This is a genomic window from Streptomyces endophyticus (genome assembly GCF_035798155.1).
GTDB classification, from domain to species: Bacteria; Actinomycetota; Actinomycetes; order Streptomycetales; family Streptomycetaceae; genus Streptomyces; species Streptomyces endophyticus.
This window is the reverse complement of the sequence record NZ_JAOZYC010000098.1, coordinates 1-55,422: the sequence shown is the minus strand read 5'-3', so window position 1 is coordinate 55,422 and position 55,422 is coordinate 1. Positions and strand designations below refer to the sequence as shown.

The following is a 55,422-nucleotide window of genomic DNA, read 5'->3' as shown; positions in this document are numbered from 1 at the left end:
CCAGCGTGTAGCGCAGACCGACCGGACCCCGGTTTCCGGATTCCGGATTCCGTCAGATGTTTCTCCAGTACTCCTCCAGTCCTTCCGCCGTCTCCCCGGCCCACGCCACGTAGCCGTCCGGGCGGATCAGGAACACGCCCCGGCCGTACGCCTCGTACGGCGGGATGTGCGTTGTGCGTACGGGCTCGCGCAGGGACTCGTCCTTCAGTGGCGGGAGTTCGGCCTCCGTGCCCACCGCGAGCAGCGTCCAGTGCGGGCCCCGGAAGGCGTCGAAGAGGCGGATCCCGCCCCGGCGTCCGTCCGGTGCCCGGTCGCCCGCTCGCAGTGCCTCGTCCGGGAGGTTCGGGCGGGTCTCCCGGGTCAGCGTCGACTCCCGGTAGCCGATGCCCAGTTGCCGCAGCTCGCCGCCGCGTCGCGTGGGCGTGCCCGCGGCGCTCGCGCGGTGGATGCGGGTGCTGACGCCGAGGATGTCCGCCGCCACCGGGACGCGTTCCTCCTCGTAGGTGTCCAGGAGGCGGGGCGGGGCGCCCGCCAGGACCGCCGACAGCTTCCAGCCCAGGTTGTACGCGTCCTGCACGCTCGTGTTCAGGCCCTGGCCGCCGGCCGGGGAGTGGATGTGCGCCGCGTCGCCCGCGAGGAAGACCCGGCCCACCCGGAAGCGGTCCGCCAGCGCCGCCCGTGCCCGGAAGTCCGAGGCCCAGAGCACTTCGGCTATGTGCGTCTCCGAGAGTGGTGTGCGGGTCGCGAGGAGTTCCGTGACCGCCTCCGGCGACGGGTCCACCACTGCCGCCTCGTCCGCGTACTGCGCCGCCAGTTGGAAGACCCGGCCGTCCGTCCCGGCGGCCGACGGCAGCGGGCAGAGCGCCACCGTGCCCTCCGGAGCCTTCGGCCACACGTGCCAGTGCGTGTCCGGGAGCGGCGCGTCGTCCGTGATCCGCACGTCCGCGACCAGCATCGGCTTCGGGTCCACCGTCTCCCCGGTCATCCCGACGCCGAGTGCCCTGCGGACCGTCGACCTGCCGCCGTCCGCCGCCACCGCGTAGCGCGCCCGTATCGCGGAGCCGTCCTCGAATGTCGCCGTCACCCCGTCCGCGTCCTGCGCGAGGCCGCTCAGCGCCGCGCCGAAGCGGACCCCGCCGCCCAGCTCCCGCAGCCGCGCGTACAGCACCTCCTGCGTGCGGGTCTGCGGTATCAACCAGCCCTCCGCGCAAGGGACCTGCTCCGTCGGCTCGGAGCGCTCCATCATGTCCCACTCCTGGCCCGGCTCCTCGCCCTCCCAGATCCGCATCCTCGGGTACCGCGTGCCCGCCGCGTGGATCGCCTCCAGCACCCCGAGGTCGTACAGCACCTCCTGCGTGCGCGGCTGTAGGCCCTTGCCGCGCGAGCCGGGGAACAGTCCCTCCGCCCGCTCGACCAGCAGCGCCCGCGTCCCGCGCCGCGCCAGGTCCACCGCGAGCGCCAGGCCCGTCGGGCCCGCGCCCACGATCAGGACGTCCGTCGAGTCCATGCTCGGTCCGGTACTCAACTCCGTACCCATCTCCGCGCTCATCCCCACCGTCTCCTTAACGTCGTTAAGTTCGCTGTTTCGAGCATGGACTTAACGGCGTTAAACTGTCAAGCGTGGCCGAGAAGAAGAAGCAGAACGAGAACGAGAAGCCCGCGAAGCCGAAGCTCGACAAGGCGCACGTCGCCGACACCGCCCTCGACCTGCTGAACGACGTGGGTCTCGAAGGGCTGACGCTGCGCGCCATCGCCAAGCAGCTGAACGTGCAGGCACCCGCCCTGTACTGGCACTTCAAGAACAAGCAGGCGCTGCTCGACGAGATGGCGACCGTGATGTTCCGGCGGATGACGGAGGCGGGCGAGGTGGGCGGGACGGTCGGCTACCAGCCGGCCGGCGCCTGGCAGGACCTGCTGATCGAGGGCAACCGGCACCTGCGCGCCACGCTCCTGCGCTACCGCGACGGCGCGAAGGTCTTCAGCGGGTCACGGTTCACGGGTACGGACCACGGGCCCGAGATGGAGGCGAATCTGCGTCTTCTCGTCGAGGCCGGGTTCACGCCCGAGCAGGCCACCTGGGCGAGCTCCACCACGTACATGTACACGCTCGGCTTCGTCACCGAGGAACAGGGCATGCGGCCCGAGCCGACGCGGGACGAGTCGCTCGTGGACGTCGCCGAGCGGGCCGAGCGGCTCGCCGACTATCCGCTCGCCGCCGCCGCGGGCAGTCGGCTCTTCGCGGCGTACGACGAGCGGTTCGAGGAGGGGCTGCGGCTGATCGTCGCGGGGATCGAGGCGCGTTACGGAGTGGGCTGAGCGGTCCCCGGCCGACGGTTGAGCGACCTGCGCAGCAGCGGCGTCGCCCACTTCTCGACGTAACGGTTCAGCAGCCAGGCGAGGGTCAGCATCGCGGCGATCGTCGCCCCGAACGTGGCCCACGACGGCAGGCCGACGCGTCGGTGCAGGGCCGCGATCGCCACCCAGCCGAGGTGCTCGTGGACCAGGTAGAAGGGGTACGTGAGGGCGCCGGCGACCGTCAGCCAGCGCCACTTCGCCCAGCTCGTCCAGCCGAGCGCGATCGCCGCCACCGCCGCGAAGCCGAGCGTGATCACCACGACGATCCCGAACGACGAGCGGTAGGAGAAGAAGTCCGGGTTCGGCGCGTGCCACGTCCGGTCGACCGCGAAGTGCTGCCCGATCAGCCAGCTCACCGCGACGATGCCCCACGCCGTGACGTCACGGCGGTTGCGGTGGACCAGGTACAGGCCGATGCCGCCGATGAAGAACGGCGCGTACTCCGGCATCAGGACGAGCGTCGCGAGCGACTCGGCCGAGCCGGAGCCCGCGCCCTCCGCGAGCACCGCCGCCAGCGTCCACACCGCGCAGAACAGCACCACCCGGTGCCGGGTCGCGCCCGGCAGTACGACGCAGAGCGCGAACAGGGCGTAGAAGCGCAGCTCCGCCCAGAGTGTCCAGCACACGCCGAGGACCCGGTCCACGCCGAGCGGCTGCTGAAGCATGGTCAGGTTCACGAGCGCGTCGCTGGGCGACACCGCCTCGTAGACCACGACAGGCAGCGCGAAGACGGCCGTCACCAGCACGATCGCCACCCAGTACGAGGGCAGCAGGCGGGCGGCGCGCGAGGCGAAGAAGGAGCGCAGGGGTCTTCCCCAGCCGCTCATGCAGATCACGAAGCCGCTGATCACGAAGAAGATCTGCACGCCGAGGCAGCCGTACGCGAACCAGCCGTGCAGGGACGGGAACTGGCTGCTCGGCGACGTTCCCCAGGCCTGGGAGACCTCGCCGTCCCTGCCTCCGTAGTGGTACGCCGCCACCATCAGCGCCGCGATCAGCCGCAGCCCGTCCAGGGCGTACAGGCGGGACGAGGGGCGGGTGAGGACCGCTTTCTGCTGCTGCTCCGTCTGGGGCGCGGGGATCGGGGACAGTGTCGTGCCGGTGGCCGTCATCCGAGGGCCGCCCGCTTCAGGGAGCGGGCCCGCTTCGCGACCCTGCGCACCGTCGCGTTGCGCGGGATGAAGGCGAACTGGGACGGGATCGCACCGGGCAGTCCGAGCGACGTCAGCCGGCGCCGCTTGAAGTAGCGCCAGGTGCGGTCGTCGAGGCGCGCGGTGAGATAGCGCTCGGCTGGGCGGCGCAGATCCGGATAGATCTTGGCCTGCATGGCGTAGCCGACCGCGCGCAGCAGCTCGTCCAACTCGCCGACGGGCAGCGGCTGTTCCTGCGCCTCCACCGCCGTACGGTCGGTCAGGTCGGGCAGCAGCGCGTCGACGATGGTGACCGGCACCCGATTGCTGTTCTGGTACGGCGTGAGGCGGTCCAGGAGCGTCGACGTGCCGATGCGCGCCACCGGGATGCCGTACAGGGCGCTCGCGGTGAGCAGCGCCGTCGAGAAGCAGCCGACGACGAGGACCGGACGCATCCGCTGGTAGAGGACCTCGGCGAGGACGGGCGTCTCCAGGACGGTCAGCTCGACCCCGAGACGTTCCGCCTCCTTCTCCAGGATGCGCGACCAGCGGGCGGGGGCGGTGGGGTGCGGCTTGAACACCACGTGCCGGTGGCCGAGTTGGGCGGCGCCCCGCATCATCCGCACATGCAGGTCCTCCTCCTCCTCGGCCGTGAGGATGCCGAGGGCGGAGAGGTACTGGCCGAGGAGCAGGGCCGGTTCGCCCGGGAGGCGGGGCAGTTCGCCCGCCGTGTCGCACAGGTCGGCGAGGACCTTGAGGAAGACCTCGGTCGGTACGACCTCGGGCCGGACGCCGAACTCCGTGAGCAGCAGCGGCTTCAGGCCCGGCACCAGGTCCAGGTGGAGCAGGCGGCGCACCCGCGTGCCGATCAGCGGGTCGATCTTGTTGCGGGTCGGGCCGTAGCTCATCAGGCCGTCCGCGTACACGTCGACCGGGGCGCCCGCGAAGATCTGCGCGACGGCCATCGCCGGGCTGACCTGGATGGACTCCACGGCCAGCTCGACGTTGTCGTCGCCGAGTTCCCACAGGAGCCGCAAGTAGCGTTCCCACAACGGGATGTCGTCGGTGCGCGGCGACCAACTGCCGGGGTGGAAGGGCGCGATCGCCTCGTTCCACGACAGGACGCCGTCGAAGCGGCCCCGCAGTTGCTCGAAGCCGGGCATCTCGTCGACGGCGGGGGTGGTCTCGGGCGTCGCCGCGTTGTTGGCGATCAGCAGCAGCGTGCGGTCCGCAGGAGCGAACCGGTCCGCGTCGAGGGCCGCGGCGAGGGTGGCGGCGCCGTACAGGGTCGAGGCCAGCAGGATGCGGGTCGTCATGCCGTGACCTCCGCGCTGACCGGGCGGCGGCGCAGCCGGCGCAGGCGCGTGGCCCGCTGGGTGTCCATCGAGTCGAGCGCGTCGTCGAGCACCCGCTGCGGCATGCGCTTGAGCGCGGCCGCGCTGAGCGACTTCAATGTGCGGGCCACGGGCGGTTCGAACCTTTCGATGGATCCCAAGTGGTGGGAAATGATGGCGCAGTACGTACGCACGGCCTTCGGGAGAAGCTGCTCCGCATCCCGGTCCTGCGCCGTTTCCCGGACGACCTGGTCGAATGCCCGGATGAAATCGAGCTGCCGTACGTCACCGATCTGAGTGAGCGAGGACGAGACGCCGCGGCGATAGAAAACGCCCAAAGTGCTGACCGCCGCAAAGGATTTGGCCTCGCGGTGCAGCCGCCAGATCCACGGCCTGTCCTCCGCCGTGCGGAGCCCGTCGGTGAAGTGCAGCAGACCTTCGTCGGCGAGCCGCCGGTGGTACATGCCGGCCCACGCGTACGCGTAGTCGACGGCGGTCGAGCGGTCGGCGGGCAGGATCGCCGCGCGCGGGTCCATGACGACGTCGCGCAGACCGTGCGGAAAGCGGTGCACCGAGCGGGCCCGCGCCGTGCACTGGACGTGGTCCGTGCGCACGAAGTCGCAGCCGAGGCCCTCCATGGCGGCGAGGAGCCGGGCGTAGTACCCGGGCGCGAGCCAGTCGTCGCCGTCCAGGAAGGCGAGGTATTCGCCGCGGGCCCGGTCGAGCCCTGTGTTGCGGGCGGTCGCGAGTCCTCCGTTCCGTTCGTGTCGCACGACGACCGCGCCGGGCAGCTCGCGCTCGGCGCGCGCGAGAATGTCCGGTGTCTCGTCCTTGGAGCAGTCGTCGACGAGAATGAATTCGAAGTCGTCGCGTGCGTTCGCTCGCAGACTTCTGAGGGTGTCGGGCGCGTATTGCTGCACGTTGTAGAACGGCACGATGACGGAGAGCTTGACCACGACGGTGACGTTAGGGCGCGGCCCGGCATTCGTCTTGACCGGTGGCTTGATGTCAGGTGAACGAAGCGTGGCGGGACCGTGAACCGGCCCTGGCGCAGGCCATTTCCGGGGCCGATTCGCCATTCGTCGGTGTGCTGTTAACCCTTTGTTGCATTCTGGTTGGGCCGCGGCTCGGAATTGCTTCCTAAGTTTTCCATCGTGCCAGTAAGGAACGGAAAGCAGCTCAGGGTCGCCGTGCTCGCGGACTCCGACACCCGGTGGAAATGGGGGTCGCTCACCGCCTCCCGCATCACCGACTCCCGCATCGCCCCCGAAGGACTCGCACTCGACGGCTATCTGCTGCGCGGCCGGGCCACCCCGACCCCGCGCCAGCTCCGCGAGATCGGCGTCCGCGCCGACAGCCTGCGCGAGGTCACGGCCGTCGAATTCCTGCGCAAGATCGAGCCCGAAGCGTACGACGTGGTCGTGCTCGCCCTCGTCGGCGGGGGAGTCCAGGCCGTCCTGCACGGCCTCGCCCACGCCTGGCGGGGAGCGGCGCGGCGCCCCGTCGTCGTCACCGGCTACGTCGGTGTCGTCTACGAGAAGCTCGCCGACGGCCTCCTCCTGCGGCACGGCGCCGACGTGGTGCTCGCCAACTCGGGCTACGACGCGGACCGGTTCCGCGCCGTGTACGAGGGGGTGGGCGCGGACGCCTCCGCGGTGACCGAGTGCGCGCTGCCGTTCCTCGGCGGCGAGCCGTACACCGGCGTACGGGACCCGTACACGGTGACCTTCGCGGCGCAGCCGTCCGTGCCGGACACCGCGGTCGACCGCGACTACCTCCTCGACCGTCTCGTCCGGCACGCCGAGTCGCACCCCGACCGCGAGGTGCTGCTCAAGCTGCGCAGCAAGCCGGGCGAACACACCACGCACATCGAGGAGATCCCCTACCAGAAGCTCGCGCAGCGCCGCGAGCTGCCGGCCAACTTCCGCCTCGTGTACGGGAACATGGGCGAGGTCCTCGACCGTACGGACCTGCTCGTCACGGTCAGCTCGACCGCCGCCCTCGAATCCCTGCACCGGCGCATCCCGACCGCGCTGCTCACGGACCTGGGCGTGCGCGAGGCGCTCGGCAACCACCACTTCACCGGGTCCGGCTGCCTCGTGTCCTGGGACAGGTTGGACGAGGGCGCGCTGCCCGAGCCCGACCCCGCGTGGCTGGCCCGCCAGGGCGTCGCCGCCGACGGCACGTACGACCAGGCCTTCGACGCCGCGCGCGCCAGGGTCGCCGCCCTGCTCGACGCCGACAGGCCCGCCCTCGCCCCGTACTACAGCCGCACCACCGCCCCCGGCTATCTGCCGCGCATCCTCGCCCGCCACCACCTCGCACCCGACGGCGGCCCGCTGCCCGGCGCGCCCGCGGCCGACCGGGCGCCGGGTCCTGTGCGGCAGGTCGTGCGCCGGGCCGCCCGCGGCGCCTACCGGCACGGGGTGCAGCGCGTCGCCCCCGTGATCCGGCGGATGGGGGAGCTGTGACCCCGCCTCTGGCCAGGCCTCTGAGGAACACCAACTCCCCGAAGGAGAAGCGCACATGACCGACCTCGAGACGGTCCCGGCCGCCCCGGAGGCGGGCCTCGTGGCCCCCGTACGGCGCGTCCTCGCCGTGATCCCCGCCCGCGGCGGCTCCAAGGGCGTACCGGCGAAGAACCTGGCCCCGGTCGGCGGCGTGCCCCTGGTGGCCCGCGCCGTGCGCGAGTGCCTCGCCACCCGGCAGGTCACCGACGTCGTGGTCTCCACCGACGACGCCGCGATCGCCGCCGCCGCGCGGGACGCGGGCGCCGAGGTCGTGACCCGGCCCGTCGCCATCGCCGGCGACAAGTCCAGCTCCGAGGCGGCCGTGCTGCACGCCATGGACGCGCACGAGGCGCTGCACGGCGCGGCCGTCGACGTGGTGCTGCTCGTCCAGTGCACCAGCCCCTTCCTCGTACGGGAGGACATCGACGCGGTGGTCGGCGCGATCCTCGACGGCGGCGCCGACAGTGCGCTGACGGTGGCGGCCTTCCACGGGTTCGTATGGCGGGACGCCGGCGACTTCGTGGACGAACCGCAGCCGGCCTCCGTACCGAACAAGGCCGTTGAGGGCGGCGTCGCCGTCCTCGCCGACCGGAAGACCGCGACCGGCGGCGGCTACGGCGTCAACCACGACAAGTCGCAGCGCCAGATGCGCCAGGACCGGCCCCAGGACCTCCTGGAGACCGGCGCCGTCTACGGCATGGAGACCGGCGGGTTCCGCCGCCACGAGCACCGCTTCTTCGGCCGCACGGAACTCGTCCGCACCGACCCCGCGCGGGTCCTGGAGATCGACGACCCGCACGACCTGGCCCGCGCCCGCGCGCTGGCCCCCCTCTTCGACCAGCAGTCCGTCCTCCCGTCCAGGGACGACGTCGACGCGGTCGTCCTCGACTTCGACGGCACCCAGACCGACGACAAGGTGCTGATCGACTCCGAGGGACGGGAATTCGTCACTGTGCACCGCGGTGACGGCCTCGGCATCGCGGCCCTCCGCCGGAGCGGCCTCGAACTGCTGATCCTGTCCACGGAAGTGAACCCGGTCGTCGCCGCACGGGCCAGGAAGCTCAAGATCCCGGTCCTGCACGGCATCGACCGCAAGGACCTCGCACTCAAGCAGTGGTGCGAGGAGCAGGGCATCGCGCCCGAGCGCGTGCTCTACGTCGGCAACGACGTCAACGACCTCCCGTGCTTCGCCCTCGCGGGCTGGCCCGTGGCGGTCGCCAGTGCCCACGACGTCGTACGCGGCGCCGCACGCGCCGTCACCACCGTCCCCGGAGGCGAAGGCGCGATCCGAGAGATCGCCAGCTGGATCCTCGGCCCTTCTCTCGACCCCCTCGAAAAGTAAGGAACGTACGCCATGTCCAACGTCTCTCCTTCCCACGCGTCCGACTCCCGTATCCGCAAGTTCGGTTCGCGCGAGGCCGGCCCCGGCCGCCCCGTCTACATCACCGGCGAGATCGGCATCAACCACAACGGTGACCTGGAGAACGCGTTCCGGCTCATCGACGCCGCCGCCGACGCCGGCTGCGACGCCGTCAAGTTCCAGAAGCGCACCCCCGAGATCTGCACGCCGCGCGACCAGTGGGACATCGAGCGGGACACCCCCTGGGGCCGGATGACGTACATCGACTACCGGCACCGCGTCGAGTTCGGCGAGGACGAGTACCGCGCCATCGACGCGTACTGCAAGAAGCGCGGCATCGACTGGTTCGCCTCCCCGTGGGACACCGAGGCCGTCGCCTTCCTGGAGAAGTTCGACGTCCCCGCCCACAAGGTGGCCTCCGCCTCCCTCACGGACGACGAGCTGCTCCGCGCGCTGCGCGCCACCGGCCGTACGGTCATCCTCTCCACCGGCATGTCGACGCCGAAGCAGATCCGGCACGCGGTCGAGGTCCTCGGCTCGGACAACATCCTCATGTGCCACGCCACTTCGACGTACCCGTCGGTCGCCGAGGAGCTCAACCTCCGCGTCATCAACACCCTCCAGGGCGAGTACCCGAACGTCCCGATCGGCTACTCCGGCCACGAGACCGGCCTCCAGACGACCCTCGCGGCCGTCGCCCTCGGCGCCACCTTCGTCGAGCGCCACATCACCCTCGACCGCGCCATGTGGGGCTCCGACCAGGCCGCCTCCGTGGAGCCGCAGGGCCTCACGCGCCTCGTGCGCGACATCCGCACCATCGAGGAGTCCCTCGGTGACGGCGTCAAGAAGGTCTACGAGTCCGAGCTCGGCCCGATGAAGAAGCTGCGCCGCGTGCCGGGCGTCGTCGCCGAGGCGGAGATCGCCGTCGCCGCCGGTGAGCCGGTGGGCGTCTGACGACATTCGGATCGACTCGTGGGCGGCCTGGCGCGGTTCGGACCGCGCCCGGCCGCCCCGGCGCCCTCGGGAGGGCCCGCATGTCCGGCAGTACGTTGTGCTTCGTCGAGAGCCCGGTACAGCTCCTCAACGTCCTGGAGTGGGCACACCACCAAGAGGTCACCGCGACCGTCGTGGTGCTCTCGCCCACCGACCCGATGACCCGCGGCCAGCTGCGCCGCATGGCCCAACTCGCCCGCGCCGAAGGACACACGGTGCGCTGGGAGGAGGCCCGCGGCGGCGCGGGCGCGCCCTTCCAGACGATCGGCGGGCTCGCCCCTTCGCTGCGCAGGGCCGACCGGATCGTTCTCGGCGACCCGTTCTCCCGCTACGTACAGCTGCTGCTCACGATCACTCGTGCCCGCGAGCTCGTCGTCGTCGACGACGGCACCGCCACCATGGAGTTCGTCGCCCAACTGGTGCGCGGCGAACGGCTCGTGCGCTGGCACCGGCGCGGTGGCAGGACGGGCCCGCGCGACCTCGTCTTCGGGCCCGTCGCCGCCGCCGCGCGCCGCAGGCTCGCCGCGCACGCGCGCCGCGACTCGGTGTCCGTGTTCACGTCGATGCCGGTGGCCGAGGTCCCCGATGGCGTCACGGTGACCTCCAACGACTACGCCTGGACCCGCGCCCGGTTCGGTCCGCCCCGGATCACGCGCGGCGCCGACCTGGTCGGAACCTCCCTGGTGGAGACGGGAGTCGTCGACCTGGAGCAGTACCTCGGCGCGGTCCGCGAACTGGCCCGCGCGCACGGCGCCACCCGCTACTTCGCGCACCGCCGCGAGAGCTCCGACAAGCTGCACCGTCTCGCCACCGAGATAGGCCTGGAGATCGTCCGCCCCGACCTGCCCCTGGAGCTGATCGCCCGGCGCGGCCCCATCGGCCGGACGATCCTCAGCTTCCCCTCGACCGTCGTGCACACCCTGCCGATCGCCCTCGCGGGTACGGGCGTGAAGGTCGCGGTGTGCGAGATCGACCCGACGTGGCTGCGCCACGGCGTCTCGGACCACGCGCAGGGGTTCTTGGCGGGGATCTCGGGATCGGCGCGGGGCGTGGTGCGGACGGGGTGAAACGCGGTGGCCTCCATAGCGACGCAGGCCGTACGCTCGCCCTTGTGACCAGCCCCGAGTCCGACAGACTCCGGCCACCGGCAGCCGTCCGGTGGCCTTCTTCCGCGCATCGTTGAGACCCGTCCTTACTGGTTCTATTGGATCTACTGGACCGGACCGGACCGGGCTTCCGCTGACGCACGCCGCAGTCATCGCCACCGCTCGCACGGCTTGCCGGAACCGCGACCACACCCCCTTCTCCACTCTCCACGGTCACGGAGTCCGTCGTGCCTTTCGCTCTCCACCTGCTCGCCCTCGCCGTCTTCGCGCAGGGAACATCCGAGTTCATGCTCTCGGGGCTCGGCCCCGACATCGCCCACGACCTGGGCGTCTCCATCCCCGCCGCCGGTGCGCTCACGTCCGCCTTCGCGATCGGCATGGTCGTCGGAGCGCCGCTCACGGCCGTACTCGCCGTGCGGTGGCCACGCCGCCCGGCCCTCTTCGGCTTCCTCCTCGCCTTCGCCCTCGTGCACGTCGTCGGCGCGTTGACGACGAGCTTCCCCGTACTGCTCGGCACGCGCGTCGTCGCGGCGCTCGCCAACGCCGGGTTCCTCGCGGTCGCCCTCGCCACGGCGGTGGGCATGGTCGCCCCCGACGCCAAGGGCCGCGCCACGTCGATCCTGCTCGGCGGCACCACCCTGGCCTGCGTCGCGGGCGTGCCCGGCGGGGCGATGCTCGGTCAACTCCTGGGCTGGCGGGCCGCGTTCTGGGCCGTCGCGCTGATCTGCGTACCCGCGATGATCGCCGTGCTGCGGTCGGTGCCCGCGTCGGGACCCGGTGCACGCGGTGACGTCCGAACGGAGCTGCGGGCCCTGCGCACTCCGCGCCTACGCACTCCGCGCCCGCGCACTCCGCGCCTGCTCACGGTGCTGCTGCTCGGCGCGCTGGTCAACGCCGCCACGTTCTGCACGTTCACGTACCTGGCGCCCGTCGCCACGGAGGTCACCGGGATCGGCGAGGCCTGGATCCCGGCGCTGCTCGCCCTCTTCGGCCTCGGCTCGTTCGCCGGGGTCGGCGCGGCGGGCCGCCTCTCGGACACGCATCCGAAGCGGGTCCTGGTGCTCGGCGGGGCGGCGCTCCTGCTCGGCTGGCTCCTCTTCGCGCTCCTCGCGGGAAACCCCCTGGCGACCCTCGCCCTCGCCTTCACCCAGGGCGCCCTCTCCTTCGCGGTCGGCTCCACCCTGATCGCCCAGGCCCTCTACGCGGCATCCGCCGCCCCCACCCTCGCGGGCGGCCTCGCGACCGCCGCCCTCAACACGGGCGCGGCGCTCGGCCCCTGGGCCGGCGGGCTCGCGATCGGGGGCGGGCTCGGGTACCGGGGGGTGCCGGTGGTGAGCGCGTTGCTGGTGGCGCTGGCGTTCGTTGTGGCGGGAGCGGCGTCAGCGACAAGCCGTGTCAGTGATCAACGCTGCCCGCCGGTGCCACCCATTGGACCGGCTGGCCGGTGATGGAGGCGATCATGTCGAAGTCGCTGTCGTAGTGGAGAACGGTCAGCCGGTGCAGTTCTGCCGTGGCGGCGATCAGGAGATCGGGGAGGGAAAGGGCGCGGTGGAAACCGGCGTTGAGGGCGTGTCGTTGGGTTTCCAGGGCGCGGGCGAAGGTGCTGTCGTCGCAGGTGAGGTAGTCGAATGCGTGGAGCCACGTGCTGATGCGAATGGCTTCGGCCGTGGTGCGTGCGGAATGCACCATCTCGTATTCGGTGGGCTGGCACACGGCTAGCAGGTAGCGATCGTGCAGCGGCGTCAGCACTTCCTTGACCTTGGGCTTCGCCCAACGGGCCAGGGCGGATTTGTCGATGAGGTAGCGGTCCTGCATCAAGCGGCCCGGCCGTCGGCCCGTTTGAGGGAGCCATCGGCGTTGCGCGGCCCGGTGCTGTCGATGATCTCGCTGAAGTCGAGCTCGCCGGACTCTATGGCGTCGAAGCCTTCCTGGCGCAGGTGGCGCTTGACGGCATCTTCCATGGCCAGGCGCACGGCCTTCGCCTTCGTCTTGGTGCCGAAGATGCGCATGGCCTCGGTGACCATGGCCTCATCGAGGTCAATGACGGTCCTGGACATGGGGACCCCCTTCTCGTGGGAAGCGTGCCACGCAAAACGATACCATTAAATTGGGGTTGGTGATATCGTTTCGTGGGTGCCCGCCCCGCGTTCCACCTGGTCACCCTTTGTGATGACGGGATTCGATTGCTGCGACTACCGTGGATGACCAGGCAGATGATCCCGTCCATGGGAGGAACCATGACCGCAGAGCCGATCGCCGGGCACGAGTCCGAGCGAGGCTGTCGCTGGCCGGTGCCGCCGCAGGACGGGTACACCGTGGACGATCTGTTCACCTTGCCCGACCTCCCGCCGCATACCGAGCTGATCGACGGGAGCCTCGTCTTCGTGAGTCCGCAGCGAGATTTTCACAGCACCATGATTGACCTTCTGATGACCGGGCTGCGTCGCACGGTTCCGGAGCACCTCAAGGTCCGACGCGAGATGACCGTCGTTCTCGACCGTCGCAACGGACCGGAGCCCGACATCAGCGTCGTCCGCGCCGATTCGGTCACCGGTCTGGAGCAGACCCGCTTCGCCGCCGCCGACGTCCTCCTGGCCGTCGAGGTCGTCTCCCCGGACTCCGAGGCGCGCGACCACGACACCAAGCCGCACAAGTACGCGGCCGCGGGCATCCCGCACTTCTGGCTGGTCGAGTCGGCGGGCTCCGATCGGCATCCCGTGGTGCGGGTCTACGAACTCGACCCGGTGTCCAAGACGTACGCCGTGACGGGGATCCATCACGACCAACTGAAGATCGGTGTCCCGTACGACATCGACATCGACGTGAGCCTCGAAGCGCTACGGAAGTTGTGACGACCGGGAGCGGCCTACCGGGCATAGACGCAGGTCGAAAAGGAATGTCATACCCTCCCTGCGCGATCCATATGCGCATCGCGGCCATCTTTCTTACCCCAATCCGACTGAACTTTTGTTGATCGTGGGTTAGTTGGCCCCTGCATCGCCCTACCCTTCAGAGGGTGAACCAGTTGAAGTCCCGTGAGTCAGAGGCCGACAAGCCCGGGGAATCCGTGCCGGGCACCGCACTTCCGGGTGCGTTGCCCGAGGCGCTCCGCGCCGAACTCGTCGCCTTCAGGCGCGACATGCACATGCACCCCGAGCTGGGCAATCAGGAGTTCCGCACCACCGCGGCGCTCAAGACCCGCCTGGAGAAGGCCGGGCTCGCGCCGCGCCTGCTCGGCATGGGGACCGGCCTCATCTGTGACATCGGCACCGAGGACGGCGAGTGGCGCGGCGGGCGCGGCATGCTCGCGCTGCGTGCGGACATCGACGCGCTGCCCATCCCGGACACCAAGACGGACTGCGCGTACCGGTCGACGGTGCCGGACCGGGCGCACGCCTGCGGTCACGACGTGCACACCACGGTCGTGCTCGGCGCAGGTCTCGTCCTCGCGGAGCTGCACCGCAAGGGGCAACTGCCGCACCCCGTACGGCTGCTGTTCCAGCCGGCGGAGGAGGTGCTGCCCGGCGGCGCGCCCGACGCGATCGAGTGCGGGGTCCTGGACGGCGTACGGAGCATCATCGGCGTGCACTGCGACCCGAAGGTCGACGCGGGGAAGATCGGGATCCGGCCGGGGCCCATCACGTCGGCGTGCGATCGCCTGGAGGTCACCCTCGACGGCCCCGGGGGGCACACCGCCCGCCCGCACCTGACCACGGACCTGGTGACCGCCGCCGCCAAGGTCGCCACGGAGGTCCCGGCGCTCGTCGCCCGCCGCGTCGACGCGCGCTCGGGTCTTGCCGTCACGTGGGGCCGCCTGGAGACGGGCCACGCGTGCAACGTGATCCCGCAGCACGCCGAGCTGTCCGGCACGGTGCGCTGCCTGGACCTGGACGCGTGGCGCCAGGCGCCCGACCTCGTCCACGGTGCCATCCAGGAGATCGCGGACCTGTACCGCGCGAAGCCGGTGGTGAACTACATCCGCGGCGTCCCCCCGGTCGTCAACGACCCGGTGGTCACCGAGCTGTTGAGGGACGCGATGACGGCCCGCCGCGGGCCCGACTCCGTGGAGGACACCCAGCAGAGCCTCGGCGGCGAGGACTTCTCCTGGTATCTGGAGCACGTCCCGGGCGCGATGGCCCGCCTGGGTGTGAAGCCGCCCGGCGACCGGAGCTCCCGCGACCTCCACCAGGGCGACTTCGACGTGGACGAGTCCGCGATCGCGGTGGGCGTGGAGCTCTTCACGGCGGCGGCGCTGCTGGGCAATTCAAGCCCCTGCGGCGATTGAGCAGGCGGGGGACGGTTAACCGCAACGTAACGGCCCCCCGGCACGAAACGGTAACGCCGGAGGCAAGGGCATTCCTCGGACTTTCTACGCGCGTTATGGTGCGCCGAACTGGGCGCCATACAAGGCGTGTTGGACGAATGGGGACACCTGATGCGTCGAATACCGCGGCTCACGAAGATAGCCGTAGGCATCACCGGCCTGGCGCTCGCCGCCACCGCCTGTGGCGGCACCAGCAGCGAGAAGGGCGGAAGCGGCGACGCCAGCGGCAAGAAGCTCGGCCTCGCCATCGCGTACGACGTCGGCGGCAAGGGTGACCAGTCGTTCAACGACTCCGCCTACGAGGGCATGCTCAAGGCGAAGAAGGAGTTCGGCTACAAGACCGCCGACCAGGAGCCGAAGGACGGCGAGTCCGACGACGACAAGGTGCAGCGGCTCGCGAACCTCGCGAAGGCCGGCTACAACCCGGTCGTCGGCATCGGCTACGCCTACGGCCCGGCGATGAAGGAAGCCTCGAAGAAGTACCCGAAGACGACCTTCGGCATCGTCGACTCGGTCGTCGAGGGCAAGAACGTCGCCTCCCTGGTCTTCGCCGAGAACGAGTCCTCCTACCTGGCCGGCGTCGCCGCGGCCAAGGCCACCAAGTCCGACCACGTCGGCTTCGTCGGCGGCGTCGACAACGAACTGATCAACAAGTTCGAGGCCGGGTTCGAGCAGGGCGTCAACGACACCAAGAAGGGCGTGGACATCGAGGTCCAGTACCTCGACGAGGACCCGGCCAAGGGGTTCGCCTCGCCTGACCTCGGCAAGGCCGCCGCCGAGAAGCAGCTGGAGGACGGCGCCGACGTGATCTACCACGCGGCGGGCCTGTCGGGGCAGGGCGTCATCAAGGCGGCCGCCGAGCAGAAGAAGTGGGTCATCGGCGTCGACTCCGACCAGTACCAGCAGAAGACCCTCGCCAAGTACAAGGACTACATCCTGACTTCGGCGCTCAAGGAGGTCGGCGGGTCCGTCTACTCGCTGGCCAAGTCCGTCGAGGACGGCAAGCCGCTGACCGGTGTGCAGACCTTCGACCTCAAGGTCGACGGCGTAGGAGCCTCGGAGTCCAACCCGAAGTTCAAGGAGATCGCAGGTCTCTCCGACGCGGTCGCCAAGGCCAAGAAGGGCATCGTCGACGGCTCCATCAAGGTGCAGACGAAGCCCGAGAAGAAGTGATCCGGACGATCTGAGCGCGATCCGAGCTCGATCCGAGCCCGATCCGAGCGGTGCCGCCGGTGCGTCTCACCGGCGGCACCGCAAACCCGGTCGTATACGGCCTCGTACCCCCGTCGATAACAGTCTGGACAACCAGGGTTCTCTGTCAGGTCTACGCGCGTTACTCTGCGGCGAACTCAGCGTCGGCCCCCTGCCGTTCCGGCGCTTGTACGAAGGAGCACTTCTCATGCGCCGGGTTTCCCGTATAGCGGTCGCAGGCACCGCCACCGCTTCGCTCGCCCTCGCCCTCTCCGCCTGCGGAGGCACCTCGTCGGACGCCCAGTCGTCCTCCGACGGCGGCAAGGACAAGGGCCTCGCCATCGCCTACGACGTCGGCGGCAAGGGCGACCAGTCGTTCAACGACGCCGCCTACGACGGCCTTCGCCAGGCCAAGAAGGAGTTCGGCTACCAGGTCGCCGACCAGGAGCCGAAGGACGGCGAGTCCGACGACGACAAGACCCAGCGCCTCGTCCAGCTGGCGAAGATGGGTTACAACCCGGTCGTCGGCATCGGCTACGCGTACGCCCCCGCCGTCAAGGAGGCCGCCGCGAAGTACCCGAAGACCACCTTCGGCATCGTCGACGACGCCACCGCCAAGGGCGACAACATCGCTGACCTGGTCTTCCAGGAGAACGAGGTCTCCTACCTCGCCGGTGTCACCGCGGCGCTGAAGACCAAGTCCGACACGGTCGGCTTCGTCGGCGGCGTGGACAACGCGCTGATCAACAAGTTCCAGGCGGGCTTCGAGCAGGGCGTCAAGGACACCAAGAAGGGCGTCAAGGTCGAGGTCCAGTACCTCGACGAGGACCCCGCCAAGGGCTTCGCCTCGCCGGACCTCGGCAAGGCCGCCGCCGAGAAGCAGCTGGAGGACGGCGCCGACGTCGTCTACCACGCGGCCGGTCTTTCGGGGCAGGGCGTCATCGAGGCGGCCGCCGCCGAGAAGGCGTACGCGATCGGCGTCGACTCCGACCAGTACGCGCAGGCGCCGCTGAAGAAGTACAAGAAGTACATCATCACCTCCGCCACCAAGGACGTCGCCAAGGCGATCCTCAACCTGGCGCAGTCGGTCGAGGACGGCAAGCCGGAGACCGGCGTCGTCACCGGCGACCTGAAGTCCGGCGAGGTCTCCCTCGCCGCGTCCAACCCGGAGTTCAAGAGCGACTCCAAGCTCCAGGCGGCCCTGAAGAAGGCCGAGCAGGGCATCGTCGGCGGCTCCGTGAAGGTGCCGGTCAAGCCCCAGAAGTAACACGCGGGAAGCCAGGGCCTGGCATGGGCGCGGGGAGGTCGCTGCATCCTTCGGGAGTCCCACGGGAGTCCTGCGGGAGGAGCCTTCTTCCTCGCGCCCTGTTCATGCGATCCTGCTCGAACTCACTTCTCGCACACCGCTGTTGGGGCGCTACGCGTGTAGGCGACCCCCTTCCCCAGGAGAGTGCGCCATCGCCACGTCAAGCTCCCCGCCGGCCGACACGGTCGCCCCCGTCGCCGTGGAACTCAAGGGCATCACCAAGCGGTTCCCCGGCGTGGTCGCCAACCACGACATCCGCCTCACCGTCCACAAGGGCACCGTGCACGCCCTCGTAGGGGAGAACGGGGCGGGAAAGTCCACCCTGATGAAGATCCTCTACGGCATGCAGAAGCCGGACGAGGGCACCATCACCATCGCCGGGGAGCAGGTCTCCTACTCCTCGCCCGCCGACGCCATCGTCCGCGGCATCGGCATGGTCCACCAGCACTTCATGCTCGCGGACAACCTGACCGTCCTGGAGAACGTCGTCCTCGGCAGCGAGAAGCTGTACGGGATCGGCGGCAGGGCCCGCCGCAAGATCCTTGAGATATCCGAGCGTTACGGGCTCGGAGTGCGCCCCGACGTCCTCGTGGAGGACCTCGGCGTCGCCGACCGGCAGCGCGTGGAGATCCTCAAGGTCCTCTACCGCGGCGCCACCACCCTGATCCTCGACGAGCCGACCGCCGTGCTCGTCCCGCAGGAGGTCGACGCGCTCTTCGACAACCTGCGCGGGCTCAAGGCCGAGGGCCTCTCCGTCATCTTCATCTCGCACAAGCTCGGCGAAGTCCTCTCCGTGGCCGACGAGATCACCGTCATCCGGCGCGGCACGACGGTCGGCACGGCCGTCCCCGCCGAGACCACGTCGAAGCAGCTCGCCGAGCTGATGGTCGGCAGCGAACTGCCCACCCCGGAGACGGCGGAGTCCACCGTCACCGACCGCCCCGTCGTCGAGGTCGAGGAGCTGCGCCTCGCGGCCCCCCACGGCGGCAAACCGCTCCTCGACGGCATCACCTTCACCATCCACGCCGGCGAGGTCCTCGGTCTCGCGGGCGTCGAGGGCAACGGGCAGACGGAGCTGATCGAGGCGCTGATCGGCCTTGAGCACGCGGACAGCGGCACCATCAAGCTGCTCGGCGAGGAGATCACCTCCTGGGCCACCCGCAGGCGCCGCGAGTCGGGCATCGGCTACATCCCCGAGGACCGGCACCGCCACGGCCTCGTCCTGAGCGCCCCGCTGTGGGAGAACCGGATGCTCGGCCATGTCACCGAGCGGCCCAACAGCAAGGGCTTCTGGCTCGACCCGAAGGGCGCGCAGGCCGACACCGAGCGGATCGTCAAGGAGTACGACGTCCGCACCCCCGGCATCGACGTCACCGCGGACTCCCTGTCGGGCGGCAACCAGCAGAAGCTGATCGTGGGCCGGGAGATGAGCCACACGCCCAAGTTCCTGATCGCCGCCCACCCCACCCGCGGTGTGGACGTCGGCGCGCAGGCGCAGATCTGGGACCAGATCCGCGCGGCCCGCCACGAGGGGCTCGCCGTGCTGCTCATCTCGGCCGACCTCGACGAGCTGATCGGCCTCTCCGACACCCTCCGGGTCATCTACGACGGCCGCTTGGTGGCCGACGCGGACCCGGCCGCCATCACCCCGGAAGAGCTGGGATCCGCCATGACCGGTGCGGCCTCGGGCCACCTGGAGCACACGGAAGACGGTGCCTGACCATGAACACCAGTAAGCGCAGGGCCGGCATCGACACGGAGCGGGTCCTTCTCGCGGTGGCGGGACCGGTCATCGCCCTCGTCGTGGCGTTCGCCCTGACCGCGATCGTGCTCGTGGCCTCCGGCGAGAACCCGATCGAGCCGTTCTCGATCATGTTCGAGCAGGCGACGTTCTCCGACGTCCAGGTGCTCATCATCAATGACGCCGCGGGCCTCTACGTCGGCGCGCTCGCCGTGGCCATCGGCTTCCGGATGAACCTCTTCAACATCGGGGTCGAGGGCCAGTACCGGCTCGCCGCCTGCGTCGCCGCCATCGTCGGCGCGCACATCGCGTTCCCGGCCTTCCTCCAGATCCCGCTGCTCATCCTGTCGGCGGCCCTGACCGGCGCGATCTGGTCCGGCATCGCGGGCATCCTCAAGGTGACCCGCGGCGTCAGCGAGGTCGTCTCCACGATCATGCTGAACTCGATCGCGGCCTCGGTCATCGCGTATCTGACCCTGGAGGACGCCTTCGGCGTCGCCGTCGGCAACAACCGCACCACCGGCGAGATGGACAGGGCCGGCTGGTTCCCCGGCATCAACATGGGCGACGCGGTCGGCACCATCTACGGCTTCGTCTTCGTCGCGATCGCCCTCGGCATCGTCTACTGGGTGATGCTGAACCGCACCCGGTTCGGCTTCGATCTGCGCGCCTCCGGTGCCTCCGACACCGCGGCCGCCGCCTCCGGCGTCTCGGCGAAGAAGATGGTCCTCACGGCCATGCTCCTGTCGGGCGCCGTCGCAGGACTCGCCGGACTGCCGACGCTGCTCGGCTCGACGCACACCTTCTCCGACTCGTTCCCGGCCGCGCTCGGCTTCAACGCGATCACCGTGGCGCTGCTCGGCCGCAACAGCCCGGTCGGCATGGCGCTGGCCTCACTGCTCCTGTCCTGGCTGTTCAACGCGGCCGACCCGCTGGACCTCCAGGGCTACAGCTCCGAGATCGCCACGATCATGCAGGGCCTCATCGTGATCGCGGTCGTCGTCTCCTACGAGGCCGTCCGCGTCTGGGGCACGCGCCGCCAGCAGCAGCGCGTCGGCGCCGAACTCGCCGCGGGCCATGTCCTCACCGCCTCCGACAACAACGAGAAGAAGCAGGAGGTGGCCGCCCGATGAGTACGGCTCCCGTTCTCGACAAGCCCGCCGCGCCCGCGACGCGGCGCAAGCTCAGCCTCCCGGTCCTCCTCCTGATCATCGCGGGCCTGCTCTGCCTGGTCTCCGCGGTCCGCCTGATCACCGACGCCAACGGCCTCACCTCCGTCAGCCAGATGTCGACCGCGCTCCAACTCGCCGTACCCATCGGCATGGCGGGCCTCGGCGGTCTGTGGGCCGAGCGCGCGGGCGTCGTCAACATCGGCCTCGAAGGCATGCTGATCCTCGGCACCTGGTTCGGCGCCTGGGCCGGCTACCAGTGGGGCCCCTGGGTCGGTGTGCTCGCCGCCCTGATCGGCGGGGCGCTCGGCGGCCTGGTGCACGCCCTCGCCACGGTCACCTTCAACGTCAACCACATCGTCTCCGGTGTGGCCATCAACATCCTCGCCCTCGGCGCCACCCGCTACCTCTCCGTCCTGATGTACGACGGGATGGAGGGCGCCACCTCCCGGCAGTCGCCCGCGGTGCCGTCGCTGGGCGAGTTCACGGTCCCCGGACTCGCGGACGCCCTCGCCGACCTCAACAAGCAGGGCTGGTTCCTGATCTCCGACGTCGCGGGCCTGCTCGGCGGCGTCATGACGGGCGTGTCCTGGCTGACGCTGATCGCGGTGCTCCTGGTCCCCGCCTCCTGGTGGATCCTGTGGCGCACGTCGTTCGGCCTGCGGCTGCGGTCCTGCGGCGAGAACCCGGTCGCGGCCGAGTCCCTCGGCGTCAACGTCATCAAGTACAAGTACGTCGCCGTGATCGTCTCCGGCGCCCTCGCGGGCCTCGGCGGGGCGTTCCTCTCGATGGTCTCCTCCAACTACTACCTGGAGGGCCAGACCGGCGGCCGCGGCTACATCGGCCTCGCCGCGATGATCTTCGGCAACTGGATGCCGGGCGGACTCGCCCTGGGCGCGGGTCTGTTCGGCTACAGCGACACGCTCAAGGTGCGCGGCGGCACGGAGAACACCCACGCGCTGCTCCTGCTGATCGCGATCCTCGCGCTGCTCGCGGTGGCCTGGCTGATCTGGAAGAAGAAGTACGTCGGCGGAGTCGTCACCCTGGCCGTCTCGATCCTCCTCTTCTTCTGGTACTCCTCCACCGATTCGGTACCGAGCCAGGTCGCCACGGCCATGCCGTACGTCCTGACCATGCTCGTCCTGGCACTCTCGGCACAACGCCTGCGGATGCCGAAGGCGAACGGCAAGCCGTACCGGAAGGGGCAGGGCACGTGACGGTCGACTGGGAGCACCTGAGAGCGGCGGCGCGCGAGGCGATGTCCCGTGCGTACGCCCCGTACTCCGGCTTCCCGGTCGGCGCGGCCGCCCTCGTCGACGACGGCCGCACCGTCACCGGCTGCAACGTCGAGAACGCGTCGTACGGCCTCGGCCTGTGCGCGGAGTGCGGCCTCGTCTCGCAACTGGTCGCCACGGGCGGCGGCCGCCTCACCCACTTCACGTGCGTGGACGGCAAGGGCGAACTGCTCATGCCGTGCGGCCGCTGCCGACAGCTCCTGTACGAGTTCGGGGGCGCGGAACTGCTGATGGAGACGGGGGCGGGGGTGCGGACGCTGGGGCAGATGCTGCCGGAGGCGTTCGGTCCCGAGCACCTGGGCTGACCGTAGGGCTCGCACGGATGTCACACCCGCGGGCCCGCCGGTGTCTTTATGCCGAAGGGGCGGGGCCGAAAGGCCCGGAGCCCGACCGGACAGTCCAGGAGGACAGGCATCATGGCGCTTCGCATCGCAAAGGCGGAACTCCCCGACGAGCTCAAGAACGGCATGGTCGACCAGCTCGGCGCGGTCATGGAGCCCGCCGAAGTGCTCTGGCACAACCCGAAGGTCGCCCAGGACGGCCTCGGACTCGGCCGCCAGGTCGCCCAGTGGGACGCGGCCGACGCGAGCCTCAAGTCGTTCGCGCACATGGCGGTCGCGGCGCAGGTCGGTTGCAGCTGGTGCCTCGACGTCGGCTACTTCCAGGCACAGAACGAGAAGTTGGACCTGACGAAGGCGAGCCAGGTACCGCGCTGGCGCGCGTCCGACGCCTTCACCCCGCTGGAGCGGGACGTCATGGAGTACGCGGAGGCCATGACGAACACCCCGCCGACCGTCACCGACGAGCTGTACGCGGGCCTGCTCGACCGGCTCGGCGCCGCGGCGATGGTCGAACTCACCACGTACATCGCCTTCGTCAACTTCTCGACGCGCGGCAACACGGCCCACGGCATCAGCTCGCAGGGCTTCTCGGAGGCCTGCGAGATCCCCCTGGAGGCCCGCGCGTAATGGCAGAGTCGTCGTCGGATGCCTTCATCACCCACCGCAGCCTGCTCTTCACGGTCGCCTACGAGATGCTCGGCTCGGCGGCCGACGCGGAGGACGTGTTGCAGGAGTCCTGGCTGCGGTGGGCCGACGCGGACCGGACCGAGGTGCGCGACCCGCGCGCGTACCTCGTCCGGATCGTCACGCGCCAGTCCCTCAACCGGCTGCGCACCCTGTCACGCCGCCGCGAGGATTACGTCGGCCAATGGCTCCCGGAACCGCTCCTGACCAGCCCGGATGTCGCGGACGACATCGAACTGGCGGAGAGCGTCTCGATCGCCCTCCTCACGGTCCTGGAAACCCTCGGCCCGACGGAACGCGCGGTCTTCGTCCTCCGCGAGGTCTTCGACGTCCCGTACGGGGAGATCGCCGAGGCCGTCGGCAGGTCGGCGGCCACCGTGCGGCAGATCGCGCGGCGGGCCCGCGACCACGTGGCGGCGCGACAGCCGCGCATGAAGGTGGCGCGCTCGGAGCAACAGGCGGTGGTGGAACGCTTCTTGGCGGCCATGAGCACGGGGAACCTGCAAGGACTGATGGAGGTCATGGCCCCCGATGTCGTCATGATCGCCGACGGCGGCGGGCGGGTGGCCGCGGCGCTGCTCCCGCTGCACGGAGTCGACGTCGTGGCGACGCTGCTCGCGTCGGCGAAGACCAAGGTGGCCGAACTGGCCACGACCCCGGTGTGGTTCAACGCCGCCCCGGCGGCCCGCATCGACTTCGACGGCGAACCGGCGGCGGTGAGCGTGCTGGTGGACGACGGCCGCATCACCCACATCTACGTAACCCGCAACCCGGAGAAACTGACCCGGATCGACGAGGAGGCGGACCTGGACATTTCAAGCCTCGGCACTTCAAGCCCCTGCGGCGATTGAGCAGCGGGGTCCGGGGCAGAGCCCCGCGACCGGGACCCGGTGCGGCGTGTCAGGACTCCCGCGCCTGCCTCCGCACCATCTCCGCAATCCACGCAGGCGCATACGGCGACGTACACCCCGGCGACGTCGGATAGTCCTTGAGCACACCGAGCCGCTCCCCCATGCCCACCGCACGGACCCGATACCCGGGATGCGCGATCCCGATCTGCGCGAGACACGTGTTCATGGCCCACTGGAGCCGCTCCGGCGCACCCCGCATCTCCGCCTCGATCACGTCAAGCAGCCCACCGAGGTCGAGGCCGTCCGGCCTCTTCGTCACGCGGTCCGCCGTAAGCGCCCACCCGGCGCCCGCGACCACCGGATCCTTGTCGGTGAGCCAGGCCACGCGCAGCGCCTCCGCGTGCGGGCTCTTCTTCACCACGTAGTTGATGAGCCAGTCCTGCACCTTCGGGGCGCGCGCCTCACGCAGCATGGCGTCCAACTCGCCCTCCCCGAACGCCTTCGGCCGGCAGACGAGGAGGGCGAGGAGCCGCGCCGCCGTGTCATCGGTGGCCCACAGCTCGACCGCGAGTTCCTGCCGGGTCTTGAGGCGCTTGGCGATGGCGCGCAGTTTGCTCAGGTTCACGCCGTGGTCGTCGCCGTGCCGCTCGTTGACGGCGCGGGCCTTCGGGTCCTCCAGCCCGGCCAACTCGTCGAGCAGCTCGCGCACTGTCGTCGTGCTCGGCGCGCCCGTCGCTGTCGTCGTCGGCCTGGTCTCGGACACCGGGGTCTCCTGTCCGTCGCGGGGGTGGGCCTTCACGGTACGGGGAGAGGTACGGGACGGGCACTTCACGCGAGGCGTCTATGCGCGTAGAGTCGCGCCCTGCCGTGGAGCGTGGCGGGGTGCGTCACGCTGTGCCGAACCATTGGAGGATTTGCCATGGACGTCATCTCCGTCATCCGTACGAAGCGAGACCGCGGGCGGCTCACGGACGCGCAGATCGACTGGGTCGTCGACGCGTACACGCGGGGCGACGTCGCCGACGAGCAGATGTCGGCCCTCGCCATGGCGATCTTCCTGAACGGGATGGACCGCGCGGAGATCGCCCGCTGGACCGCCGCGATGATCAACTCCGGTGAGCGGATGGACTTCTCGGTCCTTGCGCGCCCGGCCGCCGACAAGCACTCCACGGGCGGCGTCGGGGACAAGATCACGCTGCCGCTCGCGCCCCTCGTCGCGGCCTGCGGCGCGGCCGTGCCGCAGCTGTCGGGGCGCGGCCTCGGTCACACCGGCGGCACGCTCGACAAGCTGGAGGCGATCCCCGGCTGGCGCGCGAACATCACCAACGACGAGATGATGCGCACCCTGGAGGACGTCGGCGCGGTCGTCTGCGCGCCCGGCAGCGGCCTCGCCCCCGCCGACAAGAAGCTCTACGCACTCCGCGACGTCACGGCCACCGTCGAGTGCATCCCGCTCATCGCGTCCTCGATCATGTCGAAGAAGATCGCGGAGGGCACGGGCTCGCTGGTCCTCGACGTGAAGGTCGGCTCCGGCGCCTTTATGAAGGAGATCGGCCCGGCCCGCGAACTCGCCCGCACGATGGTCGGGTTGGGCGCCGACCACGGGCTGCCGACCGTCGCCCTCGTCACCGACATGAACACCCCGCTCGGCCTGACCGCGGGCAACGCGCTCGAAGTCCGGGAATCCGTCGAGGTGTTGGCGGGCGGCGGCCCCGACGACGTCGTCGAGCTCACCCTCGCCCTCGCCCGCGAGATGCTCGACGCGGCGGGCCTGAAGGACGCCGATCCGGCGAAGGCGCTCGCCGACGGCTCGGCGATGGACGCGTGGCGGCGGATGATCGCGGCGCAGGGCGGCGACCCGGACGTGGCGCTGCCGACGGCCCGCGAGACACACGTGGTGACGGCGGGGGAGTCCGGCGTACTGACCCGCCTCGACGCGATGGGCGTGGGCCTCGCCGCCTGGCGCCTCGGCGCGGGCCGCTCCCGCAAGGAGGACCCGGTGCAGGCGGCGGCGGGCGTCGAACTGCACGCCAAGCCCGGCGACGCGGTCTTCGCCGGCCAGGTCCTCATGACCCTGCACACGGACACCCCCGAGCGGTTCTCGTACGCGCTCGAAGCGCTGGAAGGGGCGTACGACATCGCTCCGGCGGGCACCGGGTTCACGGCGCGGCCGATCGTGCTGGAGCGGATCGGCTGACAGGCCCCAGGGGTGGCCGGCCCGACACCGGACCGGTCACCCCAGCAGCGCCGCCACCACCACGAGCGCCGGTACCGACGCCATCGTCGACAACAGGATCGACTCCCGCGCCAACCGCTCACCCACTCGGTACCGGCTCGAGTACGTGAAGATGTTCTGGGCCGCCGGAAGCGCCGACGTCACCACGACGTCGAGGAGTCGCGCCCCGTGCAACCCGAACACGAAGGACGCCAGCGCCCACGCCACCATCGGCTGGCCCACCGCCTTCAGCGCCGTCGACAGCAGCACCGGCACCCGGTCCGCGCCCCGGCCGCCCGGCCAGGAACTCCCGCACAGCGAGATGCCGAACGCGATGAGGATCCCCGGCACGGACATGTTCGCGATGAGTTCCAGCGGATCGAAGATCGGGGAGGGGACCGTGATCCCCGTGGCCGACACCAGCACGCCCGAGAGCGAACCGATCGCGACCGGGTTCCGGAACGGCGTGAGCAGCCGCTGGGCCCACGTCAGCCGCTCCGCACCGGACGACGCCTCCGACAGGTCGAGCACCGTCAGCGCGATCGGCGTCACGACGAGCTGCTGGAAGAGGAGGACCGGGGCGACGAGCGAGGCGTCACCGAGGACGTACACCGCGATCGGGATCCCCAGGTTCCCGGAGTTCACCAACGACGAGCACAGCGCGCCGATCGTGGTCCGGCCCGTCCCCCAACCGCGGACGACGCCCACCGTGATGAAGATCCCGGCCACCGCAGCCGTGGAGAGCGCCGTGACCAGCAGGCTCGGCGACAGGATCACGGCCAGGTCCGCCTTGGCCAGCATGGTGAACAGCAGCGCCGGGGACGCCACATGGAACGCCAGCTTGTTCAGGACCTCCCGGCCGTTCGCGCCCAGATAGCCGCGCCGCCCGATGACGTAGCCGACCACGATGACGATCGCGATGACCGCGAAACCGTTGAGTACCCCCTGCACGCGTCAAGACTCCGTCGTGAACGGATCGCCGGTCAACGTTGATCCACTATCCGAATCAACGTGATCCAGCCCACGTGTCCGGATACGGGCGGGACCGATGAATTCCGCACCGCCGCACGGTCATTCGTACGTGGCTGCTTCCTCGCTCTCTCCCGAGTCCCCGCCCGTCGTGGTGCTCGCCGGGCCGATCCGCTCCGGCGACGCGCCCCGGCTGTGCGAGCGCCTCCACGCCGCTCTGCCGGGCGCGCCGACCGTGATCTGCGACGTCTCCCGCGTGACCACCGCCGACCTCGCGACCCTCGACGCGCTCGCCCGCATGCAGCTCGCCGCCCGCCGCGCCGGGTCACGGATGGTGCTCCGCGACCCGCCCGCGGGACTCGGCGTGCTCCTCGAACTCGCCGGGATGGCCGACGTGCTGGGAGCGCCCGACCGCGAAGGGTCAGGCGTCGAGATGGTCCGGGACGCCGAACAACGGGAACCAGCGCTGCGTGTCCAGGAAGCAGTGGTACCCCGCGATCCGCCCCGCTGAGAACTCGATGACCTGGATCGCCCAGGGCGCGAAGCCCCCCTTGTCCGGATCCGGCTTGTAGTGGGCGAACGCCGGCGTCCCGTTCGACACCACCGGCAGCAGTCGCGAACCCGCGCAGGACGCGCCGATCGTGGTCATGAAGCCCGTGATGTCCTCGGGGCCGCGCAGCCACAGGTCGAACGGCGGCATCGTCATGATGGCGTCCTCGGCGAGCAGCGCGGTGAGCGCCTTCATGTCGTAGCCCTCGAACGCCGCGACGTAGCGCTCCAGGAGCTTCTGCTGCTCCGCGTCGAGCGGATCGGACGTCGCGGAGTCCGCCGGCGGGGCCTCCGCCAGCGTCGCCCGCGCCCGCTGCAGCGCGCTGTTCACCGACGCCACCGACGTGTCGAGCAGGTCCGCGACCTCCTGCGCCTTCCACGCCAGGACCTCGCGCAGGATCAGCACCGCCCGCTGCTTCGGCGGCAGTTGCTGAAGCGCCGCGACGAACGCGAGCCGCACCGACTCCCGCGCCACGGCCGCCTCCGCCGGATCGTGCACCGTCGGCAGCACGCGGGCGTCCGGAATGGGTTCGAGCCACACATTGTCGGGGCGGGGGTTGAGCGCGACCTGGGCCAGCGGGGCCGCCGCCGTCAGGTCCATCGGGCGGGCCCGCTTGTTCCCCGCGCTCAGCGAGTCCAGGCACACGTTCGTCGCGATGCGGTACAGCCAGGAGCGCAGGCTGGAGCGGCCCTCGAACGTGGCGAAGCTGCGCCAGGCCCGCACCATCGTGTCCTGCACGGCGTCCTCGGCCTCGAACGCCGAGCCCAGCATCCGGTAGCAGTACCCGGTCAGCTCGACCCGGTGTTTCTCCAGGTCGTCGAGCCCTGCCTGTGTCGCGGTGTCACTCATGTCCCCTGCCCCCAACCACGGTTGACGCCCCCATCGCCGCTGCGAGTTCCAGCACGACGAAAGCTACCGCAGCCCACTGACAACGGCCCCCCGACCGGGAAAAAGCCCAGGTCGAGAAGCCGTCGTCGGAACGCCAGAGGCGGTTGTTCAGATCGCCGCGGGTCTCCGGGCCGCGTACGTGCCCCACACCGTGATCGCCACGACGCCGAGCACCGCGAGGAAGCCGAGGCCCACCGTTCCCGACCAGCCCGCCGCGTGGAAGGCGACGGCGCCGACGGCCGAGCCGACGCTGGACCCGACGTAGTACATGGTCTGGTAGAGCGCGGAGGCCTGCGCCCGCCCGTGCGTGGCGGTGTGGCTGACGGACGACGACGCCGTCGCGTGGCCCGCGAAGAAGCCCGCCGTGATCAGCACGAGCCCGAGCAGCACGGACACGATGTTCGGCACGAGGGCGAGCAGCAGCCCCGCCATCGTCGTACCGGCGCCCAGATACAGCGTGCCGCGCCGCCCGAGCCGGGTGACGAGGCGCCCCGCCGCGGCCGAGGAGGCGGTCCCCACCAGATAGACGATGAAGATCGAGCCGACGACACCCTGCGGGAGGGAGAAGGGCGCCGCGGACAGCCGGTAGCCGATCACCGTGTAGACCCCGCCGAACACCATCATGAACAGCGCGCCGATCAGGTACAGGCGGCGCAGCAGCGGGTTCGCGAGGTGGCTGCCGACCGTGGCGGCGAGGGCGCGCGGGCGCAGTGAGCCCGGCGTGAAGTGTCGCGGCGCAGGCAGCAGCATCCGGAACGCGACGGCGCACGCCACCGCGATCACACCGATCACCCCGACGGCCACCCGCCAGCCCCAGGCCTGCGCGATCCAGCCGCCGATGATCCGGCCGCTCATGCCGCCGATGGAGTTGCCCGCGACGAACAGTCCGATGGCCGCGACCAGCGCCTTCGGCCGTACCTCCTCCGCGAGGTACGCCATCGCGGACGCGGGGAGCCCCGCGAGGGCGGCGCCCTGGAGCGCGCGCAGCGTGATCAGCGAGCCGAGGTCCGGAGCGAAGGGGACCAGGAGCCCCACCGCGACCGCCACCGTCAGCGAGGCGGTCATCACCGTGCGCCGCCCGAACCGCTCGGACAGCGCGCTCAGCGGCAGCACGCACACCGCGAGCGCGAAGGTCGACGCGGACACCGTCCAGGCCGCCGCGCTCGCGCTCGCGCCGTAGCCGTCGGAGATGAGGGGGAGCAGGGCCTGCGTCGAGTAGAGGAGCGCGAAGGTGGCGACTCCGGCGAGGAACAGGGCGAAGCTCATGCGGCGGTAGCCGGGGCCGCCGGGCGTCAACCGGGTGTCGGCGGTGGGCTGGGTGTCGGCGACCGCGTCGGTGGAGGCGGCCGCCGGGCTACTGGCAGGTGACATGCCAAGAACGTAGGCTCACCTGCTTTCATGCGTCCAATGCATGAAGCCGCCATAATCGTTCCCATGGAGCATGAACAGAGGTCGGAGGGGCGCTTGTCACCGCTTAGTGACACGGAAGACATCGTCACACTCCTCGCGCCGCGCCTCGCCCACTTCGCCGGGGTCGCCCGCACCGAGCACGTCACGCGCGCGGCGCAGGAGATGAACGTGCCGCAGTCCACGCTCTCCCGCGCCATGGTCCGCCTCGAACGCGATCTGGGCGTCGACCTGTTCGCCCGGCACGGCCGCACGGTGTCGCTGACCCCCGCAGGCCGTACGTTCCTCTCCTCGGTGGAGCGCGCGCTCGGCGAGGTCGAGAAGGCGGTCGAGTCGGTGCGCGCCGACGCCGACCCCGAGTCCGGCAAGGTCGCCTTCGGCTTCCTGCACACGATGGGTACGGAGACGGTGCCCGGCCTGATCCGCGCCTTCCGCGCCGAACACCCCCGCATCCGCTTCAGCCTCGTGCAGAACTACGGGGAGGCGATGCTGGAGCGGCTGCGCGCGGGCGAGCTCGACCTGTGTCTCACCTCGCCCGTCCCGGACGCGCCGGGCCTGGTCGCACGCCGCCTCGACGAGCAGCGCCTGCGCCTCGTCGTCCCGGACCACCACCGCCTCGCCACCCGCAAGCGCATCCGCCTGGAGGAGGCGGCCGAGGAAACCTTCGTCACCCTCGAACCCGGCTACGGCCTGCGCCGCATCTGCGACGACCTGTGCGCCGAGGCCGGGTTCACGCCGCGGATCGCGTTCGAGGGCGAGGAGGCGGAGACGCTGCGCGGCTTCGTCGCGGCGGGGCTCGGGGTCGCGCTCCTGCCGCCGCCGACCGTGCCGCGCCCGGGAGTCGTGGAGCTCGCGGTGACCGGGCAGCGGGCCGTGCGGGAGATCGGCGTCGCGTGGCTTGACGGCCACCCGGACACACCTCCCGTAGCGGCCTTCAAGAAGTTCCTGCTGTCACGCAGGGGAAGACTCCTACCGGAACACACCTATTCAAGCCCTGGTGCAGCCCAATCAAGCCCCTGCGGCGCTTAAGCAGCGGGATCCGGTGCAGCCAAATCAAGCCCCTGCGGCGATTGAGCAGCGGGGTCCGGGGCAGAGCCCCGCGACCGCAACGCCGGTCCGGGCGCACAACGGTTGGCGGCGCCCAGCCTCAGAGCGTGCGCCCAAACCCGGCCGCCAACGGCATCCGCAACCCCAACGGCGGCGGCGCCGCAAGCGCGTCCCGCAGCGGGCGCGAGAACGGCCGCCCGAACAGCGTGCCCAGCACGAAGTCCACGGCCAGGGAGGCGACTTCGAAGCGGTGCTGCGCCAGCCCGTGCCCGTCCGAGTGCACCTCGAAGCGGCACACGTCACGGTTCGCCTTCTTCGCGCGGCCCGCGAGCCGGAAGGACAACTCCGGGTCCGTACGCCGGTCATCGGTGCCGTGCACGATGAGGACCCGGCGGCCCGCGAGCTGCTTGACCGGTTCGAGCGGCGCCGCCACATCGTCCTCCGGCAGCCAAGGGGCGAGCGCCAGCACGGAGTTGACGGCCTCGTGGCCGCCCGCGTGCAGCGCCGCGCGGCCGCCCATGTCGAGGCCGGCGAGGCAGATCGGTACGTCCCCGTAGCGGCGCACGACCTCGTCGGCGGCCCACCGGGCATCGCGCGCGAGGTCGGCCTGCGTCTCGTTCCAGCCGCGGCACCGGTACTGCACGACATGCGTGACCAGGCCCGCGTCCCGCCCCGCGCGCGTGAGGCGGCGCGCGAGCGGGCGCAGCGCGGCCCGGTCCACCGGGGAGGGTCTGCGGGTCGAGGTCTCCTCGCCCGCGGGGAGCAGCAGCACCACACCGCCCACCGCTCCCGGCACCGGCCCGGCCGCCTTGGCAAGCCGCGCCTCGCGGCCCTGTGTCGCTCGCTGCTGCATGACAGCACAGTGTCAGAAGCCCGGCGCGCACCGCCGGTCGACGGGTCACCGTTGCGTATCGACGGATCATGGCCCGGTCGTTCCTGGTGACCGATCGCAACGAACCGACAACGAACCGCAGCGATCTACGCGCGTAGGAGTTAGAGTGCGGAAATGACGAGCCCGATCACCGTGAACCCCAACAGCCCCCGGGTGCCGACCGCCGAGCAGATCCGTCGCGCGCCCAAGGTGCTCCTACACGACCACCTCGACGGCGGGCTGAGGCCCGGCACGATCGTCGACCTGGCGCGCGAGCAGGGGTACGAGAATCTGCCGGAGGCAGACGCCGACAAGCTCGGCGTCTGGTTCCGTGAAGCGGCCGACTCCGGTTCCCTGGAGCGGTACTTGGAGACGTTCAGCCACACCTGCGCCGTCATGCAGACGCGCGAGGCGCTGTTCCGCGTCGCCGCCGAGTGCGCCGAGGACCTCGCCGAGGACGGCGTCGTCTACGCCGAGATCCGCTACGCCCCCGAGCAGCACCTGGAACAGGGGCTGACCCTCGAAGAGGTCGTCGAGGCGGTCAACGAGGGCTTCAGGGAGGGCGAGCGGCGCGCGAAGGAGAGCGGTCACCGCATCCGCGTCGGCGCCCTGCTCACCGCGATGCGGCACGCGGCCCGCGCCCTGGAGATCGCCGAACTCGCCAACCGCTACCGGGATCTCGGTGTCGTCGGCTTCGACATCGCGGGAGCGGAGGCCGGCTTCCCGCCCACCCGCCACCTCGACGCCTTCGAGTACCTCAAGCGGGAGAACAACCACTTCACGATCCACGCGGGCGAGGCCTTCGGGCTTCCGTCCATCTGGCAGGCCCTCCAGTGGTGCGGCGCGGACCGGCTCGGGCACGGCGTGCGCATCATCGACGACATCAAGGTGGAGGCCGACGGCAGCGTACAGCTGGGCCGCCTCGCCTCGTACGTGCGCGACAAGCGGATCCCGCTGGAGCTGTGCCCCTCGTCGAACCTGCAGACCGGTGCCGCGAGTTCCTATGGGGAGCACCCCATCGGCCTGCTTCGGAAGCTGCATTTTCGTGCGACGGTCAACACCGACAACCGCCTCATGTCCGGTACGTCGATGAGCCGCGAATTCGAGCACCTGGTCGACGCCTTCGGCTACACGCTCGACGACATGCAGTGGTTTTCTGTCAATGCGATGAAGTCAGCATTCATTCCTTTCGATGAACGACTGGCGATGATCAATGACGTCATCAAGCCCGGATACGCCGAGTTGAAATCCGAATGGCTGTTCCGTCAGACCGCCTCCACCAGCGGTTCTGTCGTCGAGTAGGGCCTTTGGGAGGGACGTTGACGCGGTCGGGAACGATTGTTCCCGGCCGTTCTTCCCGGCGGTTCGCTGTTTGCGGGCGCAGCGAAGGAATGTTTACGGTCATGGACCGCTCATTCCCCCGTCATCGTCAAGAGGACGCATTTCACAATGAAGCACTCTGCTGCCAAGACCCTCGGTGTCGCCGCTCTCGGCGCCGCTTTCGCCGCCGCCGGTGCCGGTGCCGCGAGCGCCGCCCCGGCCGCCCCCGACGCGACCGACACCGTCGGATCCGTGACCTCCGCCCTCCCGCTGCAGGACGTGGCGTCCTCGCTGCCCGCCGGTGCCGAGTCCCTGGCCGCCGGCCAGGGCGCTGTGGCCAACGGCCTGAGCACGGCCACGCCCGTCGTCGGTCAGGCCGCGAAGGGCGCCCTGCCGGTCGACGGCGACCCGGTCTCCGGGCTGCTCGGCGGTCTGCCGATCGGCGGCTGACCCGAACCGGACGCACACGCCGAAGGGGCGCACCCGCGATCTCGCGGGCGCGCCCCTTCGGCGTGGGTGCGAACGGACGTCACCAGGCCTGGCGGACCTTGTTCTCACTCGGGAACAGGATCCACAGCGCGATGTAGAGCAGGAACTGCGGGCCCGGCAGCAGACAGGAGACCAGGAAGATCACGCGCATCGTGGTCGCGGAGGTGCCGAAGCGCCGTGCCAGCGCTGCGCACACTCCGCCGATCATCCGTCCGTTGGTGGGGCGGGCAAGGGCGGTCATGGTGGGCTCCTTCGCGAACCGTATGTCTTCGGTGTGTGGTGCTTACGTCTTCGAAGGTACGGCGAAGGACCGGGCAAAACGTCAGCTCACGGTGCGATGCCGACCCTGGGAATCGTCGGGGTCGGACCCTGAGCCGCCTCCTGCGGGGGGAGGGGATCGAGCTCGGCCCTGCGGCGGAGCCGGGAGCGCAGGGCGGGCACCACGAGGAGATGGGCGAGCACGACACCCACCGTGTTCAGGAGCAGCGAGTCGATGTCCACGACCTGGCCCGGCACTCCGGTCTGCAGCAGTTCGATGCCGAGCGAGATCAGTGCGGCCAAGGCCGCCGTGCGCACAAGCGAACCCCACAACGACACATACAGACGGCCGCCCGCGACGGGCAGGAGCACGCCGAGCGGGGCGAGCAGCGCCAGGCCCTCACCGAGACGCAGCGCCGCCTCGCGCCAGCCGAGCGCGAGGTCGGAGCGGATGCCGGCCAAGGGGTGCAGGTTCGCCGCGCTGACCCAGGGCACGTCCAGGGGGCGCAGCGTGAACCAGGCAACGAATAGGAGATGCGCGGCGAGAAGGGCGATCCCTGCCGCACGGAAATGGAAGGCGGCCCTGTGGCCGCCCGAGCGATGACGCTGCACGCACCCCTAGACGCCGGGCGCGGGAGGATCGGTTCCGCCGAGGTCGGGCGTTCGTCAGTCCAGGGTCTTCGTGGGTGCCGGGATCAGGCCCGGGCGCGCCTTCAGGGCTTCCGTACAGGTGTATTCGCGGGCCGGGGCGGCGTCCGGGCCGCCGAGGATCACGTGCTCGTCGTCCTCCGCCGTGACCTCGCTGTTCGCGAACGTGCAGATGACCTGGGCCAGGGCATAGGGGGACATGTCGGCCGGCGGGGCGTTCAGGCGCAGCGCGTCCGCGGGGTCGCCCTCGCGCGGGCCCGAGACCTCCAGGCCGGAACGGACGTCCGTCGTGTAGCCCGCTGTCTTCTCCTCGCCGGAGGGAGCCGCCTCCAGCTGCCCCAGCAGCTCCCGGGCCACCACGACCCGGTCGGACGACTGGCCGCGCTCCAGCGTGATGGTCCGGTCGACCGTGACCAGCTGCGACGTACAGACCAGATAGACCTGCACCGGGAACTCGCCACCCGCCTGCGCCCCCATGTCGTCCGAGCCGGACAGGGCGCAGCCCACGCGCGTGGGCGCGGCACCGAAGTCGGTCGGCACCTCGGTGGGCCGGATCCCGCATCCGGTGAGCAGGACCGCGGCGAGGCCGATGAGGACCCATGGGCGTACCCGTCGCGTCACTTCGCGGCACCGCCTTCTCGCGCTTCCCCGGGGTCCTCCTCCGCGGCGGACGCGAGCGGCCCCGCGTCCTGCGGCAGGTAGAACGTGAACACGGCTCCCCCGTCGGGGGAGTTGGCGGCGCCGATCCGGCCCCCGTGGATACGGGCGTTCTCCATGGCGATGGACAGGCCGAGGCCGCTGCCCTCCGAGCGGGGCCGCGAGGCGCTCGCCTTGTAGAAGCGGTCGAAGACGTGCGGCAGGACGTCCTCGGGGATGCCCGGACCGTGGTCGCGTACGGAGATGACGACCTCCGAGCCTTCGCCGGGGCGTTCGTGAGGTTCCACCCGCACCGAGACGCGCACGGGGGACCCGCCGTGCTTGAGCGCGTTGCCGATCAGGTTCGCGAGGATCACGTCGAGGCGGCGCGGGTCGAGGCGGGCCGTGATGCCGCGCTCGGCGTCGAGTTCGACGGCGTCCAGCCAGGCGCGGGCGTCGATGCAGGCGGTGATCTGGTCGGCGAGGTCGACGTCGTCGAGGACGAGCTTGGCGCTGCCCGCGTCGAAGCGGGTGACCTCCATGAGGTTCTCGACGAGGTCGTTCAGGCGCCGGGTCTCGCTGACCACGAGACGTACGGCCGGTTCGATCATGGGGTCGACCGAGCCGGTCTCGGCGTCGAGCTCCTCCTCAAGGACCTCCGTCACCGCGGTGATCGCGGTCAGCGGCGTGCGCAGCTCGTGCGACATGTCGGCGACGAAGCGGCGCGAGGACTCGTCGCGGGAGCTCATGTCCGCGACCTTCTTCTCCAGATTCTCCGCCGTCTTGTTGAACGTACGGGAGAGCTCGGCGAGTTCGTCCGTTCCGGAGACGCGCAGACGTGTGTCGAGCTTGCCCTCGCCGAGGCGGCGCGCGGCGACCCCAAGCCGGTGCACGGGCTTGAGCACCGTCGTCGCGGCGGCCTGCGCGAGCAGCGCGGAGCCGATGAGGGCGAGCGCGGTGGCGATGCCGAGCGACCAGGCGAGCGAGCTGAGGTCCTTGGCCTCCGGCTCCAGGGACTTGAGCATGTAGCCGGTCGGCCCGTCGTCCACGGTGGCGCCGCCGACCAGGTACGGGGTGTCGTCCTGCGTGATCCGCTGCCAGTACAGGTGGTACGCGTGCTTGTTGCCGCCGTCGATCGGCTGCTTCTTGGTCACCGCGTCCTGCAGCGACTTCGGCACGTCGGCGACGGTGAAGGCGTCCAGATCGGAATTGCCCACGACCCGGCGGCCGTTCTCGTCCTTCGCCATGAGCATCACGCTGAAGTGCTGGCTGCTGCCCGCCATCAGGTTCGCCGCGTGCTGCAACTCGCCCTGTGTGGGCACCTCCGGCAGCGCCGCCGCCCGGTTCTGCATCTCCTGCTTGAAGTCGCTGAGCGCGGAGTCCTGCGTGCGCGTGAGCACGGCCTCACGGTTGAGCCAGTACGCGATCCCCGACGCGGACACCGCGGCGGTCAGGGCCACGAGCGCGAACACGACGACCAGGCGCAGCCGCAGGCTGGTGAAGCGCAGGCCGGCGAGGAGTGTCTTCTTGGCCGCGGCCGTGCCCCGGAGCTTGTCGTGCGGTTTCGTCACTGAGGCGTGTCCAGCCGGTAGCCCACCCCGCGCACCGTACGGATCAGGGTCGGCGACGACGGCACGTCCTCGATCTTCGCGCGCAGCCGCTGCACGCACGCGTCGACGAGCCGCGAGTCACCGAGGTAGTCGTGCTCCCACACCAGGCGCAGCAACTGCTGCCGGGACAGCGCCTGTCCGGGCCGCCGGCTCAGTTCGAGCAGCAAGCGCAGCTCGGTGGGCGTCAGTTGCAGGTCCTCGCCGTTCTTCGTCACCGTCATCGCGGCACGGTCGATCACCAACGAGCCGAACGTCGCGGCGTCGTTGGCCTCCCGCTCACCGCGCCGCAGCACCGCGCGGATCCGCGCGTCGAGCACGCGCCCCTGCACCGGCTTCACGACATAGTCGTCGGCCCCGGATTCGAGGCCCACCACGACGTCGATGTCGTCGCTGCGCGCGGTCAGCAGGATGATCGGCAGTTGGTCGGTGCGCCGGATGCGCCGGCACACCTCGAAACCGTCGATGCCGGGCAGCATCACATCGAGGACGATCAGATCGGGCCGCTGCTCGCGCAGCGACTTCAGACCGTCCTCTCCGGTGGCAGCGGTGGCGACCCGGTGGCCCTGGCGTGTAAGTGACAGCTCCAGGGCCGTGCGGATGGCGTCGTCGTCCTCGATCAGCAACAGGGAAGGCACAAGCGCCATTCTGGCCCATCAGAGGCCTTCAGTTCGACCGAGTGTGCCCTTCAGGTGCGGGGAAGAGGCCCGGCGAAGGTCCGGTGGAGGTTCGGCAGGGGTCCGGCGAGGCCGCTTGTTCCATGCCCGCTCCCCGATAAAGGAGCCGCTGTGACAGGCCTGTGACAGTCGACGGACACCGTCATGAAGTCGGCCCGGCAAGATTTTGGTCATCGCGAAGAAGGACCGCGACGACGACGCAGAAGTATTCGGTACTCCACGACGGGGGGCGCGAGATGAACACGCTGCACAGCACCACCTCAAGCGCGGTTGTCACGCGTCTGCACGACATGGGCCGAGTGGCTTCCGAGCGTCACGAGAAGTCCGGTGCGGTGAGCGGGCGGGGGTGCGCTCGCGGCACCGGGCGTCAGCACACCGGGTTCATGACGGTGGTTGACACGCGGGAAACGGTGACCGAGGGGGGTCACGGGGGAGCCGCGTACAGGGAGCACTCGGGGGAGCAGCGCCGGACGTCCTTGTCGGAGGCCGAGTTCACGGCTTACGTCCAGGAGCGCCGCGCCTCCCTGTACGCGACCGCCTACCACCTGACCGGTGACCGGTTCGAGGCCGAGGACCTGCTGCAGAGCGCGCTGTTCTCGACGTACCGGGCCTGGGACCGGATCAGCGACAAGGCCGCGGTCGGGGGCTACCTCCGCCGCACCATGACGAACCTGCACATCAGCGCGTGGCGCCGCCGCAAGCTGAACGAGTACCCGACCGAGGAGCTGCCGGAGACGGCCAACGACACGGACGCGATGCGCGGCACCGAGCTGCGCGCGGTCCTGTGGCAGGCGCTGGCCCGGCTGCCCGAACTCCAGCGCACCATGCTGGTCCTTCGTTACTACGAGGGCCGTACGGACCCGGAGATCGCGGAGATCCTCGACATCAGCGTGGGAACGGTGAAGTCCAGCATCTGGCGCTCGCTGCGGCGACTGCGCGAGGACGAGGTGCTCAGCTTCGGCCGTGACCAGGAGGAGTCCTTCGGCGAGCTCGTCGCCTGAAGGCTGGGGGGAACGGGACCCTGTTCGGGGGAGCGGGGTTCGGTACGGGGGACGTACGGGGGAGCAGTAGGGGGGAGTGAGCGGGACCGGAAGGCCGGGGGGTCTTTCCGGTCCCGTTTCATATGCGTCCGGCTTGGCTTGTGCGGGTGTTACGTACGGGTGTTACGTACGGGTGTTACAGGGAGCGCGCCTTCACACAGCGCCCCGCCGCGGCCGCGGCGACGCGGCCCAGCGCCTCCTCCTTGCCGCACGCGTGCGCGCCGAGCGCCATCTGGCGGGCCACGATGGACCGCTCCGTCCGCATCAGACGCCAGCCGCGGCGCAGCAGGAACGGCACCGACTTGCGGCCCTCCTTGAGATCACGCAGCAGCCGGCGGCGGAACGTCGTCGACGGGCGGCCGCGCAGGCACAGCGCGTCGGCGAGCACCCCCAACTCCCGGCAGCGCTCCACGATGTCCGCCGCGAAGATGCCCTCGGCGATGAACAGCGGCGTGCGCTCGATGTCCAGCGTCTCCTCGCCCACGCGTGAGCTGGAGGGGATGTCGTAGACGGGAACACTCGTCCGCCCCTGCGCGCACAGCGCCACGATCGCGGCGACCGCGACCTCGGCGTCCCAGGGCAGCGGCGAGTCCCAGTCGATGTCCGAGGTGCCCGGCACCAGCGGCAGCGTGGGGTCCCCCGCCTCTTTGTAGAAGTCGTCGAGGCACAGGACAGGCAGCCCGGAGCGGGCCGCGAAGGACGACTTGCCGGAGCCCGAGGGGCCGGAGAGCAGGACGACCCGCGTCGGTATCGGAGGATGCGAACTCACGAGTCACCAGTGTGAGGCATGGAGACCGCGGTGCCTCCCCGCGTGGTGTCGGTGTGGCACGCACCACGCCAACTACCCTGTGTACCCACATGATTACGCAGGCGAAAGGTTTCGGGCGGAACACCATGGCACGACACGTAGACCACAAGCCCTCCTCCGTGCGGCGCACCCTGATGCGCGTCGGACTCACCGTGACCGCGGCCGGCGCGGTCGTCGCGGGGGGTGGCGCCGCCGCGAGCGCGGCACCGATCCCCCTACCGCAGTCGTCGACCGGCGACTCCAACATCGACGGGGCGGCCGAGGGCGTCTCGACGGCGCTCAACTCGGCCACGTCGAACGGCCTCGGCACGCTGAAGAAGCTGCCCCTGGACCCGCTGGCCGGGACGGGGGTCGATCCGCTGGCCAACTCGATCGGTACGCAGGTCGCGGACTTCGCGCCGGTCAGCACGTCCGCGGTTACCGGTCCTGTGGCTTCGGGGGCGTCGCTGGAGGAGTTGCCCGTGGTGGGGCCCGTGACGGGTGTGCTGCCGGGCTGAGTCCCAGGTCTCGGGGCTCCGCCCCGGACCCCGCTGCTCAAACTCCCCCAGCTACCGCTGGGAGGTGCCCCCTGTCGGGGCTTGATTTGCCCACCCGCCGCAGGGCTTGCCGCTGCGGCGGGTGGGGGTGACTAGTACGCGGAGCCCGACGCGCCCAGCGAACCCGTCGGGTGCCAGACCGTCTTGGTCTCCAGGAAGTGCGTCAGGCGGTCCGTGCCCGGGTCCGCCGTGAAATCCTCCACAGGCTGTGGACGGCGTACGCGCTTCAGGTTGTCGGCGGCCGCGATCTCCAGCTGCTTCGCCAACTCGGCGTCGGCGCCCGTCAGGTCGATGCCGTTCACGTCCTGGTGCGCGGCGAGCGACGGCGCGATCTCCGCCGCCTTGCCGGACAGCACGTTCACGACGCCACCGGGCAGGTCCGAGGTCGCGAGCACCTCGCCGAGGGAGAGCGCCGGGAGCGGAGACCTCTCGCTGGTGATCACGACGACCGTGTTGCCGCTCGCGATGACCGGGGCGATCACCGAGATCAGGCCGAGGAAGGACGAGTCCTGCGGCGCGACGACCGCGACGACGCCGGTCGGTTCGGGTGTGGACAGGTTGAGATACGGCCCCGCGACGGGGTTCGCCCCGCCGACCACCTGGCCGATCTTGTCGGTCCAGCCCGCGTACCAGACCCAGCGGTCGATGGCGGCGTCCACGACGGCCGCGGCCTTCGACTTACCGATGCCCTCCGCCTCGGAGACCTCGCGCACGAACTGCTCGCGGCGGCCCTCCAGCATCTCGGCGACGCGGTACAGGACCTGCCCGCGGTTGTACGCCGTCGCGCCCTGCCAGCCGCCGAACGCCTTGCGGGCGGCGACCACGGCGTCACGGGCGTCCTTGCGGGAGGACAGCGGCGCGTTGGCCAGCCACTCGCCGCTCTTGCCCGCCGCGGAAGCGGCTGATGTCACTGCGGTCACTTCGTACACCCGGCCGCTCTCGGAACGCGGGAACTTCCCGCCGACGTACAGCTTGTAGGTCTTGAGAACACTCAGACGGTTGGGCTCAGACATCGAGGTACGCCTCCAGGCCGTGGCGACCGCCCTCGCGGCCGAAGCCCGACTCCTTGTAGCCGCCGAAGGGCGAGGTCGGGTCGAACTTGTTGAACGTGTTGGCCCAGACGACCCCGGCGCGGAGCTTGTTCGCGACCGCGAGGATGCGCGAGCCCTTCTCCGTCCAGATACCGGCCGAGAGCCCGTACTGCGAGTTGTTGGCCTTGGCGACGGCCTCGTCCGGCGTGCGGAAGGTGAGCACGGACAGGACCGGGCCGAAGATCTCGTCGCGGGCGACGGTGTGCGCCTGCGTGACGTTCGTGAAGAGCGTCGGCGCGAACCAGTAGCCGGAGGAGGGGAGTTCGCACGGGGCCGACCAGCGCTCGGCGCCCTCGGCCTCGCCCTGCTCGGTGAGCGCGGTGATCCGGGCCAGCTGCTCGGCCGAGTTGATGGCGCCGATGTCGGTGTTCTTGTCGAGCGGGTCGCCGAGGCGGAGGGTGCCGAGGCGGCGCTTCAGCGAGTCGAGCAGCTCGTCCTGGATCGACTCCTGGACGAGGAGGCGGCTGCCCGCGCAGCAGACCTGGCCCTGGTTGAAGAAGATGCCCGTGACGATGCCCTCGACGGCCTGGTCGATGGGGGCGTCGTCGAAGACGATGTTCGCGCCCTTGCCGCCGAGTTCGAGCGTCAGCTTCTTGTCCGTACCGGCGACGGTGCGGGCGATCTCCTTGCCGACGGCCGTGGAGCCGGTGAAGGCGACCTTGTTCACATCGGGGTGGGCGACGAGCGCAGCGCCCGAATCGCCGTACCCGGGAAGGATGTTGACGACGCCCTTCGGCAGGCCCGCCTGGCGGCAGATGTCCGCGAAGAAGAGGGCGGACAGCGGGGTCGTCTCGGCGGGCTTGAGCACGACGGTGTTGCCCGTCGCAAGCGCCGGGGCGATCTTCCACGCCAGCATCAGGAGCGGGAAGTTCCAGGGGATGACCTGGCCCGCGACGCCGAGCGGCCGCGGCGCGGCGCCGAATCCGGCGTGGTCGAGTTTGTCCGCCCAGCCCGCGTAGTAGAAGAAGTGCGCGGCGACCAGGGGGAGGTCCGCGTCGCGGGTCTCCCTGATCGGCTTGCCGTTGTCGAGCGTCTCCAGGACGGCGAGCTCGCGGCTGCGCTCCTGGATGATGCGCGCGATGCGGAAGAGGTACTTGCCGCGCTCGGCGCCCGGCAGCGCGGACCACTTCTCGAAGGCCTTGCGGGCCGCCTGCACGGCGCGGTCCACGTCCGCCTCGCCGGCCTGCGCGACCTCGGAGAGGACCTCTTCGGTCGACGGCGAGACGGTCTTGAAGACCTTGCCGTCGGCGGCCTCGGTGAACTCGCCGTCGATGAACAGCCCGTAGGAGGGGGCGATGTCGACGACGGACCGCGACTCGGGGGCCGGTGCGTACTCGAACACAGATGTCTGCTTTTCCGTAGTCATGGGGCCTCAGTCCACCGTCACGTAGTCGGGACCGGAGTAGCGTCCTGTGGCCAGCTTCTGACGCTGCATCAGCAGGTCGTTCAGAAGGCTGGAGGCGCCGAAGCGGAACCAGTGGTTGTCGAGCCAGTCCTCGCCCGCGGTCTCGTTCACGATGACCAGGAACTTGACGGCGTCCTTGGAGGTGCGAATGCCGCCAGCGGGCTTCACACCGATCTGTACCCCGGTGGTGGCGCGGAAGTCGCGTACGGCTTCGAGCATGAGGAGGGTGTTGGCCGGCGTCGCGTTCACCCCCACCTTGCCCGTGGAGGTCTTGATGAAGTCGGCCCCGGCCAGCATGCCGATCCAGCTCGCGCGCCGGATGTTGTCGTACGTCGAGAGCTCACCGGTCTCGAAGATGACCTTGAGCCGGGCGGCGCCGGAGGCCTCCTTCACCGCGCGGATCTCGTCGTGGACCTTCATGTAGTCGCCCGCGAGGAAGGCGCCGCGATCGATGACCATGTCGATCTCGTCGGCCCCCGCGGCCACGGCCTCCCGTACGTCCCCGAGCTTGACTTCCAGGGCGGCGCGGCCGGCCGGGAAGGCCGTCGCGACGGAGGCGACCTTGACGTCCGTGCCGGCGACGGCGGCCTTCGCGGTGGCCACCATGTCGGGGTAGACGCAGAGCGCCGCCGTGCGCGGTGCGGTGCGGTCGGTGGGGTCCGGGTTGATCGCCTTGGCGCCGAGGGCCCGGACCTTGCCCGGGGTGTCGGCGCCTTCCAGGGTCGTCAGGTCGATCATCGAGATGGCCAGGTCGATGGCGTACGCCTTCGCCGTGGTCTTGATGGAACGGGTCCCGAGCGAAGCGGCGCGCGCCTCCAGGCCGACCGCGTCGACGCCGGGCAACCCGTGCAGGAAGCGGCGCAGCGTGCTGTCGGACGCGGTGACGTCGCTGAGAGCGGGTGCGGGTGCAGAACTGGGCATGGTCACGAGGGGAGCATATCTACGCGCGTAGCGGCTTGTACAGGTCGGGGTTTACGGTTCCGGGCGCCGTGGTTGCGGACTCGGGGCGCTGCCCCGGACCCCGCTGCTCAATCGCCGCAGGGGCTTGATTTGGCTCGGACGGGCTTAATCGGGCTTGACTCGGTCGGGCACAATCGAGCCATGACGAGCAGCCAGACCACGCCCCCGCAGGTACACGACCGGAGCTACCGGTCCGCCGCCGGTATCGCCGGTGGTGTCGTGCTGATCCTGATCGGTGCCTGGCTGGGCGCCGACGCCGTGGTCAACGGGGTCGGGCGGACGCCGTGGACGGTGCTTGCCGTGCTGCTGTTGGTGGTGCCGCTCGTCGTCGCGTTCACCATCCGGCCGGCCGTCTTCGGGAACGAGGAGCGGCTGCGCGTGCGCAACCCGTTCCGCGACATCACGTTGCCGTGGTCCGCGGTCTCGGGCTTCAAGTCCGGGTACTCGAACGAGGTCTTCGACCAGGCGGGCACCAAGTACCAGCTCTGGTCCATCCCGGTGTCGCTGCGCGGCCGGCGCAAGGCGCAGCGCCAGCAGCTGCGCGCCGCCAAGGGCGGCCGCACGGCCACGGGAGCCGCTGGCCTGCCGGTGACCGAGCCGCGTTCGCCCGGCGACCAGGCCATGGACGAACTGCGCGACCTGCACGAGACACACGCGAAGGCCGAGACACCGCAGTCCGCCACCAAGATCCGCTGGGCCTACGAAATCCTCGCCCCTGCCCTCGCGGGCGCGGTCCTCCTGGTTGCCCTCTTGGCGCTCGGCTAGGCGATTTAAGCCCCTGCGGCGATTGAGCAGCGGGGTCCGGGGCAGAGCCCCGAGCCCGCAACGCCGGTTCGGCACAATCAAGCCCCGCCGGCGATTGAGGCGCGGGGTCCGGGGCAGCGCCCCGAGACCGCAACCACGGACTACGCCGAACTAGATCCCGGCCGCAACGGAGAGATCCCGCTTGATGGCGGCAAGCCGCTCCGCCGCGGTGACCCGAGCCGCGGGCAACGCATCCCGGCCCCCGACCGCCACCACGACCTCCAGGTAACACTTCAACTTCGGCTCCGTCCCCGACGGCCGCACGACGACCCTCGCCCCGTCCAGGGTGTAGCGAAGCCCATCCGTGGGCGGCAACCCACCCTCCCCCTCGGAGAGATCGTCCGCCCGGGCCACCGCAAGCCCCGCCAGCCGAACCGGCGGAGCCTCCCGCAGACGCCGCATCGCGTCCGCGATGACCGACAGGTCCTCGACCCGCACGCTCAACTGGTCCGTGGCGTGCAGCCCGTGCGCGAGCGCCAGGTCGTCGAGCACGTCGAGGAGCGTACGGCCCTGCTCCTTCAGCTCGCTCGCCAGCTCGGTCACGAGCAGCGCGGCCGTGATGCCGTCCTTGTCGCGCACGCCCTCGGGGTCGACGCAGTAGCCGAGCGCCTCCTCGTAGCCGTAGCGCAGGCCCTCGACCCGGGCGATCCACTTGAAGCCGGTCAGCGTCTCCTCGTACGGGAGTCCCGCCGCCTCTGCGATCCGGCCGAGCAGCGAGGACGACACGATCGACTCCGCGAGGACGCCGCTCACGCCCCGCTTCACCAGGTGTGCCGCAAGCAGCGCGCCGACCTCGTCGCCGCGCAGCATCCGCCACTCGCCCCCGTCGGGCACGGCCACCGCGCAGCGGTCCGCGTCCGGGTCGTTGGCGATGATCAGGTCAGGGGTCTCGCCCTGCGCGCGGGCCGTCGCGAAGGACAGGTCCATCGCCCCCGGCTCCTCCGGGTTCGGGAACGCGACGGTGGGGAAGTCCGGGTCGGGCTCGGCCTGTTCCGGCACGAGCACCGGCTCGGGGAAGCCCGCGCGGGCGAAGGCGGCGAGGAGTGTGTCCTTGCCGACGCCGTGCATCGCCGTGTAGACGGTGCGCGCGCCGCGGGGCGAGCCCGGCGCGAGGACCGCGTCCGTACGGGCCAGGTACGCCTCCAGGACGTCCTCGCCCAGCGTCTCCCAACCCGACTCCGCACGCGGCACGTCGTTCAGCGATGCCACCGCGTCGATCTCGGCGGCGATCTCCGCGTCGGCCGGCGGCACGATCTGCGAGCCGTCGCCGAGGTACACCTTGTAGCCGTTGTCGCGCGGCGGGTTGTGCGAGGCCGTGACCTCGACGCCCGCGACCGCGCCCAGGTGCCGTATGGCGAAGGCGAGCACGGGGGTGGGCAGCGGGCGGGGGAGGACCGCGGCGCGCAGCCCGGCCCCCACCATCACCGCCGCCGTGTCGCGCGCGAAGTCCGCCGACTTGTGCCGCGCGTCGTAGCCGATGACGACCGGACCGTCCGTCTCGCCCTTCGCCTTCAGGTACGCCGCCAGGCCCGCGGCCGCGCGGATGACCACCGCGCGGTTCATCCGCATCGGGCCCGCGCCCAGCTCGCCGCGGAGCCCGGCTGTGCCGAACTGGAGCATCCCCGAGAAGCGCTCGCCGATGGCTTCCAGGTCCCCGGCCTCGATGAGCTTGGCCAGCTCCTCGCGGGTCTCCGGGTCCGGGTCCTCCGCCAGCCAGGCCTTCGCCCGGTCGAGCAGTTCGCTGCCAGATACGGTCACGGTTCGCATTCCTTCGGGGAGTTCTCGGGCCGCAACGGGGTTGACGTCTCGGGGCTCTGCCCCGGACCCCGCTGCTCAATCGCCGCAGGGGCTTGATTGTCCGGATCGGCGGGGTCCAGGGGACGGGGATCAGATCCTCGCGAGGACCTTGGTCAGCAGGTCGCCCATGGCGGAGGCCGAGTCGCGGCCCGCCTGGAGGACCTCTTCGTGGTTGAGCGGCTCGCCGGAGAGGCCCGCCGCCAGGTTCGTCACCAGGGAGATGCCGAGCACCTCGGCGCCCGCCTCACGGGCCGCGATGGCCTCCAGGGTGGTGGACATGCCGACCAGGTCGGCGCCGAGGACGCCGGCCATCCGGACCTCGGCGGGGGTCTCGTAGTGCGGGCCCGTGAACTGGGCGTACACGCCCTCTTCCAGGCTCGGGTCGATCTCCTTGCACAGCGCGCGCAGCCGCGGCGAGTACAGGTCGGTGAGGTCGACGAAGTTGGCGCCGACGATCGGCGAGGCCGCGGTCAGGTTGATGTGGTCGGAGATGAGCACCGGCTGGCCGGGGCGCATGCCCTGGCGCAGACCGCCACAGCCGTTGGTGAGCACGATGGTCTTGCAGCCCGCGGCGGCGGCCGTGCGCACACCGTGCGCGACGGCGGCGACGCCGCGGCCCTCGTAGAAGTGCGTACGGCCCAGGTAGACGAGGGCGCGCTTCTCGCCGACCTGGTACGAGCGGACCGTGCCGCCGTGCCCCGCCACCGCGGCGCCGGTGAAGCCGGGCAGCTCGGTGAAGGGGAACTCGGCGGCGGGCTCGCCCAGCGCCTCGGAGGCGGGCGCCCAGCCGGAGCCCATCACGAGGGCGACGTCGTGGGTCTCGGCGCCCGTCAGCTCGCGCAGGCGCGAGGCGGCGGCGTCGGCGGCGGCGTAGGGATCGCCCTTGAGGTTGTCCGGAGTAAGAGAAGCGTTCACGCCGACGAGCGTAGCCTGTCGTTGCCTACGCGCGTAGATGTCGGAGGTCACGTCCTTGTGATCGTTGCTTTGTCGTTTCCGACAATCAGGGACGCGAGAAGGCCTCAGCAGGGCCGCTTGCGCAGCTCCATCGCGTAGTCGTGCGGCGCGCCCGCGGAGTCGGCCGCGTCGGCGATCTCGCCCAGGTACCGCGCGGAGGGAAGGCCGCCCTCGTAACCGTTCAGTACGTAGAGCCACACGGGCTCCTCGCCCTCCAGGGTGTCCACACGGACCCGCATCCGCCGGTAGATGTCGAGCCCGACACCCTCCCAGCGGTCCATCGACTCCTCGTCCATCGGAGCGATGTCGTACAGCGCGACGAAGACCTGTGAACGCGGCGCCTCGACGATGGTGGCGAGTGCGCCCTCCCAGCCCATGTGCTCGCCCCCGAACGTGAGCCGCCAGCCGTTCAGCCAGCCTGTCGCGCGCAGCGGCGAGTGCGGAGCGCGGCGCGTCATGAGCCGCGCGTCGAGATTGCCGGCGTACGCGGCGTAGAGCGACATGGGACCGAGAGTACGTCAGACGGACCACGTGTCTCGTGAGTAACCGAAGCGCCCCTCCTAAGTGGGGATGAGCGCGGCTCCCAGGAGGGATACGCGCAGCCCGCGCCCCGGACGGGGCCCCCGGCTCGGTGCGGTCTCGAAGCGTGCGGGACAATGGGGCATGTGACTCGGATCGTGATCATCGGTGGCGGACCTGGCGGATACGAGGCGGCGTTGGTGGCCGCGTCCCTCGGCGCGGAGGTGACCGTCGTCGACTGCGACGGCCTCGGCGGGGCGTCGGTGCTGACCGACTGCGTGCCGTCGAAGACTCTGATCGCCACGGCCGAGGTGATGACCACCTTCGACTCCTCTTATGAAGAGCTCGGCATCATCGTCGAGGACGACACCCCCGACCCGGACAGCCCGGCCCGCGTCGTCGGCGTGGACCTCGGCAAGGTCAACCGCCGTGTGAAGCGCCTCGCGCTCGCCCAGTCCCACGACATCACCGCCTCCGTCACCCGCGCGGGAGCGCGCGTGCTGCGCGGCAAGGGCCGCCTGGACGGCCAGCAGGCGCTCGACGGCTCCCGCAAGGTGATCGTCTCCGCGGTCGACGGCACCGAGGAGACCCTCGTCGCCGACGCCGTGCTCCTGTGCACCGGCGGCCACCCGCGCGAGCTGGCCGACGCGCAGCCCGACGGCGAGCGGATCCTCAACTGGACGCAGGTGTACGACCTGGACGAGCTCCCCGAGGAGCTCATCGTGGTCGGTTCCGGTGTCACCGGTGCCGAGTTCGCGGGTGCCTACAAGGCGCTCGGCTCCAAGGTCACCCTCGTGTCCTCCCGCGACCGGGTGCTGCCCGGTGAGGACCCGGACGCCGCGGCCGTCCTGGAGGACGTGTTCCGGCGCCGCGGCATGAACGTCATGGCCCGCTCCCGCGCCGCCTCCGCCAAGCGCGTCGGCGACCGCGTCGAGGTCACCCTCTCCGACGGCCGGGTCATCTCCGGCACGCACTGCCTGATGGCGGTCGGCGCCGTCCCCAACAGTGAGGGCCTCGGCCTGGAGGAAGCGGGCGTCAAGGTCAAGGAGTCGGGGCACATCTGGACCGACAAGGTCAGCCGCACCACCGCCCCCGGCGTGTACGCGGCCGGTGACGTGACCGGGGTCTTCGCCCTCGCGTCCGTCGCCGCGATGCAGGGCCGCATCGCGATGTATCACTTCCTGGGTGACGCGGTCACGCCGCTGAACCTCAAGACGGTCTCGTCCAACGTCTTCACCGACCCGGAGATCGCGACCGTCGGCTACACGCAGGCCGACGTCGACTCGGGCAAGATCGACGCCCGCGCCGTCAAGCTGCCGCTGCTGCGCAACCCCCGCGCGAAGATGCAGGGCATCAGGGACGGCTTCGTCAAGATCTTCTGTCGTCCGGGTACGGGCATCGTGGTCGGCGGAGTGGTCGTCGCGCCGCGCGCTTCGGAACTGATCCACCCCATCTCGATCGCGGTCGACAACAATCTGACGGTCGAGCAGATCGCGAACACGTTCACCGTGTACCCCTCGCTGTCGGGATCGATCGCCGAAGTGGCGCGGCAGTTGCACACGCGGAAGATCGCCGAAGAGGGCTGACGCCGGGCAACGGGCCGCAGGTCACGGTGAGTTGCGGCCCATGCGGGGGGCATAGGCGCGATGTATAGGCACCCCGCCGTGCGTATACCACTTCCACGGTTGTTGTGCGAACAGAATCTGTAAATCGGCGCAAACTGCTGAAAGCAGACGACCGTTGGGGTTACTGTCAGTTTCGTGTTCGCTGCAGAACGTCGTCAATTGATCCTCGAAATGGTGCGAGCCAACGGAGCGGTTTCGCTCCGTGAGCTCGCCCGCGTCGTCCAGACCTCAGAAGTGACCGTACGGCGGGACGTGCGCGCACTGGAGGCAGAAGGACTCCTCGACCGCCGGCACGGCGGTGCGGTATTGCCGGGCGGATTCACGCGGGAGTCCGGTTTTCCGCAGAAGTCACATCTCGCAACCGCAGAGAAGACGGCCATCGCCGATCTCGCCGCGAGTCTCGTCGAAGAGGGCGAAGCCATCGTGGTGGGCGCGGGGACGACCACGCAGGAGCTGGCCCGCCGGCTCGCGCGTGTGCCGGGCCTGACCGTCGTCACCAACTCCCTTCTGGTGGCACAGGCACTCGCCCACGCCAACAGGGTCGAGGTCGTCATGACCGGTGGCACGCTGCGGGGTTCCAACTATGCGCTGGTGGGCAGCGGGGCGGAGCAGTCCCTGCAGGGCCTGAGAGTCTCGCGCGCCTTCCTTTCCGGCAGTGGTCTGACCGCCGAGCGCGGGCTCTCCACGTCCAACATGCTGTCGGCGTCCGTGGACCGGGCGCTCGTGCAGGCCGCGTCCGAGGTCGTCGTGCTCGCGGATCACTCCAAGCTCGGTACGGACACCATGTTCCAGACCGTGCCGACCGATGTGATCACGCGTCTCGTGACCGACGAGCCGCCCGCGCACGACGACCGGGCGGCGACGGAGCTTCAGGCGCTGGCCGATCAGGGCGTGCAGGTCGCTGTCGCGGGGGCCGGGACGGAGGACGCGTCCGGGGGCGGTGAATCCGTCCCGGCGCGGCAGTCGCGCCGGGATGTGCCCTTGCCGGGCCAGCGTCGCGGTCAGCTTCCGGGCGGCAGTCACCCACTGCGCTCCGCCGCGCATGAGGCTCCGCCGGAGCGGACGGCCCGGGTGGCCGATTTGCGCCGCCGCTGAGCGTTTCGCCCGACCGGCGTTACGGCCTCGGGGCTCCGCCCCGGACCCCGCGCCTCAATCGCCGGCGGGGCTCCATAAATCAAGCCCCTGCGGCGATTGAGCAGCGGGGTCTGGGGCAGCGCCCCAGGAGCGCAACGCCGGTGCCGGTCACGTGGTGATCCCGCGGAGAGTCAACCGCAACAGGCGATCCGCCAACCCCGGGTCCGACGGAGTCTCCTCCGCCGCGAGGGCAATCGCATTCGTGAGCTGCAGGAGGTCCGTCATGGAGACGTCCTGGCGCACCGCCCCCGCCCCCTGCGCCCGCGAGAGCAACGCCTGGCCCGCCTCCCGCATCGGATCACTGCACCGGGCCAGCGCCGAACTCGCGTCCTGCGAGGCCGACATGAGGGCACGGGAAAGCCCCCGGTACTCGCTCGCGTGCGTGATGATCTCGCGCAGCCAGGTCACGAGCGCCGTACAGGGCTGCGGAGCGTCGAGCAGCGCCCGGGAGCGGGCGAGCAGCTCGTTCACCGCCTCCTCGAAGACCGCGCTCATCAGCGCGTGCCGATTGGGGAAGTGCCGGTACAGCGTGCCGATGCCGACCCCGGCCGCGCGGGCCACGTCCTCCAGGGACGCGCCCGTGCCATGTTCGGCGAACGCGATGCGGGCCTGCGCGAGCAGCCGCTCGTAATTGCGGCGCGCGTCCGCGCGCATACGGCGCGAACGGTCGTGCTCGGCTGTCGTCATCGGGTCTCCCTGGCCGTGCGCGGGTCTGGTGCGCAGGACTTCAAGGATGCCCGATAGCGGTACAGCGGCGGTGCGGAGGGATCGCTACCGCAGTAGCGTCGACGCGGAGGCTGCGGTTGCCCCTCAGTGGCCGGTCCCTGCGGAGGGAGGAAGCCATGTTGCACACCAGTACCGCTGCGCGGGCGCTGGGTCTGACGGACCGCGAGTACGAGACCCTGGAGCACATCGACGCCGGTCGTACCCCGGCCGAGGCGGCCCGTGCGATGGGGATCTCGCTGACGACCGTACGCGGCTATGTGGCGGCCCTGCACCGCAAGTTGAACGCCGGGCACACGGCGGCGCTGTTGCGCAGGGCACGCGAGGCGGGGCTGCTGGGGGAGTGAGGCCGGCGGGCACCCTCAGAATTGACGGCTGGCACGGCCGGGAGGCGCCCGCTTCACTGGTGGAATCCAGTGGCATCCACGGGCATCAGGGGGAACGCCATGACCGCCACACCGTCACCTTCACCTGCGCACATACCCGCCGCCTCAGCAGGGGCCGCCGTCGAACGGGTCCGGCCGCTGCGGGCCGTCATGGCCGCCGTCCTGGTCCTCGGGCCGCTGCTCTTCATCGTCGCCTCGCTCCTGTCGCCGTACGACATGACCGAGGACAAGGTGGCGAACATCGTCGCCGACATCGCCGCGCACGAGGGCCAGGAGAAGGCCGCCGCCTGGGTGTGGCTGGCGCTTGGCATCGCGATGACCGCCGCGGCCGTGCTGGTCTCCGTGTACGTCATGGCGCGCTCCCCGAAACTGGGGCTCGCCGGGCTGCTGTTGTTCGGCGGCGGCGCCGTGGCCGTCAACCTGACGCCGTCGTACGACTTCGTGACCCTGGCGGGCCTGGACAAGGGGGTCCCTCAGGCGGAGATCGTCAAGGTCCTCAAGGGCGGTGACAGCCTGGCGATGCCGGCGGTCGCCGGGATCTGGTTCATCGCGGGCATCGTCATCGGCGTCGTCGTCCTCGGCATCGGCCTGCTGCGCAGCCACGCCGTGCCGGCCTGGGCGGCCTGGGTGCTGATGGTGTCGATGCCGGTGAACGTCGTGGGCTGGATGACGGGTGTCGCGGCGCTCGCGTACGCGGGGTTCGCGCTGCTGACCGTGGCCTTCGCCGTGGTGGCCCAGGACATCGCCCGGCACGGCACCGGCTGGGTGCGCGCCGCTACGTGAGCGGAACGGCCGAGGGCCCGTCGACCGGTGCGGTCGACGGGCCCTCGGCGTACGCCGGTTGTGGCGTCAGTCCTTGATCTCGCAGATCGCGGCGCCCGAGGTGAGGGAGGCGCCGATCTCGGCGGACAGGCCCTTGACGGTGCCCGACTTGTGGGCGTTCAGGGGCTGTTCCATCTTCATGGCCTCCAGGACGACGACGAGGTCGCCCTCCTTGACCTCCTGGCCCTCCTCGACCGCGACCTTGACGATCGTGCCCTGCATCGGGGAGGCGAGGGTGTCGCCTGAGACCGCGGAGCCGGACTTCTTGGCGGCGCGCCGCTTGGGCTTGGCGCCGGCGTTGAGCCCGGTACGGGCCAGGGACATGCCCATGCCCGCGGGGAGGGAGACCTCAAGACGCTTGCCGCCGACCTCGACGACGATGTTCTCGCGGCCCGCCTCGTCCTCTTCCTCACCGGCCGCCGGGGCGGCGAACGGCTCGATGTCGTTGACGAACTCGGTCTCGATCCAGCGCGTGAAGACCGTGAACGGCTCGGTGGAGCCGGTCAGTTCGGGAGCGAACGCCGGGTCGGTGACCACCTTGCGGTGGAAGGGGATGGCGGTGGCCATGCCCTCGACCTCGAACTCCGCGAGCGCGCGCGAGGCCCGCTGCAGGGCCTCCTTGCGGGTGCGCCCGGTGACGATCAGCTTGGCGAGCAGGGAGTCCCAGGCCGGGCCGATGACCGAGCCGGACTCGACGCCCGCGTCCAGGCGGACACCCGGTCCTGCGGGGCCGTCGAACCGGGTGACGGTGCCGGGCGCGGGCAGGAAGCCGCGGCCCGGGTCCTCGCCGTTGATGCGGAACTCGAAGGAGTGGCCGCGCAGTTCGGGGTCGCCGTAGCCGAGCTCCTCGCCGTCGGCGATGCGGAACATCTCGCGTACGAGGTCGATGCCGGCGACTTCCTCGGTGACCGGGTGCTCGACCTGGAGGCGGGTGTTGACCTCCAGGAAGGAGATCGTGCCGTCCGCGCCGACGAGGAACTCGACGGTGCCCGCGCCGACGTAGCCGGCCTCCTTGAGGATCGCCTTCGAGGACGAGTACAGCTGCTCCAGTTGCGCGTCCGAGAGGAACGGCGCCGGGGCCTCCTCGACGAGCTTCTGGTGGCGGCGCTGCAGCGAGCAGTCACGGGTCGAGACGACGACGACGTTGCCGTGGCTGTCGGCCAGGCACTGGGTCTCCACGTGCCGCGGCTTGTCGAGGTAGCGCTCCACGAAGCACTCGCCGCGGCCGAAGGCGGCGACGGCCTCGCGCACCGCGGACTCGTAGAGCTCGGGCACCTCCTCCAGGGTGCGGGCGACCTTGAGGCCGCGGCCGCCGCCGCCGAAGGCGGCCTTGATCGCGATCGGCAGGCCGTGCTCCTCGGCGAACGCCACGACCTCGTCGGAGCCCTCGACCGGCTCGGGCGTGCCCGCGACCAGCGGGGCGCCCGCGCGCTGCGCGATGTGCCGGGCGGCGACCTTGTCGCCGAGGTCGCGGATCGCGTGCGGGGGCGGGCCGATCCAGATCAGGCCGGCATCCAGGACGGCCTGGGCGAACTCGGCGTTCTCCGACAGGAATCCGTAGCCGGGGTGGATGGCGTCCGCGCCGGAGTCCTTCGCCGCTTGCAGCACCTTGGCGATGTCCAGGTAGCTGGTGGCCGGGGTGTCCCCGCCAAGGGCGAAGGCCTCGTCGGCCGCACGGACGTGCAGAGCGTCCCGGTCCGGCTCGGCGTAGACGGCAACGCTCGCGATCCCCGTGTCCCGGCACGCCCGGGCCACGCGGACAGCGATTTCGCCACGGTTGGCGATGAGCACCTTGCGCACGATGGCTCCCTCCTTGCTGTGTCTTCCCGGGGGCATCCCCCGGACCCCCGGCCGTGGTCGCCCGAGCCGGGGCGGTCGGCGGGTCACCGTGAAGCTTGACTCACTGAAACAAGCTGAGTTTAGGGACTGCCGACACGGACCCACGAGCCATCCCCGGGCGTGAGCTTGCCCACACGGAGTGTCACCCGGGGGGTACCTGGTCCGTGAAATCCCTTGTCGCGCCTGGAAACGCGCGATCCCTCACCGCAACCCTAGCCCGCCTCTGTGGCCAAGGTCTCTGTGAGACCGTGCTGCGGCCCGTCGGCATTCTTTGTGGAGTCCCTACGAATGGCCCAACGATTCTTTGCCTTCTGCAGAACCCTTGTACCGGGGTTTACCCGTTAGTAGCGTTCGGGATGTCTTGGCCGTACTAGCGGTAACAGTCAGTGGAAGAGGGTGGGGCCGGTGGCACGCAGGCCGGTGGCGTGGGTGGCCGCGATCGTGTTGTTCGCGGAGGCGTTGGGGATTGTCCTTCTGAACTGGTTCCTCGGCCTGGTGGTCGACAACCAGGACATGTCCCTGGCCGGTCTCGACCCGCGGGCGATGTCGGTGGGCGCGTGGATCGCGGGCGGCCTGTTCGGGCTCTATCTGGTGCTGTGCGCGATCGTGCTCGTGCGCACCGCGATAGCCGACCGGGGCCCGGCCGGGTTCGGGCGGATCCTGCTGATCAGCGTGGCCGTCGTGCACGGCCTGCTCGGCGCGTTCTCGATCAGCCTGGTGGGCTGGTTCAGCTTCGTCCTCATGATGGTCGTGCTCGCCCTGCTCGTGCTCACGCTGGTGGCGTACGACCGGCACGAGCAGGGGGAGCGGAGGCCGCAGGGGGACGTCCCCGCGCAGAACGGTCCCGCTACTCCGCCGGCGCCCACAACTCCGTGATGCCGATGCCCAGTTCGGCGAGGAGGCGGCGGAGCAGGGGCAGCGAGAGGCCGATCACGTTGCCGTGGTCGCCGTCGATGCCGTCGATGAACGGGGCCGAGCGGCCGTCCAGGGTGAACGCGCCCGCCACGTAGAGGGGTTCGCCCGTCGCGACGTACGCGGCGATCTCCGCGTCGCTCGGCTCGCCGAACCGGACGACGGTGGAGGCGGTCCCGGAGGCGTACCGGCCGCTCGTCGTGTCGTAGACGCAGTGGCCGGTCTGCAGCGTGCCCGCGCGGCCGCGCATCGACTTCCAGCGGGCCGTGGCCTCCTCGGCGTCGGCCGGCTTGCCGAGCGCCTCGCCGTCGAGGTCGAGCACGGAGTCGCAGCCGATCACGACGGCGCCGCCCGCCTCGGGCCGCGCCGCGACCACGGAGGCCTTGGCCTCGGCGAGGGCGAGGGCGAGTTCGGCGGGTGTCGGGGCCGTCACGGCGTCCTCGTCGACCCCGCTGACGATCACCTCGGGGGCGAACCCGGCCTGCCGCAGCAGGCCGAGGCGGGCGGGGGACTGGGAGGCGAGGATCAGTCGGCGTGGAGCAGTCATGCGGCTCAGGTTATCCAGGGTGACGCCGTGCGGTCCCCGGCCGCCCGCCCTACCCGGTCCCCAGCATCAGGAACATGACGACCATGGCCAGGGCCACCACGAAGCCCGCGCGCCGCAGCATCGCCTGCGTTTCGCGGAGCTCCTCGGGGGGCTCGTCATCGGGGTCGGACCACAGCACATACAGCATGGTGCTGCTCGCGCGTGCGGGGCGCCTGAGTACGCGTACTCAGGCGCCCCGCACGCGCGAG

At 70.6% G+C, this 55,422-nt stretch carries 57 protein-coding genes (1 of these 57 only partly in view); 30 read left to right on the top strand and 27 right to left on the bottom strand.

Annotated elements, in window-relative coordinates; genetic code table 11:
- Positions 1-11, top strand: the 3' portion of a protein-coding gene (leuE, locus tag OKJ99_RS14055) for a leucine efflux protein LeuE (protein ID WP_326016417.1). 646 nt of this gene lie to the left of the window's left edge; the window shows 11 of its 657 coding nt (coding positions 647-657); the start codon falls outside the window, past its left edge; the stop codon is at positions 9-11.
- A 41-nt stretch (positions 12-52) separates the two neighbouring features.
- Here leuE and OKJ99_RS14050 read toward each other — a convergent pair whose 3' ends face one another.
- Positions 53-1,549 (bottom strand): FAD-dependent monooxygenase, encoded by a 1,497-nt coding sequence (locus OKJ99_RS14050; RefSeq protein WP_326016416.1) that lies wholly within the window; start codon positions 1,547-1,549, stop codon positions 53-55.
- A 71-nt stretch (positions 1,550-1,620) separates the two neighbouring features.
- Here OKJ99_RS14050 and OKJ99_RS14045 point away from each other — a divergent pair, with 71 nt between their 5' ends.
- Positions 1,621-2,316: a TetR/AcrR family transcriptional regulator C-terminal domain-containing protein gene (locus OKJ99_RS14045; RefSeq protein WP_326016415.1), complete on the top strand. Its 696-nt coding sequence runs from the start codon at positions 1,621-1,623 to the stop codon at positions 2,314-2,316.
- On the opposite strand, the gene OKJ99_RS14040 is transcribed toward OKJ99_RS14045, so the two are convergent.
- From OKJ99_RS14040 to OKJ99_RS14030, 3 genes are read right to left on the bottom strand one after another with little or no spacing between them, the layout of a single operon-like run.
- Complete coding sequence (locus tag OKJ99_RS14040) at positions 2,301-3,467, bottom strand: acyltransferase family protein (RefSeq protein ID WP_326016414.1); 1,167 nt, start codon at positions 3,465-3,467, stop codon at positions 2,301-2,303. The two genes, OKJ99_RS14045 and OKJ99_RS14040, sit on opposite strands and share 16 nt — an antisense overlap.
- The gene (locus tag OKJ99_RS14035) at positions 3,464-4,801 is read right to left on the bottom strand and encodes a polysialyltransferase family glycosyltransferase (RefSeq protein ID WP_326016412.1); all 1,338 of its coding nucleotides are present in this window, start codon (positions 4,799-4,801) and stop codon (positions 3,464-3,466) included. Before OKJ99_RS14035 ends, OKJ99_RS14040 begins: the two co-directional genes overlap by 4 nt.
- On the bottom strand, positions 4,798-5,775 hold the full coding sequence (locus tag OKJ99_RS14030) for a glycosyltransferase family 2 protein (RefSeq protein WP_326016410.1): 978 nt from the start codon (positions 5,773-5,775) through the stop codon (positions 4,798-4,800). Before OKJ99_RS14030 ends, OKJ99_RS14035 begins: the two co-directional genes overlap by 4 nt.
- A gap of 198 nt (positions 5,776-5,973) precedes the next feature.
- Here OKJ99_RS14030 and OKJ99_RS14025 point away from each other — a divergent pair, with 198 nt between their 5' ends.
- The 5 genes from OKJ99_RS14025 to OKJ99_RS14005 all read left to right on the top strand — a co-directional run bounded on the left by OKJ99_RS14025 (position 5,974) and on the right by OKJ99_RS14005 (position 12,236).
- Entirely contained in the window at positions 5,974-7,290 is a 1,317-nt protein-coding gene (locus OKJ99_RS14025) for a DUF6716 putative glycosyltransferase (protein ID WP_326016408.1), read from the top strand.
- A gap of 55 nt (positions 7,291-7,345) precedes the next feature.
- Positions 7,346-8,671, top strand: coding sequence for an N-acylneuraminate cytidylyltransferase (locus OKJ99_RS14020; protein ID WP_326016407.1), 1,326 nt, complete (start codon positions 7,346-7,348; stop codon positions 8,669-8,671).
- A gap of 12 nt (positions 8,672-8,683) precedes the next feature.
- Positions 8,684-9,643, top strand: a complete 960-nt coding sequence (locus OKJ99_RS14015) for an N-acetylneuraminate synthase family protein (protein WP_326016406.1) — start codon at positions 8,684-8,686, stop codon at positions 9,641-9,643.
- Positions 9,644-9,723: 80 nt separating this feature from the next.
- Positions 9,724-10,749, top strand: a complete 1,026-nt coding sequence (locus tag OKJ99_RS14010) for a hypothetical protein (RefSeq protein WP_326016405.1) — start codon at positions 9,724-9,726, stop codon at positions 10,747-10,749.
- A gap of 266 nt (positions 10,750-11,015) precedes the next feature.
- Positions 11,016-12,236, top strand: a complete 1,221-nt coding sequence (locus tag OKJ99_RS14005; RefSeq protein ID WP_326016404.1) for a Cmx/CmrA family chloramphenicol efflux MFS transporter — start codon at positions 11,016-11,018, stop codon at positions 12,234-12,236.
- On the opposite strand, the gene OKJ99_RS14000 is transcribed toward OKJ99_RS14005, so the two are convergent.
- Together OKJ99_RS14000 and OKJ99_RS13995 are read right to left on the bottom strand one after the other, a co-directional pair.
- Positions 12,184-12,603, bottom strand: a complete 420-nt coding sequence (locus OKJ99_RS14000) for a PIN domain nuclease (RefSeq protein ID WP_326016403.1) — start codon at positions 12,601-12,603, stop codon at positions 12,184-12,186. The two genes, OKJ99_RS14005 and OKJ99_RS14000, sit on opposite strands and share 53 nt — an antisense overlap.
- Positions 12,603-12,845, bottom strand: a complete 243-nt coding sequence (locus OKJ99_RS13995; RefSeq protein WP_326016402.1) for a type II toxin-antitoxin system VapB family antitoxin — start codon at positions 12,843-12,845, stop codon at positions 12,603-12,605. Before OKJ99_RS13995 ends, OKJ99_RS14000 begins: the two co-directional genes overlap by 1 nt.
- A 180-nt stretch (positions 12,846-13,025) precedes the next feature.
- On the opposite strand from OKJ99_RS13995, the gene OKJ99_RS13990 reads away from it, so the two are divergent.
- From OKJ99_RS13990 to OKJ99_RS13945, 10 genes are all read left to right on the top strand, one after another.
- Positions 13,026-13,640 carry a Uma2 family endonuclease gene (locus tag OKJ99_RS13990; RefSeq protein ID WP_326016401.1) on the top strand — a complete coding sequence of 205 codons (615 nt, stop codon included), beginning with the start codon at positions 13,026-13,028 and terminating at the stop codon, positions 13,638-13,640.
- Positions 13,641-13,804: 164 nt separating this feature from the next.
- Positions 13,805-15,073: an amidohydrolase gene (locus OKJ99_RS13985; RefSeq protein ID WP_326016400.1), complete on the top strand. Its 1,269-nt coding sequence runs from the start codon at positions 13,805-13,807 to the stop codon at positions 15,071-15,073.
- A 150-nt stretch (positions 15,074-15,223) separates the two neighbouring features.
- Positions 15,224-16,285 (top strand): BMP family lipoprotein, encoded by a 1,062-nt coding sequence (locus OKJ99_RS13980; RefSeq protein WP_326016399.1) that lies wholly within the window; start codon positions 15,224-15,226, stop codon positions 16,283-16,285.
- 226 nt (positions 16,286-16,511) lie between these two features.
- On the top strand, positions 16,512-17,570 hold the full coding sequence (locus OKJ99_RS13975; RefSeq protein ID WP_326016398.1) for a BMP family lipoprotein: 1,059 nt from the start codon (positions 16,512-16,514) through the stop codon (positions 17,568-17,570).
- Between the two features lie 190 nt (positions 17,571-17,760).
- Positions 17,761-19,329, top strand: coding sequence for an ABC transporter ATP-binding protein (locus tag OKJ99_RS13970; RefSeq protein WP_326016501.1), 1,569 nt, complete (start codon positions 17,761-17,763; stop codon positions 19,327-19,329).
- Positions 19,330-19,331: 2 nt separating this feature from the next.
- On the top strand, positions 19,332-20,483 hold the full coding sequence (locus tag OKJ99_RS13965) for an ABC transporter permease (RefSeq protein WP_326016397.1): 1,152 nt from the start codon (positions 19,332-19,334) through the stop codon (positions 20,481-20,483).
- Entirely contained in the window at positions 20,480-21,736 is a 1,257-nt protein-coding gene (locus OKJ99_RS13960; RefSeq protein ID WP_326016396.1) for an ABC transporter permease, read from the top strand. Before OKJ99_RS13965 ends, OKJ99_RS13960 begins: the two co-directional genes overlap by 4 nt.
- Complete coding sequence (locus OKJ99_RS13955) at positions 21,733-22,119, top strand: cytidine deaminase (RefSeq protein ID WP_326016395.1); 387 nt, start codon at positions 21,733-21,735, stop codon at positions 22,117-22,119. Before OKJ99_RS13960 ends, OKJ99_RS13955 begins: the two co-directional genes overlap by 4 nt.
- Before the next feature lie 111 nt (positions 22,120-22,230).
- Entirely contained in the window at positions 22,231-22,782 is a 552-nt protein-coding gene (locus OKJ99_RS13950) for a carboxymuconolactone decarboxylase family protein (protein ID WP_326016394.1), read from the top strand.
- On the top strand, positions 22,782-23,690 hold the full coding sequence (locus OKJ99_RS13945) for an RNA polymerase sigma-70 factor (protein WP_326016393.1): 909 nt from the start codon (positions 22,782-22,784) through the stop codon (positions 23,688-23,690). Before OKJ99_RS13950 ends, OKJ99_RS13945 begins: the two co-directional genes overlap by 1 nt.
- 49 nt (positions 23,691-23,739) lie before the next feature.
- Here the strand turns inward: OKJ99_RS13945 and OKJ99_RS13940 are convergent, their stop codons facing one another.
- Positions 23,740-24,399 (bottom strand): DNA alkylation repair protein, encoded by a 660-nt coding sequence (locus tag OKJ99_RS13940; RefSeq protein ID WP_407700694.1) that lies wholly within the window; start codon positions 24,397-24,399, stop codon positions 23,740-23,742.
- Positions 24,400-24,609: 210 nt separating this feature from the next.
- Here OKJ99_RS13940 and OKJ99_RS13935 point away from each other — a divergent pair, with 210 nt between their 5' ends.
- Positions 24,610-25,887: a thymidine phosphorylase gene (locus OKJ99_RS13935; RefSeq protein ID WP_326016391.1), complete on the top strand. Its 1,278-nt coding sequence runs from the start codon at positions 24,610-24,612 to the stop codon at positions 25,885-25,887.
- Positions 25,888-25,923: 36 nt separating this feature from the next.
- Here OKJ99_RS13935 and OKJ99_RS13930 read toward each other — a convergent pair whose 3' ends face one another.
- Positions 25,924-26,856, bottom strand: coding sequence for an AEC family transporter (locus tag OKJ99_RS13930; protein WP_326016390.1), 933 nt, complete (start codon positions 26,854-26,856; stop codon positions 25,924-25,926).
- Between the two features lie 130 nt (positions 26,857-26,986).
- Between OKJ99_RS13930 and OKJ99_RS13925 the strand changes: the two genes are divergently transcribed.
- Positions 26,987-27,385 carry an STAS domain-containing protein gene (locus OKJ99_RS13925; protein WP_326016389.1) on the top strand — a complete coding sequence of 133 codons (399 nt, stop codon included), beginning with the start codon at positions 26,987-26,989 and terminating at the stop codon, positions 27,383-27,385.
- Here OKJ99_RS13925 and OKJ99_RS13920 read toward each other — a convergent pair.
- Both OKJ99_RS13920 and OKJ99_RS13915 read right to left on the bottom strand, forming a co-directional pair.
- The gene (locus OKJ99_RS13920; protein WP_326016388.1) at positions 27,296-28,273 is read right to left on the bottom strand and encodes a sigma-70 family RNA polymerase sigma factor; all 978 of its coding nucleotides are present in this window, start codon (positions 28,271-28,273) and stop codon (positions 27,296-27,298) included. The genes OKJ99_RS13925 and OKJ99_RS13920 overlap by 90 nt on opposite strands.
- A 147-nt stretch (positions 28,274-28,420) precedes the next feature.
- Positions 28,421-29,683: an MFS transporter gene (locus OKJ99_RS13915; protein ID WP_326016387.1), complete on the bottom strand. Its 1,263-nt coding sequence runs from the start codon at positions 29,681-29,683 to the stop codon at positions 28,421-28,423.
- A gap of 63 nt (positions 29,684-29,746) precedes the next feature.
- On the opposite strand from OKJ99_RS13915, the gene OKJ99_RS13910 reads away from it, so the two are divergent.
- Positions 29,747-30,748, top strand: coding sequence for a LysR family transcriptional regulator (locus OKJ99_RS13910; RefSeq protein WP_326016386.1), 1,002 nt, complete (start codon positions 29,747-29,749; stop codon positions 30,746-30,748).
- A 118-nt stretch (positions 30,749-30,866) separates the two neighbouring features.
- On the opposite strand, the gene OKJ99_RS13905 is transcribed toward OKJ99_RS13910, so the two are convergent.
- Positions 30,867-31,619, bottom strand: coding sequence for an alpha/beta hydrolase (locus tag OKJ99_RS13905; protein WP_326016385.1), 753 nt, complete (start codon positions 31,617-31,619; stop codon positions 30,867-30,869).
- A gap of 153 nt (positions 31,620-31,772) precedes the next feature.
- Between OKJ99_RS13905 and OKJ99_RS13900 the strand changes: the two genes are divergently transcribed.
- Together OKJ99_RS13900 and OKJ99_RS13895 are read left to right on the top strand one after the other, a co-directional pair.
- Positions 31,773-32,939: an adenosine deaminase gene (locus tag OKJ99_RS13900; protein WP_326016384.1), complete on the top strand. Its 1,167-nt coding sequence runs from the start codon at positions 31,773-31,775 to the stop codon at positions 32,937-32,939.
- A gap of 147 nt (positions 32,940-33,086) precedes the next feature.
- Entirely contained in the window at positions 33,087-33,407 is a 321-nt protein-coding gene (locus OKJ99_RS13895; RefSeq protein ID WP_326016383.1) for an ATP-binding protein, read from the top strand.
- 79 nt (positions 33,408-33,486) lie between these two features.
- Here the strand turns inward: OKJ99_RS13895 and OKJ99_RS13890 are convergent, their stop codons facing one another.
- From OKJ99_RS13890 to afsQ1, 5 genes are all read right to left on the bottom strand, one after another.
- The gene (locus OKJ99_RS13890) at positions 33,487-33,687 is read right to left on the bottom strand and encodes a PspC domain-containing protein (protein ID WP_326016382.1); all 201 of its coding nucleotides are present in this window, start codon (positions 33,685-33,687) and stop codon (positions 33,487-33,489) included.
- A gap of 86 nt (positions 33,688-33,773) precedes the next feature.
- Complete coding sequence (locus OKJ99_RS13885; RefSeq protein ID WP_407700690.1) at positions 33,774-34,316, bottom strand: VanZ family protein; 543 nt, start codon at positions 34,314-34,316, stop codon at positions 33,774-33,776.
- 54 nt (positions 34,317-34,370) lie between these two features.
- Entirely contained in the window at positions 34,371-34,973 is a 603-nt protein-coding gene (locus OKJ99_RS13880; protein WP_326016381.1) for a hypothetical protein, read from the bottom strand.
- Complete coding sequence (locus OKJ99_RS13875) at positions 34,970-36,559, bottom strand: HAMP domain-containing sensor histidine kinase (RefSeq protein ID WP_326016380.1); 1,590 nt, start codon at positions 36,557-36,559, stop codon at positions 34,970-34,972. The genes OKJ99_RS13880 and OKJ99_RS13875 overlap by 4 nt, the downstream gene beginning before the upstream one ends.
- Positions 36,556-37,233, bottom strand: coding sequence for a two-component system response regulator AfsQ1 (afsQ1, locus tag OKJ99_RS13870; RefSeq protein WP_326016379.1), 678 nt, complete (start codon positions 37,231-37,233; stop codon positions 36,556-36,558). Before afsQ1 ends, OKJ99_RS13875 begins: the two co-directional genes overlap by 4 nt.
- Before the next feature lie 275 nt (positions 37,234-37,508).
- On the opposite strand from afsQ1, the gene OKJ99_RS13865 reads away from it, so the two are divergent.
- Entirely contained in the window at positions 37,509-38,273 is a 765-nt protein-coding gene (locus tag OKJ99_RS13865) for a SigE family RNA polymerase sigma factor (RefSeq protein WP_326016378.1), read from the top strand.
- Positions 38,274-38,448: 175 nt separating this feature from the next.
- Here the strand turns inward: OKJ99_RS13865 and OKJ99_RS13860 are convergent, their stop codons facing one another.
- On the bottom strand, positions 38,449-39,081 hold the full coding sequence (locus OKJ99_RS13860) for an ATP-binding protein (protein WP_326016377.1): 633 nt from the start codon (positions 39,079-39,081) through the stop codon (positions 38,449-38,451).
- A 125-nt stretch (positions 39,082-39,206) separates the two neighbouring features.
- Here OKJ99_RS13860 and OKJ99_RS13855 point away from each other — a divergent pair, with 125 nt between their 5' ends.
- A complete protein-coding gene (locus OKJ99_RS13855) occupies positions 39,207-39,617 on the top strand; it encodes a hypothetical protein (RefSeq protein ID WP_326016376.1) in 411 nt (136 codons plus the stop codon).
- A gap of 131 nt (positions 39,618-39,748) precedes the next feature.
- On the opposite strand, the gene OKJ99_RS13850 is transcribed toward OKJ99_RS13855, so the two are convergent.
- The 3 genes from OKJ99_RS13850 to deoC are packed head-to-tail and all read right to left on the bottom strand — an operon-like array spanning position 39,749 to position 43,073.
- On the bottom strand, positions 39,749-40,669 hold the full coding sequence (locus OKJ99_RS13850; protein ID WP_326016375.1) for an aldehyde dehydrogenase family protein: 921 nt from the start codon (positions 40,667-40,669) through the stop codon (positions 39,749-39,751).
- Positions 40,662-42,113 (bottom strand): aldehyde dehydrogenase family protein, encoded by a 1,452-nt coding sequence (locus tag OKJ99_RS13845; protein WP_326016374.1) that lies wholly within the window; start codon positions 42,111-42,113, stop codon positions 40,662-40,664. The genes OKJ99_RS13850 and OKJ99_RS13845 overlap by 8 nt, the downstream gene beginning before the upstream one ends.
- Positions 42,114-42,119: 6 nt before the next feature.
- Positions 42,120-43,073 carry a deoxyribose-phosphate aldolase gene (gene deoC, locus OKJ99_RS13840; protein WP_326016373.1) on the bottom strand — a complete coding sequence of 318 codons (954 nt, stop codon included), beginning with the start codon at positions 43,071-43,073 and terminating at the stop codon, positions 42,120-42,122.
- Positions 43,074-43,253: 180 nt separating this feature from the next.
- Here deoC and OKJ99_RS13835 point away from each other — a divergent pair, with 180 nt between their 5' ends.
- A complete protein-coding gene (locus OKJ99_RS13835; RefSeq protein WP_326016372.1) occupies positions 43,254-43,877 on the top strand; it encodes a PH domain-containing protein in 624 nt (207 codons plus the stop codon).
- A gap of 150 nt (positions 43,878-44,027) precedes the next feature.
- Here the strand turns inward: OKJ99_RS13835 and OKJ99_RS13830 are convergent, their stop codons facing one another.
- From OKJ99_RS13830 to OKJ99_RS13820, 3 genes are all read right to left on the bottom strand, one after another.
- The gene (locus tag OKJ99_RS13830) at positions 44,028-45,683 is read right to left on the bottom strand and encodes a phospho-sugar mutase (protein ID WP_326016371.1); all 1,656 of its coding nucleotides are present in this window, start codon (positions 45,681-45,683) and stop codon (positions 44,028-44,030) included.
- 120 nt (positions 45,684-45,803) lie between these two features.
- A complete protein-coding gene (locus OKJ99_RS13825) occupies positions 45,804-46,628 on the bottom strand; it encodes a purine-nucleoside phosphorylase (RefSeq protein ID WP_326016370.1) in 825 nt (274 codons plus the stop codon).
- 104 nt (positions 46,629-46,732) lie between these two features.
- Positions 46,733-47,170, bottom strand: a complete 438-nt coding sequence (locus tag OKJ99_RS13820) for a gamma-glutamylcyclotransferase (protein ID WP_326016369.1) — start codon at positions 47,168-47,170, stop codon at positions 46,733-46,735.
- A 153-nt stretch (positions 47,171-47,323) separates the two neighbouring features.
- On the opposite strand from OKJ99_RS13820, the gene OKJ99_RS13815 reads away from it, so the two are divergent.
- Together OKJ99_RS13815 and OKJ99_RS13810 are read left to right on the top strand one after the other, a co-directional pair.
- Positions 47,324-48,772 carry an NAD(P)H-quinone dehydrogenase gene (locus tag OKJ99_RS13815; RefSeq protein WP_326016368.1) on the top strand — a complete coding sequence of 483 codons (1,449 nt, stop codon included), beginning with the start codon at positions 47,324-47,326 and terminating at the stop codon, positions 48,770-48,772.
- 174 nt (positions 48,773-48,946) lie between these two features.
- On the top strand, positions 48,947-49,906 hold the full coding sequence (locus tag OKJ99_RS13810; RefSeq protein ID WP_326016367.1) for a DeoR/GlpR family DNA-binding transcription regulator: 960 nt from the start codon (positions 48,947-48,949) through the stop codon (positions 49,904-49,906).
- 147 nt (positions 49,907-50,053) lie between these two features.
- Here the strand turns inward: OKJ99_RS13810 and OKJ99_RS13805 are convergent, their stop codons facing one another.
- Positions 50,054-50,599 carry a helix-turn-helix domain-containing protein gene (locus tag OKJ99_RS13805; RefSeq protein ID WP_326016497.1) on the bottom strand — a complete coding sequence of 182 codons (546 nt, stop codon included), beginning with the start codon at positions 50,597-50,599 and terminating at the stop codon, positions 50,054-50,056.
- Positions 50,600-50,787: 188 nt separating this feature from the next.
- Between OKJ99_RS13805 and OKJ99_RS13800 the strand changes: the two genes are divergently transcribed.
- Positions 50,788-51,015 (top strand): response regulator transcription factor, encoded by a 228-nt coding sequence (locus tag OKJ99_RS13800; protein WP_326016366.1) that lies wholly within the window; start codon positions 50,788-50,790, stop codon positions 51,013-51,015.
- A 99-nt stretch (positions 51,016-51,114) separates the two neighbouring features.
- Positions 51,115-51,837, top strand: coding sequence for a hypothetical protein (locus OKJ99_RS13795; protein WP_326016365.1), 723 nt, complete (start codon positions 51,115-51,117; stop codon positions 51,835-51,837).
- A gap of 66 nt (positions 51,838-51,903) precedes the next feature.
- Here the strand turns inward: OKJ99_RS13795 and OKJ99_RS13790 are convergent, their stop codons facing one another.
- On the bottom strand, positions 51,904-53,676 hold the full coding sequence (locus tag OKJ99_RS13790) for an acetyl/propionyl/methylcrotonyl-CoA carboxylase subunit alpha (RefSeq protein WP_326016364.1): 1,773 nt from the start codon (positions 53,674-53,676) through the stop codon (positions 51,904-51,906).
- Between the two features lie 435 nt (positions 53,677-54,111).
- Here OKJ99_RS13790 and OKJ99_RS13785 point away from each other — a divergent pair, with 435 nt between their 5' ends.
- Positions 54,112-54,591 carry a hypothetical protein gene (locus OKJ99_RS13785; RefSeq protein WP_326016363.1) on the top strand — a complete coding sequence of 160 codons (480 nt, stop codon included), beginning with the start codon at positions 54,112-54,114 and terminating at the stop codon, positions 54,589-54,591.
- On the opposite strand, the gene OKJ99_RS13780 is transcribed toward OKJ99_RS13785, so the two are convergent.
- Both OKJ99_RS13780 and mmpB read right to left on the bottom strand, forming a co-directional pair.
- The gene (locus OKJ99_RS13780) at positions 54,563-55,174 is read right to left on the bottom strand and encodes a nucleoside triphosphate pyrophosphatase (RefSeq protein ID WP_326016362.1); all 612 of its coding nucleotides are present in this window, start codon (positions 55,172-55,174) and stop codon (positions 54,563-54,565) included. The two genes, OKJ99_RS13785 and OKJ99_RS13780, sit on opposite strands and share 29 nt — an antisense overlap.
- Before the next feature lie 49 nt (positions 55,175-55,223).
- Complete coding sequence (mmpB, locus tag OKJ99_RS13775; protein ID WP_407700693.1) at positions 55,224-55,352, bottom strand: morphogenic membrane protein MmpB; 129 nt, start codon at positions 55,350-55,352, stop codon at positions 55,224-55,226.
- Positions 55,353-55,422 lie beyond the last annotated feature (70 nt).

Coding starts and splice junctions, on each gene's coding strand:
- OKJ99_RS13915 (WP_326016387.1), bottom strand. CDS start 29,683: ATGTCACCTGCCAGTAGCCCGGCGGCCGCCTCCACCGACGCGGTCGCC.
- OKJ99_RS13905 (WP_326016385.1), bottom strand. CDS start 31,619: ATGCAGCAGCGAGCGACACAGGGCCGCGAGGCGCGGCTTGCCAAGGCG.
- OKJ99_RS13865 (WP_326016378.1), top strand. CDS start 37,509: ATGAACACGCTGCACAGCACCACCTCAAGCGCGGTTGTCACGCGTCTG.
- OKJ99_RS14040 (WP_326016414.1), bottom strand. CDS start 3,467: ATGACGGCCACCGGCACGACACTGTCCCCGATCCCCGCGCCCCAGACG.
- OKJ99_RS13820 (WP_326016369.1), bottom strand. CDS start 47,170: ATGTCGCTCTACGCCGCGTACGCCGGCAATCTCGACGCGCGGCTCATG.
- OKJ99_RS13965 (WP_326016397.1), top strand. CDS start 19,332: ATGAACACCAGTAAGCGCAGGGCCGGCATCGACACGGAGCGGGTCCTT.
- OKJ99_RS13990 (WP_326016401.1), top strand. CDS start 13,026: ATGACCGCAGAGCCGATCGCCGGGCACGAGTCCGAGCGAGGCTGTCGC.
- OKJ99_RS13850 (WP_326016375.1), bottom strand. CDS start 40,669: ATGTCTGAGCCCAACCGTCTGAGTGTTCTCAAGACCTACAAGCTGTAC.
- OKJ99_RS13895 (WP_326016383.1), top strand. CDS start 33,087: ATGAAGCACTCTGCTGCCAAGACCCTCGGTGTCGCCGCTCTCGGCGCC.
- OKJ99_RS13835 (WP_326016372.1), top strand. CDS start 43,254: ATGACGAGCAGCCAGACCACGCCCCCGCAGGTACACGACCGGAGCTAC.
- OKJ99_RS13950 (WP_326016394.1), top strand. CDS start 22,231: ATGGCGCTTCGCATCGCAAAGGCGGAACTCCCCGACGAGCTCAAGAAC.
- OKJ99_RS13910 (WP_326016386.1), top strand. CDS start 29,747: ATGGAGCATGAACAGAGGTCGGAGGGGCGCTTGTCACCGCTTAGTGAC.
- OKJ99_RS13995 (WP_326016402.1), bottom strand. CDS start 12,845: ATGTCCAGGACCGTCATTGACCTCGATGAGGCCATGGTCACCGAGGCC.
- OKJ99_RS13815 (WP_326016368.1), top strand. CDS start 47,324: ATGGGGCATGTGACTCGGATCGTGATCATCGGTGGCGGACCTGGCGGA.
- OKJ99_RS14010 (WP_326016405.1), top strand. CDS start 9,724: ATGTCCGGCAGTACGTTGTGCTTCGTCGAGAGCCCGGTACAGCTCCTC.
- OKJ99_RS13805 (WP_326016497.1), bottom strand. CDS start 50,599: ATGCGCGCGGACGCGCGCCGCAATTACGAGCGGCTGCTCGCGCAGGCC.
- OKJ99_RS14035 (WP_326016412.1), bottom strand. CDS start 4,801: ATGACGACCCGCATCCTGCTGGCCTCGACCCTGTACGGCGCCGCCACC.
- OKJ99_RS13935 (WP_326016391.1), top strand. CDS start 24,610: ATGGACGTCATCTCCGTCATCCGTACGAAGCGAGACCGCGGGCGGCTC.
- OKJ99_RS13795 (WP_326016365.1), top strand. CDS start 51,115: ATGACCGCCACACCGTCACCTTCACCTGCGCACATACCCGCCGCCTCA.
- OKJ99_RS14020 (WP_326016407.1), top strand. CDS start 7,346: ATGACCGACCTCGAGACGGTCCCGGCCGCCCCGGAGGCGGGCCTCGTG.
- OKJ99_RS13890 (WP_326016382.1), bottom strand. CDS start 33,687: ATGACCGCCCTTGCCCGCCCCACCAACGGACGGATGATCGGCGGAGTG.
- OKJ99_RS13975 (WP_326016398.1), top strand. CDS start 16,512: ATGCGCCGGGTTTCCCGTATAGCGGTCGCAGGCACCGCCACCGCTTCG.
- OKJ99_RS13945 (WP_326016393.1), top strand. CDS start 22,782: ATGGCAGAGTCGTCGTCGGATGCCTTCATCACCCACCGCAGCCTGCTC.
- OKJ99_RS13900 (WP_326016384.1), top strand. CDS start 31,773: ATGACGAGCCCGATCACCGTGAACCCCAACAGCCCCCGGGTGCCGACC.
- deoC (WP_326016373.1), bottom strand. CDS start 43,073: ATGCCCAGTTCTGCACCCGCACCCGCTCTCAGCGACGTCACCGCGTCC.
- OKJ99_RS13855 (WP_326016376.1), top strand. CDS start 39,207: ATGGCACGACACGTAGACCACAAGCCCTCCTCCGTGCGGCGCACCCTG.
- OKJ99_RS13960 (WP_326016396.1), top strand. CDS start 20,480: ATGAGTACGGCTCCCGTTCTCGACAAGCCCGCCGCGCCCGCGACGCGG.
- OKJ99_RS13980 (WP_326016399.1), top strand. CDS start 15,224: ATGCGTCGAATACCGCGGCTCACGAAGATAGCCGTAGGCATCACCGGC.
- OKJ99_RS13830 (WP_326016371.1), bottom strand. CDS start 45,683: ATGCGAACCGTGACCGTATCTGGCAGCGAACTGCTCGACCGGGCGAAG.
- OKJ99_RS13800 (WP_326016366.1), top strand. CDS start 50,788: ATGTTGCACACCAGTACCGCTGCGCGGGCGCTGGGTCTGACGGACCGC.
- OKJ99_RS14050 (WP_326016416.1), bottom strand. CDS start 1,549: ATGAGCGCGGAGATGGGTACGGAGTTGAGTACCGGACCGAGCATGGAC.
- OKJ99_RS14000 (WP_326016403.1), bottom strand. CDS start 12,603: ATGCAGGACCGCTACCTCATCGACAAATCCGCCCTGGCCCGTTGGGCG.
- OKJ99_RS13780 (WP_326016362.1), bottom strand. CDS start 55,174: ATGACTGCTCCACGCCGACTGATCCTCGCCTCCCAGTCCCCCGCCCGC.
- OKJ99_RS13845 (WP_326016374.1), bottom strand. CDS start 42,113: ATGACTACGGAAAAGCAGACATCTGTGTTCGAGTACGCACCGGCCCCC.
- OKJ99_RS14015 (WP_326016406.1), top strand. CDS start 8,684: ATGTCCAACGTCTCTCCTTCCCACGCGTCCGACTCCCGTATCCGCAAG.
- OKJ99_RS13920 (WP_326016388.1), bottom strand. CDS start 28,273: ATGAGTGACACCGCGACACAGGCAGGGCTCGACGACCTGGAGAAACAC.